44 protein-coding genes (1 of these 44 running past the window's edge) are annotated in these 50,355 nt (G+C 63.0%); 16 read left to right on the forward strand and 28 right to left on the reverse strand.

The window, feature by feature from the left end; translation table 11 throughout:
* On the reverse strand, nt 1-99 hold the start of the coding sequence (locus tag HA052_RS07285) for an EAL domain-containing protein (protein WP_346774544.1). 2,292 nt of this gene lie to the left of the window's left edge; 99 of the gene's 2,391 nt are visible here — the first part of the coding sequence; the start codon lies at nt 97-99; its stop codon lies off the left edge, out of view.
* A gap of 189 nt (nt 100-288) precedes the next feature.
* Here HA052_RS07285 and HA052_RS07290 point away from each other — a divergent pair, with 189 nt between their 5' ends.
* Nucleotides 289-1,179: a LysR family transcriptional regulator ArgP gene (locus HA052_RS07290; RefSeq protein ID WP_081547216.1), complete on the forward strand. Its 891-nt coding sequence runs from the start codon at nt 289-291 to the stop codon at nt 1,177-1,179.
* An 87-nt stretch (nt 1,180-1,266) separates the two neighbouring features.
* Complete coding sequence (locus HA052_RS07295) at nt 1,267-1,695, forward strand: cytidine deaminase (RefSeq protein WP_166451408.1); 429 nt, start codon at nt 1,267-1,269, stop codon at nt 1,693-1,695.
* A 7-nt stretch (nt 1,696-1,702) separates the two neighbouring features.
* Here the strand turns inward: HA052_RS07295 and HA052_RS07300 are convergent, their stop codons facing one another.
* Nucleotides 1,703-2,596 carry a TraB/GumN family protein gene (locus HA052_RS07300; RefSeq protein WP_166451409.1) on the reverse strand — a complete coding sequence of 298 codons (894 nt, stop codon included), beginning with the start codon at nt 2,594-2,596 and terminating at the stop codon, nt 1,703-1,705.
* Between the two features lie 259 nt (nt 2,597-2,855).
* Here HA052_RS07300 and HA052_RS07305 point away from each other — a divergent pair, with 259 nt between their 5' ends.
* Together HA052_RS07305 and HA052_RS07310 are read left to right on the forward strand one after the other, a co-directional pair.
* Nucleotides 2,856-4,394, forward strand: a complete 1,539-nt coding sequence (locus HA052_RS07305; RefSeq protein ID WP_166451410.1) for a tyrosinase family protein — start codon at nt 2,856-2,858, stop codon at nt 4,392-4,394.
* A gap of 6 nt (nt 4,395-4,400) precedes the next feature.
* A complete protein-coding gene (locus HA052_RS07310; protein WP_166451411.1) occupies nt 4,401-5,183 on the forward strand; it encodes a copper chaperone in 783 nt (260 codons plus the stop codon).
* Nucleotides 5,184-5,281: 98 nt separating this feature from the next.
* On the opposite strand, the gene HA052_RS07315 is transcribed toward HA052_RS07310, so the two are convergent.
* Nucleotides 5,282-6,901, reverse strand: coding sequence for an NAD(P)/FAD-dependent oxidoreductase (locus tag HA052_RS07315; RefSeq protein ID WP_166451412.1), 1,620 nt, complete (start codon nt 6,899-6,901; stop codon nt 5,282-5,284).
* A gap of 134 nt (nt 6,902-7,035) precedes the next feature.
* On the reverse strand, nt 7,036-8,670 hold the full coding sequence (locus tag HA052_RS07320; RefSeq protein WP_166451413.1) for a methyl-accepting chemotaxis protein: 1,635 nt from the start codon (nt 8,668-8,670) through the stop codon (nt 7,036-7,038).
* Nucleotides 8,671-8,943: 273 nt separating this feature from the next.
* On the opposite strand from HA052_RS07320, the gene HA052_RS07325 reads away from it, so the two are divergent.
* The 5 genes from HA052_RS07325 (at nt 8,944) to HA052_RS07345 (ending at nt 14,127) form a co-directional block, all read left to right on the forward strand.
* On the forward strand, nt 8,944-10,365 hold the full coding sequence (locus HA052_RS07325) for an efflux transporter outer membrane subunit (protein WP_166451414.1): 1,422 nt from the start codon (nt 8,944-8,946) through the stop codon (nt 10,363-10,365).
* Nucleotides 10,362-10,877, forward strand: a complete 516-nt coding sequence (locus HA052_RS07330; protein WP_043590600.1) for a MarR family winged helix-turn-helix transcriptional regulator — start codon at nt 10,362-10,364, stop codon at nt 10,875-10,877. The genes HA052_RS07325 and HA052_RS07330 overlap by 4 nt, the downstream gene beginning before the upstream one ends.
* Nucleotides 10,864-13,011: an FUSC family protein gene (locus tag HA052_RS07335; protein WP_206118809.1), complete on the forward strand. Its 2,148-nt coding sequence runs from the start codon at nt 10,864-10,866 to the stop codon at nt 13,009-13,011. The genes HA052_RS07330 and HA052_RS07335 overlap by 14 nt, the downstream gene beginning before the upstream one ends.
* The gene (locus tag HA052_RS07340) at nt 13,001-13,198 is read left to right on the forward strand and encodes a DUF1656 domain-containing protein (RefSeq protein ID WP_019100681.1); all 198 of its coding nucleotides are present in this window, start codon (nt 13,001-13,003) and stop codon (nt 13,196-13,198) included. The genes HA052_RS07335 and HA052_RS07340 overlap by 11 nt, the downstream gene beginning before the upstream one ends.
* A 71-nt stretch (nt 13,199-13,269) precedes the next feature.
* On the forward strand, nt 13,270-14,127 hold the full coding sequence (locus tag HA052_RS07345) for an efflux RND transporter periplasmic adaptor subunit (RefSeq protein WP_166451415.1): 858 nt from the start codon (nt 13,270-13,272) through the stop codon (nt 14,125-14,127).
* Between the two features lie 209 nt (nt 14,128-14,336).
* Here the strand turns inward: HA052_RS07345 and HA052_RS07350 are convergent, their stop codons facing one another.
* The 8 genes from HA052_RS07350 to HA052_RS07385 form a co-directional block, all read right to left on the reverse strand.
* Nucleotides 14,337-14,849 carry a phosphatidylglycerophosphatase A family protein gene (locus HA052_RS07350; protein WP_166451416.1) on the reverse strand — a complete coding sequence of 171 codons (513 nt, stop codon included), beginning with the start codon at nt 14,847-14,849 and terminating at the stop codon, nt 14,337-14,339.
* The gene (thiL, locus tag HA052_RS07355) at nt 14,833-15,783 is read right to left on the reverse strand and encodes a thiamine-phosphate kinase (protein WP_166451417.1); all 951 of its coding nucleotides are present in this window, start codon (nt 15,781-15,783) and stop codon (nt 14,833-14,835) included. Before thiL ends, HA052_RS07350 begins: the two co-directional genes overlap by 17 nt.
* Nucleotides 15,784-15,863: 80 nt before the next feature.
* Nucleotides 15,864-16,310, reverse strand: coding sequence for a transcription antitermination factor NusB (nusB, locus tag HA052_RS07360; protein ID WP_081547192.1), 447 nt, complete (start codon nt 16,308-16,310; stop codon nt 15,864-15,866).
* A 66-nt stretch (nt 16,311-16,376) separates the two neighbouring features.
* The gene (ribH, locus tag HA052_RS07365; protein ID WP_081547190.1) at nt 16,377-16,847 is read right to left on the reverse strand and encodes a 6,7-dimethyl-8-ribityllumazine synthase; all 471 of its coding nucleotides are present in this window, start codon (nt 16,845-16,847) and stop codon (nt 16,377-16,379) included.
* 79 nt (nt 16,848-16,926) lie between these two features.
* Nucleotides 16,927-18,033 (reverse strand): bifunctional 3,4-dihydroxy-2-butanone-4-phosphate synthase/GTP cyclohydrolase II, encoded by a 1,107-nt coding sequence (ribBA, locus tag HA052_RS07370; RefSeq protein ID WP_081547188.1) that lies wholly within the window; start codon nt 18,031-18,033, stop codon nt 16,927-16,929.
* Nucleotides 18,034-18,093: 60 nt separating this feature from the next.
* Complete coding sequence (locus tag HA052_RS07375) at nt 18,094-18,750, reverse strand: Dph6-related ATP pyrophosphatase (RefSeq protein WP_166451445.1); 657 nt, start codon at nt 18,748-18,750, stop codon at nt 18,094-18,096.
* Nucleotides 18,751-18,752: 2 nt separating this feature from the next.
* Nucleotides 18,753-19,370 carry a riboflavin synthase subunit alpha gene (locus HA052_RS07380; RefSeq protein WP_081547184.1) on the reverse strand — a complete coding sequence of 206 codons (618 nt, stop codon included), beginning with the start codon at nt 19,368-19,370 and terminating at the stop codon, nt 18,753-18,755.
* A 98-nt stretch (nt 19,371-19,468) separates the two neighbouring features.
* A complete protein-coding gene (locus tag HA052_RS07385; protein WP_166451418.1) occupies nt 19,469-21,712 on the reverse strand; it encodes a TonB-dependent receptor domain-containing protein in 2,244 nt (747 codons plus the stop codon).
* A 112-nt stretch (nt 21,713-21,824) separates the two neighbouring features.
* On the opposite strand from HA052_RS07385, the gene HA052_RS07390 reads away from it, so the two are divergent.
* The 3 genes from HA052_RS07390 (at nt 21,825) to HA052_RS07400 (ending at nt 25,064) form a co-directional block, all read left to right on the forward strand.
* Complete coding sequence (locus HA052_RS07390; RefSeq protein WP_166451419.1) at nt 21,825-23,435, forward strand: peptide chain release factor 3; 1,611 nt, start codon at nt 21,825-21,827, stop codon at nt 23,433-23,435.
* Nucleotides 23,436-23,454: 19 nt separating this feature from the next.
* Nucleotides 23,455-24,321 (forward strand): mechanosensitive ion channel domain-containing protein, encoded by an 867-nt coding sequence (locus HA052_RS07395; protein WP_166451420.1) that lies wholly within the window; start codon nt 23,455-23,457, stop codon nt 24,319-24,321.
* 98 nt (nt 24,322-24,419) lie between these two features.
* Nucleotides 24,420-25,064 (forward strand): TetR/AcrR family transcriptional regulator, encoded by a 645-nt coding sequence (locus HA052_RS07400; RefSeq protein WP_166451421.1) that lies wholly within the window; start codon nt 24,420-24,422, stop codon nt 25,062-25,064.
* A gap of 72 nt (nt 25,065-25,136) precedes the next feature.
* Here HA052_RS07400 and aroF read toward each other — a convergent pair whose 3' ends face one another.
* The 6 genes from aroF to HA052_RS07430 form a co-directional block, all read right to left on the reverse strand.
* Nucleotides 25,137-26,153: a 3-deoxy-7-phosphoheptulonate synthase gene (gene aroF / locus HA052_RS07405; protein ID WP_166451422.1), complete on the reverse strand. Its 1,017-nt coding sequence runs from the start codon at nt 26,151-26,153 to the stop codon at nt 25,137-25,139.
* A 22-nt stretch (nt 26,154-26,175) separates the two neighbouring features.
* A complete protein-coding gene (locus HA052_RS07410) occupies nt 26,176-26,745 on the reverse strand; it encodes a hypothetical protein (protein WP_206118810.1) in 570 nt (189 codons plus the stop codon).
* A gap of 57 nt (nt 26,746-26,802) precedes the next feature.
* The gene (locus tag HA052_RS07415) at nt 26,803-27,384 is read right to left on the reverse strand and encodes an LOG family protein (protein ID WP_166451423.1); all 582 of its coding nucleotides are present in this window, start codon (nt 27,382-27,384) and stop codon (nt 26,803-26,805) included.
* A gap of 81 nt (nt 27,385-27,465) precedes the next feature.
* Nucleotides 27,466-28,539 carry a prephenate dehydratase gene (pheA, locus tag HA052_RS07420; RefSeq protein WP_166451424.1) on the reverse strand — a complete coding sequence of 358 codons (1,074 nt, stop codon included), beginning with the start codon at nt 28,537-28,539 and terminating at the stop codon, nt 27,466-27,468.
* 413 nt (nt 28,540-28,952) lie between these two features.
* Nucleotides 28,953-30,161 carry an MFS transporter gene (locus HA052_RS07425; protein WP_166451425.1) on the reverse strand — a complete coding sequence of 403 codons (1,209 nt, stop codon included), beginning with the start codon at nt 30,159-30,161 and terminating at the stop codon, nt 28,953-28,955.
* 138 nt (nt 30,162-30,299) lie between these two features.
* A complete protein-coding gene (locus tag HA052_RS07430) occupies nt 30,300-31,754 on the reverse strand; it encodes a beta-Ala-His dipeptidase (RefSeq protein ID WP_166451426.1) in 1,455 nt (484 codons plus the stop codon).
* Between the two features lie 422 nt (nt 31,755-32,176).
* Between HA052_RS07430 and bluB the strand changes: the two genes are divergently transcribed.
* The 3 genes from bluB (at nt 32,177) to trpC (ending at nt 34,272) form a co-directional block, all read left to right on the forward strand.
* On the forward strand, nt 32,177-32,815 hold the full coding sequence (bluB, locus tag HA052_RS07435) for a 5,6-dimethylbenzimidazole synthase (protein ID WP_166451427.1): 639 nt from the start codon (nt 32,177-32,179) through the stop codon (nt 32,813-32,815).
* Nucleotides 32,816-32,873: 58 nt separating this feature from the next.
* A complete protein-coding gene (locus HA052_RS07440; protein ID WP_166451428.1) occupies nt 32,874-33,386 on the forward strand; it encodes a prolyl-tRNA synthetase associated domain-containing protein in 513 nt (170 codons plus the stop codon).
* 79 nt (nt 33,387-33,465) lie between these two features.
* Nucleotides 33,466-34,272, forward strand: coding sequence for an indole-3-glycerol phosphate synthase TrpC (gene trpC, locus HA052_RS07445; protein ID WP_081547162.1), 807 nt, complete (start codon nt 33,466-33,468; stop codon nt 34,270-34,272).
* Between the two features lie 8 nt (nt 34,273-34,280).
* Here trpC and HA052_RS07450 read toward each other — a convergent pair whose 3' ends face one another.
* The 3 genes from HA052_RS07450 to HA052_RS07460 all read right to left on the reverse strand — a co-directional run bounded on the left by HA052_RS07450 (nt 34,281) and on the right by HA052_RS07460 (nt 38,665).
* On the reverse strand, nt 34,281-35,198 hold the full coding sequence (locus HA052_RS07450; protein ID WP_166451429.1) for a lipase secretion chaperone: 918 nt from the start codon (nt 35,196-35,198) through the stop codon (nt 34,281-34,283).
* The gene (locus HA052_RS07455; protein WP_081547158.1) at nt 35,195-36,124 is read right to left on the reverse strand and encodes an esterase/lipase family protein; all 930 of its coding nucleotides are present in this window, start codon (nt 36,122-36,124) and stop codon (nt 35,195-35,197) included. Before HA052_RS07455 ends, HA052_RS07450 begins: the two co-directional genes overlap by 4 nt.
* 279 nt (nt 36,125-36,403) lie before the next feature.
* Nucleotides 36,404-38,665 (reverse strand): patatin-like phospholipase family protein, encoded by a 2,262-nt coding sequence (locus tag HA052_RS07460; RefSeq protein ID WP_166451430.1) that lies wholly within the window; start codon nt 38,663-38,665, stop codon nt 36,404-36,406.
* Between the two features lie 161 nt (nt 38,666-38,826).
* On the opposite strand from HA052_RS07460, the gene HA052_RS07465 reads away from it, so the two are divergent.
* A complete protein-coding gene (locus HA052_RS07465; protein WP_346774545.1) occupies nt 38,827-40,284 on the forward strand; it encodes a PilZ domain-containing protein in 1,458 nt (485 codons plus the stop codon).
* An 81-nt stretch (nt 40,285-40,365) separates the two neighbouring features.
* On the opposite strand, the gene HA052_RS07470 is transcribed toward HA052_RS07465, so the two are convergent.
* The 7 genes from HA052_RS07470 to HA052_RS07500 all read right to left on the reverse strand — a co-directional run.
* Complete coding sequence (locus HA052_RS07470) at nt 40,366-41,568, reverse strand: acetyl-CoA C-acyltransferase (RefSeq protein ID WP_166451432.1); 1,203 nt, start codon at nt 41,566-41,568, stop codon at nt 40,366-40,368.
* Nucleotides 41,569-41,762: 194 nt separating this feature from the next.
* Entirely contained in the window at nt 41,763-44,138 is a 2,376-nt protein-coding gene (locus HA052_RS07475) for a 3-hydroxyacyl-CoA dehydrogenase/enoyl-CoA hydratase family protein (protein WP_166451433.1), read from the reverse strand.
* Nucleotides 44,139-44,613: 475 nt separating this feature from the next.
* A complete protein-coding gene (locus HA052_RS07480) occupies nt 44,614-46,068 on the reverse strand; it encodes an OmpP1/FadL family transporter (protein ID WP_166451434.1) in 1,455 nt (484 codons plus the stop codon).
* Between the two features lie 185 nt (nt 46,069-46,253).
* Nucleotides 46,254-46,631 (reverse strand): acyl-CoA thioesterase, encoded by a 378-nt coding sequence (locus HA052_RS07485; protein WP_166451435.1) that lies wholly within the window; start codon nt 46,629-46,631, stop codon nt 46,254-46,256.
* Between the two features lie 125 nt (nt 46,632-46,756).
* Complete coding sequence (locus HA052_RS07490) at nt 46,757-49,210, reverse strand: acyl-CoA dehydrogenase (protein ID WP_166451436.1); 2,454 nt, start codon at nt 49,208-49,210, stop codon at nt 46,757-46,759.
* 90 nt (nt 49,211-49,300) lie between these two features.
* A complete protein-coding gene (locus HA052_RS07495; protein WP_166451437.1) occupies nt 49,301-49,948 on the reverse strand; it encodes a TetR/AcrR family transcriptional regulator in 648 nt (215 codons plus the stop codon).
* Between the two features lie 203 nt (nt 49,949-50,151).
* Nucleotides 50,152-50,355: PLP-dependent transferase (locus tag HA052_RS07500; RefSeq protein ID WP_206118811.1), on the reverse strand; the 204-nt coding region annotated here is incomplete at its 5' end.

Raw genomic sequence — 50,355 nt, forward strand, 5'->3', positions numbered from 1 at the left:
GGTGAGCTTCGCCATATGATCCGCCCGAACCCCGATAAAACGGCACATGCCATCCAATAGTGCCTTATTATCTGCTTGCATCTTCAACATGCCTGTCATTGGCCATGAGCCGCCGGCGCCAGCCGATCAGAACCGTCGCCGCCAGCCGCTCTAATTATTTTTATGCCGCCACCGCGTGCAGGCAAACCATTGCACCGTCCGTGTTCGGACGAAGCAGCACAACATGCCATAGGTGGCGGCGATAAAGCAAGAAACACCGTGGAATTATCACGGCGAGGACGTCAATACATGCTTGATCCTAAACAACTGGAAACCTTATCGGCCGTAGCCGAAACCGGGGGCTTCGACAAGGCGGCCAAAAAGCTGTTCCTGACCCAGTCCGCCATTTCCCAACGCATCCGCCAGTTGGAAGAACAGCTTGGCCAGCCGGTGCTGACCCGAACCATTCCGGCCGAGCCCACCGAGGCCGGCCGCCAACTGCTGCAATACTTCCGCCAGATCAGCCTGATGGAAAACCAATTGATGAACACTCTGTTGCCCAGCGGTCCACGACAGGAGTTCACCACTCTCGCCATCGCCGTCAACGCGGACAGCCTGGCCACCTGGTTTTTACCGGCGGTGCGGCAGGTGCTGGACAGCCAGCCGGTGCTGCTGGACATCATGGTGGACGATCAGGATTACACCCACGAATTGATGCGCGCCGGTCATGTGGTCGGCTGCGTCAGCACCCGGCCGCAGCCTATCCAGGGCGGCGACAGTTTGTTCCTCGGCCATATGCGCTATCTGTGCGTCGCCACCCGCGATTTCGCCCGCCGCTATTTTCCGGACGGCGTAACCGAGTCCACGCTGGCCGCCGCGCCCACCATTCTGTACAGCCGCAAGGACGATGTGCACCGAGAGTTTCTCTTGCACACCGTGTCCTATCACGGCGGCTTTCCCTATCTGACCGTGCCCACGCCGCAGGGCTTCGTCGAGATCACCCGCCAGGGCCTGGCTTACAGCCTGCTGCCCGAACTGATGCTGGACGACGACATCGCCTCCGGCCGGCTCATCGATCTGTTTCCGCAACAGCATCTGGACATTCCCTTGTACTGGCACCACTGGAGGGTGGAGTCGGAATTATCTCAGGCACTGGCCGACGCGATGGCGCGGCATTGCCGGGAGCACCTGCGCCAATGATCAATCGGTGCCGCCTGCGCCGGGCCGGATATTGACAGCCCGGCCGCGCACGGCGCAACATGCCACGCCAACAGCAATGGAGGCAATATGACCGGCAACGCACCCAACAACGAGCAATGGGCCGAGTTGGAAATGGCCGCCCGCCTGGCCGCTCGCCAGGCTTATGTCCCTTACAGCAAGTTCGCCGTCGGCGCCGCCATTCTGGACGGCGCCGGCAAGATCCATATCGGCTGCAACGTGGAGAACGCCTCTTATGGCCTGACCAATTGCGCCGAACGCACCGCGATCTATGCCGCGCGCGCCAACCACGGCATCCAGGACGTGCTGGCTGTCTGCATCTATACGCCTACCGCCACGCCCACGCCGCCCTGCGGCTCCTGCCGTCAGGTGTTGAACGAGTTTGGCCCGGCCATGCGCGTGCGCGCCATCTGCGACGGCGAAGATCTGATAGACACCACGCTGGAAGTGCTGCTGCCGGGCGCCTTCGGACCCAAGAACCTCAAAGACGCAAGCTAAAGCCCGCTCACGGCGCGCGCGGCGCCGGCCTCACCAGGTAGCCGCGCTGCCCCAGCAGCTTGACCAGTCCCTGCGATCCGGCCAGATGCAAGGCCCCCACCGCCACCAACAGCCGCCGCGAAGACGTCAGTTCATCGATGCGACGCGCCATCGTCAGGTTGCGGCGATCCAGCATCTCGCGCTGGGTCCAGGCGCTGAGCCGCGGGTAGCCCGGCAACGCCACCATGGCCTGCAAGGCCTCCAGATCTCCGCGCTCCCAGGCGGCAATCAGCTCGCGATAATAGCGCTCCGCCTCCGGCTTGTCCTCCCAGTCCGCGGTCTGGCGCACCCATTCGCGCAAGGCCGGCGCCGGCATCTCGAACAACATGCGCCCCTGCTCGTCCGTCGTCTCCAGCGCCAACACCGGGCGCCGCTCCCGCCGCGCCATTTGCCGCAACATCGCCTCGCTGCCCTCCTGCGTCAGCTGCCCCAGCCGCTGATAATCGTTCAGCGCCAGCTGCATCAGCCACATGGCCGGAGCCAGGCTCTGCGCCTGCGCGCGCTCAACGTCGATCCGCCGCAACTGCGCCAGCAACAATCGCCTGCTGTCCGTGTCCAGCTGTCTCCACTGCTTGGCCGCGCCTCGCCGCGCCAACGCCAGCACCTCGGCCGGCGCGTCCGGGGCGTCTACATCCAGTTCCAACACCAAGGCCTCGCTCTGCGCCATCGCCTGCTTCAAGCCCCAGTCCGGCGCGTCGGAGCCGGGACGGCCCACATGCATGGTGCCGTACAGATAATGGGTGCGGCCTTGCTTGCTGAAGGTAAACAAGGGGCCGTAGGCCGGCTCCGCCGCGGCCAAGGCCGCCGGCAGAAGCCAGCACAGCGCCAGCCAGAGGCCCCAAAGGCAATGCCATCGTTTCATGTCTGCGATCCAAATCAAAACCGGTCAAGGATACCAGCTTGGCGCCTTCCCGCCGGCGCGCTTTCAAGCCCTTGCCGCGCCAAAACCCGGCCACTTGCAAGCGGCGCTTCAAATAAGTAATTGCCCCAAGGCAAAAACTGTTCTTTAGGACAGTTCGAAAGCTTTGCGGTTTGCTAATCCGAATACACCGCCTCACCGCCAGCCTTAGCCACTCCCGCCTCGGCCGCGCCGGAACGGCGTTCGCATCGAGGAGAACGACATGGCTCGCGTCCGCAAAGACATCTTGAAAATGAGCAATCCCTGGGACCCCACCGTGCTGTGGTACGCGCGGGCGGTGCGGGAAATGCAGAAACGCCCGATCAAGGACCCCACCAGCTGGCGCTATCTGGCCGCCATTCACGGCTTTGATTCCCAGCTGTGGCAACAACACGGCTATCTGCAAGCCGGCGAGGCCCTGCCAAGCACCTCCGACCAAAACACCTACTGGCGGCAATGCCAGCACCAAAGCTGGTATTTCATGCCCTGGCACCGCGGCTATCTGGCGGCCTTCGAAGCCATTGTGCTGGCGGAGATCGTCAAGCTGGGCGGCCCCGCCGACTGGGCCTTGCCCTATTGGAACTACAGCGACAGCGCCAAGGCGCGCGACCTGCCCACCTGTTTCCAGTCCAAGACCTTGCCGGACGGCAGCGCCAATCCGCTGTGGCTGGCGCAACGCTACGGCTGGAACAACCAACCCAATCACATCACGCTGCGCCCGGAAACCGTACAGCTCACCGCCCTGAAAGACGCGCAGTTCGTCGGCACCGCCAGCGGCATCCCGCCGGGCTACGGCGGGCCGCAAACGCCGTTCTGGCACGGCGGCGGCAATAGCGGCGGGCTGGAAAACCTGCCGCACAACCCGGTGCACACCAATATCGGCGGCCGCAACGGTTTGATGTCGGACCCGGACTTGGCCGGCCTGGACCCGGTGTTCTGGATTCACCATTCCAATATCGACCGGCTGTGGCAGGTGTGGCTCAATCGCAATCCCGGCCACAAGAACCCCAGCAACGACAATTGGCTGGAAGGCCCGGTCAACCGCAAGTTCGCGATGCCGCGCCCCAACGGCAGCGGCTACACCTTTGTCGCCAAGGACATGCTCAACACCCAGGCGCCGAACCTGAACTACGTCTACCAGGACGTATCGGACCCTCTCGGCGGCGCCAGCCGCGCGGCTCAGCGCATGCAGACGCTGGCGGCCATCCATCCCGACACCGCGGCGGCAAGCACCATGGCGACCAATCCGAAAACCGAACTGCTGGGCGCCAACGCGGCGGCGATCAAACTGGGCAACAGCACCGTCCACGCGCAGATGCAGCTGGACGACGACGCCAAGAACAAGGTGCTGAGCAGCTTCCAGGCCAGCCAGGCCGCCGCCCGCCAGTTCAAGGCACAGCCAGGCGCGGCGCCGCAAGAGCCGGACCGCGTCTTTCTCAGCCTGGAGAACATCCGCTGCAAAGTGGACGGCGGCACGTTCAACGTCTACGTCGGCCTGCCCCAGGGCGCCGACCCGGCGCAGCACCCGCAGAACCTGGCCGGCACCATCGCGCTGTTCGGCGCGCGCAAGGCCTCGCTGGCCGAGCACGGCGGCAACGGCGTCAGCCAGACGCTGGAGATCACCGACATCGTGGACCGCATGTGTCAAAGCCAGACGCTGGACGCGGCGCCGATGGGGGTGCAACTAGTGCCGGTGTCCGAGATCGAGGACGACGACGAGGTGACGATAGGCCGCATCAGCGTCTACCGCCACGGCCAGTAAGCGTCCATGCCGGTCAAGATCCTGATCGCCGCGCTGCGGGACACGCCCTGGCCGCTGTGCTGCGCCAGCCTCTTGGGCTGGCTCGGCCTGATCGCCCTGGAGCGGCGACTGACCGCGCCGGGTTATTGTGGCGCCTGGGTTCTGGAGCGTCCCGGCGGCGGCTGGGACGCGCTGACCGGCGCGCTGTGGCTGAACCCGCCGGCGCAATGGCTGCCGTCCTGGCTGTTGATGCTGCTGGCGATGATGGCGCCGCTGCTGGCCGACCCGCTGCGGCAACTGTGGCTGCGCAGCCTGGCGCGCAAGCGCGCGCTGGCGCTGGCCATGTTCTGCTGCGGCTATCTACTGCCCTGGCTCCTCGCCGGCCCGCTGCTCCACCTGCTCGGCTTGGCGCTGTTGACCTTCAGCGCCGCGCCGTGGCAGGCCTTCGTCGTTGCCTGCGGCGTAGCGGGTCTCTGGCAGGCGGCGCCGCAGCGGCTGCGCTGCCTGCAAGCCTGCCACCGCCAGCCCAGGCTGTCGCCGTTCGGCTGGCCGGCCGCGCTGTCGGCGCTGCGCGCCGGCCTCGCCGCCGGCGTCTGGTGCGCGGGCGCCTGCTGGGCCTGGATGTTGCCGCCTTTGCTCGCGGGGCCAGGACATCTGCCCTTGATGGCGGCGATTGGCCTATGGCTGCTGCTGGAACGCCGCCGGCCGGAGGGCGCGCCGCCCTTATTGCCCATTCCCAAAGCTTTGCGCTCAGACGGGCGCGAGCGCCCGGCCGGCGGCGTGAAAGGCCATGCGGCGGAAAACCCCTAGCGCCAAAGACAACGGCCCGCGATTGCGGGCCGTTTCAGCGCGTCCTCAGCCAAGCGACGGATTCAAGACATTGCGGCAATGATCCCTAAACGCCTTCCTTAACGGCGCTCCGCCGCGATGGCCTGCGCCACCGCCTCCGCCACCTTGATGCCGTCCACCCCGGCGGACAGAATCCCTCCGGCGTAGCCCGCGCCCTCGCCGGCCGGGTATAGGCCGCGCACGTTCAAGCTCTGGCAGTCCTCTCCGCGAGTGATGCGCAGCGGCGAGCTGGTACGGGTTTCCACCCCGGTCAGCACCGCGTCGTGCATATCGTAGCCGCGGATCTTCTTGCCGAATTCCGGCAGCGCTTCGCGCATCGCCTCGATGCAATAATCCGGCAAGGCCGCGGCCAGATCGGTCCAATGCACGCCGGGCTGATAGGAGGGCGACACCGAGCCCACCTGAGTGGACGGTCTGCCGGCCAGGAAGTCGCCCACCAGTTGCGCCGGGGCTTCGTAAGTGCCGCCGCCCAGCACGTAGGCGCGGCTTTCCAGCTCGCGCTGGAAGGCGATGCCGGCCAGCGGATCGCCCGGATAATCGTCCGGACCGATGCTGACCACCAGGCCGGAATTGGCGTTGCGCTCGGCGCGCGAGTATTGGCTCATGCCGTTGGTCACCACGCGGCCCTCTTCCGAGGTGGCGGCCACCACCTGGCCGCCCGGGCACATGCAGAAGCTGTACACCGCCCGGCCGTTGCCGGCGTGGTGCACCAGCTTGTAATCCGCCGCGCCCAATAGCGGGTGGCCGGCGTATTTGCCCCAGCGCGCCTTGTCGATCAGCGTCTGCGGGTGTTCGATGCGGAAGCCCACCGAGAACGGCTTGGCTTCCATATACACGCCGTGGCCGTGCAGCATCTCGAAACTGTCGCGCGCGCTGTGGCCCAGGGCCAGCACGATGTGATCGGCGCGGATCTGCTCGCCGCTGGCCAAGGTCAGGCCGCGCGCCACTTTGCGCCCGTCCGGACCGTCTTCCAGATGAATGTCGGCGACGCGCTGCTGAAAGCGGATTTCACCGCCCAGTTCCTCGATCTCGGCTCGCATTTTTTCCACCATGCTCACCAGGCGGAAGGTGCCGATATGCGGCTTGGCCACGTAGAGGATTTCCTCCGGCGCGCCGGCTTTGACGAACTCGGTCAACACCTTGCGGCCCAGATGACGCGGGTCCTTGATCTGGCTGTACAACTTGCCGTCGGAGAAGGTGCCGGCGCCGCCTTCGCCAAACTGCACATTGGACTCGGGGTTCAAGACCTTGTTGCGCCACAGGCCCCAGGTGTCCTTGGTGCGCTCGCGCACCTTCTTGCCGCGCTCCAGCACGATGGGCTTGAAGCCCATCTGCGCCAGCAGCAGCGCGGCGAAGATGCCACAGGGGCCGAAACCCACCACCACCGGGCGGCGCTCCAGGTTTTCCGGCGCCTGCCCCACATAGTGATATTGGGTGTCCGGCGTCGGCATCACGTGCTTGTCGGCCTTGAAGCGGGCCAGCAGACGGGCCTCGTTGGCCACGTCGATGTCGACGATGTAGGCCAGGTTCATCATGCCCTTGCGCGCGTCGTAGCTGCGCTTGAAGACGACGACCTGGCGGATGTCCTGCTCCGGCACGCCCAGATAAGCCGCGATCGCGGCGTTCAGTTCTTCCGGGGCGTGTTCCAGCGGCAGTTTCAATTCGGTAATGCGCAACATCTTGAATTCCAGTACGGGTTGGTGTCTATTCAACGAGGCGGTATTGTAGCGGCAAACCGCTCTTAACCCTATCGCCAAGACGCAAACTTCCCGTAAGAATCTGTTCGCCGGCCTGCCGCGCGCCGTCTACCGCGCTACACCTGGAATCCGGCCACCGTCTGCCGCAGGCCGCCGGTCACCTCGTCCATGCTCTGAATGCCGCTGGACGCCTGGATGGCGGCGGCGGCGTTGCCGGCGGCCACCTGGGCGATCTGCTCCACGTGGCGGGCGATGTCCTGACTGGCCACGCCTTGCTCCTGCAGCGCATGGGAGATATCGCGCACCACTTGCACCACCTGGCCGGCGCTGCCGCGGATTTGCTGAATCATCTCCCCGCCCTGCTCGGCCAGCGCCAGCCCGGCGCGCACCCGCTCCACGGTCTGGCTCATATTGGCGCGCGACTGATCGGAGCTGAGCTGGATCTCGTCTATCATGCCGGCGATCTCCTCGGTGGCCTGAGCGGTGCGTTCGGACAGTTTGCGCACCTCGTCCGCCACCACCGCGAAACCGCGGCCGGTTTCGCCGGCGCGCGCCGCCTCGATGGCCGCGTTCAGGGCCAGGAGATTGGTCTGATCGGCAATGTCCTTGATCACCTGCATGATGCTGGAGATGGTGGCGGTCTTGTCCGCCAGCGCCGAGATCGCCCCGGCGGTGAGGTCCACCGTCTCGCTGATGCCCTTCATCTCCGCCACGGCCTTGGCGATCACTTCGCCGCCCTCGTCCGACAAGCTGCCGGACTGCTGCGATACCTGGCGCGCGTCCTGCGCGTATTGCGAGATGTGGTTGATGCTCACCGTCAGTTCTTCGATCGACGCCGCCATCGAGGTGGCGCTTTCGCTTTGCTGCTGGGAATTGTCCGCCACCGCCTGCGCGCCGGACACCACCTCCCCGCTCAGCCGCCCCAGTTCACCGGCGCTGGCCACGATGTCGGCCACCATCTGCCGTAAAGCCTGCTGCATATGGGCGATATTGGCCATCAGACTGTCCTCGTCGCCCGCCCGAACCGGCACCGGCACATCCAGTCGTCCGCCGGCGATTTCTCGCACCACGGCCGCGGTCTGCGCGGGCTCCGCGCCCAGCTGCCGCGTCACGCTGCGGAACAGCCACCAGCCCAAACCACCGCACACCGCGGCAATCAGCAGCACCTGGAGCGCCACGCCCAGCAATTGCGCGCGCAAGGCCGCCCAGACGTCGTCCATATACAGGCCGGTGCCCACCACCCAGCCCCAACGCGGGCTGGACTGCAAATAGGCCAGCTTGGGTTGCGGCTCCGCCGAGCCGGGCTTGTCCCAGATGAACTCCGCGAAGCCCTTGCCCTGCCCCTGGCGCAGGGTCTGATCGAACTTGTCCCCCAGGCTGCTGCCGCTGGAATCCTTGACCGCGTGCATATCCTTGCCCACCAGCTTGGGATTGACCCCGTGCGCCAGCCAGACCAGCCCCTTGTCCAAGGTGAAGAAATACTCCTTGCCAGCAAAGCGCAGCCGGGTCAGCGCCAGCAAAGCCTGGCGCTGCGCCTCCGTCTCCGGCAAAGCGCCGGCCGCCGCCTGCTCCTCGTAATTGGCCACCAGGCTCAAGGCATTTTCCACCTGCCCGCGAATCAAATCCTGCCGGTCGGCCATCATTTGCTGGTGCATGCTGCGCAGCACCAGGCCGCCCAGCAGACAAGTCAACGCAATCACGCTAAAAATCAATAACAACAAACGCTGCTTCAAGGAAAGGCCCGCTCGCATGGTGTCTCCAAAAATCGCCGACGATGCGGCAAACCGGGCGCAAGCTCGCGGTGCGACCCGGTTTATCCGCCATATTTATTAAGCAAACCCAAATAATACACTCGTCATTACCCTGTCACCCATATTTAATGACATGTGCTTGATTTGCATCAGTCGCAAACGGCATGAACAAGAACCTGAGTTTGACGGGCTTGCAGCGCTTCATCAAATTTTGTTTTACAAATGTAATATCAACAAATAAAATATACACAGATGTAAAAAATGGATGAACAGATGAAGCCGTTTCCCGCCACCCTCGCCCTTGTCGGCGCGCTCATGCTTAGCGCCTGCGCCCAAATGGACGCCGTCAAGCCTGAATCCCAGCTTAAAACGCCGCCGGCATTGAACGCGCCCTGGGCCGGCATGCCCGCCGCGGACTGGTGGCGACAATGGCGGGACCCTCAGCTTGAACAACTGATCCGCCGGGCCTTGCAAGACAACCCAGGCCTGCGCGGCGCCGAAGCGCGGTTGCGCCAGGCCCAGGCGCTAAGCGAGGTCAGCGCCGCGGCCGCCCAACCGCAAATCAACGCTCAATGGCAAAGCACTCGGCAGTTGCACGCTGAAAAAAATCTTGTGCCGCCGGCGGGTCACGGCAACTACGACTGGCAGACACGCGCCGCCGTCAACCTCAGTTACGATCTGGACGCGTGGGGACGCGAACGCCAAGCCTTGTCGGCGTCGCTGAGCGACGCGCAGATGGCCGCGGCCGACGCCCGATTGAGCGCGCTGAACCTGGAAACCGCCGTCATCCGCGCGTATCTGCAACTGGCCGAGCAATACCTGCAAAAAGACCTGGCCGCAGCCGCGCTGCAACAACAGCAGGCGCTGCTGGATCTCAGCCTGCGCCGCAAAGCCGCCGGGCTGACCGCACAACCGGAAGTGGAACAGCAACGCGGCAGGTTGCCGACAGCCCGCGCCCAGCTGGAACAGATCGACGAACGCATCGCCACCCTGAGCAACCAGCTAGCCGCGCTCAGCGGCCAAACGCCCGATACCCAAAACCGTCCGCTCCGCCCAACCCTGCGCCTGGTTCAGCCGCTGGACCCGCTCGCCGCGGTGCCGGCCCAATTGCTGGGCCGACGACCGGACCTGAGCGCGCAACGCTGGCGGGTAGAGGCCGAGGCCGCGCGCATCCAGGTCGCGCGCGCCGCCTTCTACCCCAACATCAACATCAGCGCCTTCGTCGGCTATCAGGCGATAGGTTTTGCCGATCTGCTGTCCCCGGCCGCGGCTTTGCGCGGCTTCGCGCCGGCGATCAGCCTGCCGATATTCGAAGGCGGCCGCCTCCGCGGCCAATTGCGCGCCCAAACCGCCGCCTACGACCAGGCGGTGGAAAGCTACAACGCCGTCTTGATCAACGCCTTGAGCGAAACCGCCAGCGCCATCGTCCACGCCCGTTCCGCGGACCAGCAGAGCCGGCAGGCCGATCAGGCGCTAGACGCCGTCAGCCGCGAGCGGACATTGGCCGAGCAGGCTTACCGCGCAGGACTCAGCGATCAAAGCGCGGTGCGACAACTGCGGCTGAGCGAACTATCCGCTCGACAAAAGCGCGTGCAGGCCCAAGCCCAGCGCCTGGACAGCTACGCCGCGCTGATGGCCGCGCTGGGCGGCGGTATTGAACCCCAAACCCCCATCGCCGACGGAGAAGCCCAATGAGTCACTTTGAAGAAACCCGCAAGCGCCTGCTACGCGTCAAGACCAGGATTCCGGAATTTCCGCTATCGCTGCTCACGCTGACGCGGCTGAACTATCACGTGCAAAAGCGCATCCAGGACCTGACCAACGCCGCCCTGCGCAAACACGGGCTGACCGAGAGCAGCTACTTGGTGCTGGCGGTGCTCTACGGCTCCGAACAAGAAACGATGACGCCAGGCTCGCTGGCGGAAACCTGCTCGCAAAAACCGGCCAATATGACCCGCATCTGCAACGACCTGGAAAAGCAGGGCCTAATCCGTCGCGGCGGCCTCAGCGACGACCGCCGCGCGGTCGCCGTCACCCTCAGCGAGGCCGGCCGCGATCGCATCCGCAAACTGCTGCCCGATGTATGGGGCAATCTGGGCAATACCTTCGACGGCTTCAGCGCCGAGGAGATGCAACAGCAGGAGCAATTCTATCTGCGCCAGCTCGGCAATCTCAACCGGGCGGTATCCAACGATGACCACGGCTAGCCTCTCCGCCCGGCGCCGTTTGCTTGGCCGAGCGCTACGCAGCGCCGGTCAAGACTGGCTGCGGCTGGAGGGCGAGCGCTGGATCTTCATCCTTAAAACGCTGCTGGCCGGCTTCGCCGCGTTGTGGTTGGCTTTCCGCCTGGGCTTCGACTCGCCGGGCACCGCGCTGATCACCGTGCTCATCGTCGGTTCGCCGCAAAGCGGCTTGGTGCTGGAAAAAGGCTTTTACCGATTGCTGGGCACGCTGGCCGGCTGCGCCGCGGCCTTGATCCTGGTCGGCATGTTGGCCTCGCAGCCAATCTTGCTGCTGGCGGCGCTGTCGCTATGGATAGGGCTGTGCGCCGGCTGCGCCACCTTGTACCGCAACTCGCGCTCCTACGGCTTCGTGCTGGCCGGCTACACCGCCTGCATCATCGCGCTGCCGGCCATAGGCCATCCGCTGACGGTGTTTGATCTGGCGGTGACCCGAGTCTCGGAAATCTCGTTGGGCCTGATCTGCAGCGCGGTGGTCTACGACATCGTGTTTCCCCGCTATCAGGCCGAACAGGTGGTCAGCAATGTGCGCGGCCGCTATCTGCGCTTCATTCTGCTGTGTCAGGACGCGCTGGCTCAGAAACTGCATGCTCGCGACCTGGAACAGGCCCAGCTCAAATTCGCCGCCGACATCGCCGCGCTGGAGGCCGGCCGCGCCACCGCTTTCTTCGAAGCCGGCAACGTGCGTTCGCGCAGCAACCAGCTGCACGCCTTCAACGCCACCTTCATGGCCGCGCTGACCACTTTTCACACTCTGCATCGGCAAATGGAGCGGCTGCGCCGCGACGCCGATTCGCCGCTGCCCGGCCTGCTGCTGCCCTTGTTCTCCGAGGTGGCCGCCGTGCTCAGCGGCCCCGACGGCCCAGCGCGCAACGCCGCGGAAGCCCAGGACACCGAGGCTCAGTTAGGACGCCTCCGCGCCGGCTGGCCGCGCCGCATCGACGCCGCGCGCGCGCAATTGCCGGGCGGCGAGCAAGCCGAACACTGGCGCATAGACTTCGACACCGCCACCGAGCTGCTGACCCGCTTCATTGAGGAAATGCACGCCTTCGTCGGGGTCTACCACGGTTTCGCCAGCAAGACGCCGCAGCAAATCAGCTCGCTGGCGGCCTATGTGCCGGGCACCCCGCTGCCGGTGGCCGTAGCCGGCGGCGTGCGCGCGGCGCTGACCCTGGGCACCCTGTCCATCGCCTGGTACTGGCTGGCCTGGCCCAGCGCGCTGGAAGCGGTGCTGCTGGCCACCGTGCTCTGCGGCCTGGCCGCCTCCTCGCCGCGGCCGGTGCTGATGGTCAAACAATTCCTGACCGGCTTCGCGCTGGGCACGCCGCTGGCCTATGTCAGCTTGTTCTGGCTGCTGAGCCAGGGCAACGGCTTTCCAATGCTGATGCTGGGCCTGCTGCCCTTTCTGGCGCTGGGCAGCTATCTGAAGTGCCTACCCAAGTACGCCGGCGTCGGCGCCGGCATGACTATCGTACTGGCCAATGCGGTCAACCCGCAAAACCAGATGAATTACGACATCGTCGCCTTTCTCAACAACGGCATCGCCCGCATTCTGGGATTGGCGCTGGCGGCGGCCTTTTTCCAACTGGTGCTGCCTGAACACACCATGGGTTCGCCGCGCCACATCGCCGCCGCCTTGTGGCGGGAGGCGCGCCGCGCCTGCGACGCCAAGCTGCCGCACTTGAAGCAACGCTATGAGAACCGCATCCGCGACCTGCTCAATCTGCTGAACACGCTGAGCCCCGCCCAGGCCGAACTCAAGCAGGCGATCACCGCGCAGGCCATCACCCTGTTGGAACTGGGGCTGGCGGTCATCAATCTGCGCACCCTGACCGCGGAATCGCCGTCGCCGCAGTTGCGCGCCGATCTGGAACATACCGTAGCGCGGCTGGCACGCTATTTCGCCTCCCCGTCGCCGGAACAGCTGCAACAGACCATCGCCACCATGCGGGCGGCCGGTCCGGTGCTGCGCGCCCATCTGGCGCTGGCGGAGCCCGAACGCGCCGCGAAGATTCAGCGCGCGCTGGCCGATCTGCACCTGATCCACACCTCATTGCTGGATGTGGCCGAAGCCGCGCAAGGAACTGACCATGACTCGTGAAATCGCCGTGTTCGGCATTCTGATTCCCACCCTGCTGCCCTTATTCCTGTTCAGCCTGCTATGCCAAGCTGGACTGGACTGGCTGCTAGGCCGAGCCGGCGTCTATCGCCGGGTATGGCACCCGGCCTTGTTCCGCCTCAGCCTGTTGATCTGCGTGTTCAGCGGCCTGGCGCTATTGCTCTATTGAACACGCCGCTCGCCCAGGCCTGGCCCGCAAGACTTTGAATCAGCGCTGAAACACTATTTCGGATAATCAAAATGCAAACCAACACCCTCATCCGCTACCTGACCACCTTGCTGCTGCTGGCGCTCGCCGTCTGGCTGGGCAAGGCGCTGTGGGACCACTACATGCACTCCCCATGGACCCGCGACGGCCGCGTACGCGCCGACGTGATCACGCTCTCCGCCGACGTGGCCGGCCTAGTGACCCAGGTGGCCGTCAAGGACAATCAACTGGTACATAAGGGCGACGTGCTCTTCGTCGTGGACCGCGCCCGCTACGCGGCAGCCTTGACCCAAGCCGAAGCCGCGCTGGACGGTCAACGCACCGAGAAAAACCGCCGCGGCAAAGAGGCCGCGCGCCGAGACAGCCTGGACAGCGCCGTGGTGTCCGCCGAAAACCGTGAAACCGCGAGCTTCGCCGCCGCCGCGGCCGGCTCCCAATACCAGGCGGCGCTGGCTGCGCGCGATCTGGCCCAGCTCAATCTGGAGCGCACCGTGGTTCGCGCCCCCGCGGACGGTTACGTGACCAACCTCAATGTCCACGTCGGGGACTTCGCCGCCGTCGGCGCGCCCAAACTGGCGCTGATAGACCGTAATTCTTATCGCGTGGAAGGCTATTTCGAGGAAACCAAGCTGCCCTTGCTCAAGCCCGGCGCCAAGGTGGAGATCACCCTGCTCAGCGGCGGCCCGACATTGCGCGGCCACGTCGCCAGCATCGCCCGCGGCATCACCGACCGCGACGCAGGCACCGGCCGCGAGCTTCTGGCCGACGTCAACCCCACCTTCAACTGGGTGCGGCTGGCGCAGCGGGTGCCGGTGCGCATCGAGCTGGACACGCTGCCGGCCGGACAGGTTCTGGTGGCAGGCACCACCTGCACCGTGGTAGTGCGTTGAGTCCGCCACGGCTATGAAAAAAGGGGCCGACGGCCCCTTTTCATTTCCACACTGAACAGGCTCTTACAGCCTGTTCAAAATCTCGCGAGCATGAGCGAGACAAGGCGAAAACGAGCGAAAAAGCGGAATGTACAAGTGGTACATGAGCATTTTGAGCTTGTACTCACCGTGCAACGCTTCATGAAGCGCAGCAGATCGTAAACAGGTTCTTACAGCATGCGCCAAACGCCCCACTGCACCGCCAGCGCGAACAAGGCCGCCAGCAAATCGTCCACCATCACACCGAAACCGCCGCCCACATGACGGTCCAGCCAGCGGATAGGCCAGGGCTTGAGAATGTCGAAAAAGCGGAACAAGACAAAGGCCAGCAACCAGGCCAAGGGCGTGGCCGGCGCGAAGGCCAGCACCAGCAGCATGGCGACGATTTCGTCCCAGACGATGCCGCCGTAATCGTGCACGCCCAGCGCCCGGCCGCTGTAGCCGCAGATCCAGATGCCGGCGATGAACAGCGGCAGGCACAGCGCCGCCAGCGCCAAACCTTGCACTCCCAGCGCGTGCAGAACAAAAAACAGGGGATAGGCGGCCACCGTGCCCCAAGTGCCCGGCGCCTTGCGCGCCAGACCGCTGCCGAAACCAAAAGCCAGGAAATGGGCGGGGTGGCTCAGGACGAAACGCCAGTTCGGTTGCAGCTTCAGGGTTTCCGTCTCATTTGAAATGGTCATAGCCGGTGCTTTCCAGTTGTATGATGTTGCCGTCTCCGCTCAGCAGGCTGACGCCCTGGCCGGCCGCGATGCGGCCGATGCGGCTCAGGCGACAGCCAGCCGTCTCGGCGCAGGCCTCGATCTGAGCCCGACGCGCGGCCGGCGCGGTAAATACCAGTTCGTAATCGTCGCCGCCCGCGGCCAGGCAATCCAGCCATTGCTCGCGCGCGGCCTCCGCCAGCGGGTGCGATGGCAAGGCGTCCGCCCACACTTCCACCGCCGCCTGAGAAGCGACGGCGATATGGCCGAGGTCCGACAGCAGGCCGTCGGACACGTCGGCGGCGGCATGCGCCAGCGGCAGCAGGGCCAGACCCAGGGCAATGCGCGGCTCCGGGTATTCCAGCTTGCGCCAGGCCGCCTCGCGCAAACCGTCCGGCAGCGGCGCGATCCTGCCCAGCCGGCTGCGCACCGCCATCGCTCCCAGACCCAGCTCGCCGCTGACCCAAACGTCGTCGCCCACGCGGGCGGCGGCGCGGCGCAGCGCCTGGCCTCTCGGCGTCTCCCCGCCCACAGTCACCGACAGCGTCAGCGGGCCGCGCGTGGTGTCGCCGCCGATCACATCGACTCCGTAACGCTCCGCCAAGGCGAAAAACCCTCGGGAGAAGCCGGCGGCCCAGGTCTCGTCCATCACCGGCAGGGCCAGCGACAACACCACCCAGCGCGGCGCGGCGCCCATCGCCGCCATATCGGACAAATTCACCGCCAGCGTTTTATGGCCCAGCGCCTCCGGCGCGACGTCGGCGAAGAAATGACGCCCCTCCACCAGCATGTCCACCGAAACATGCAGATCGCGATCTGGCGTCGGCCTCAGAATGGCGGCGTCGTCTCCAACGCCCAGGACCGCGCCGCCGGCCGGGCGCGTGAAATAGCGGCGGATCAATTCAAATTCATTCATCACGATCTTTCTGCTCGGCCGATGCAAAAACACCCGCGGTCGCGGGTGTGTTTCAATCTGACAGCGCCGGCGACAAGGCCTCAGTTTTGGCGACGCGCCTTTTGCGACGCCACTTCGTCGGCGCGCACTTCGGCGGCCAGCTTGTCCAACACGCCGTTGACGAATTTATGACCATCGGTGCCGCCGAAGGTCTTGGTGATTTCGATGGCTTCGTTGATGATCACCGGATACGGGGTTTCCGGATGCTGGGTCAGTTCCAGCGCGGCCATCAACAGCACGGCGCGTTCCACCGGGCTGACTTCGTCTTCGGCGCGTTCGTAATAGTGGCCGATCTGCTTGGACAGCGCGCCCACGTCTTTCAGCACGCCGTACAGGATTTCGCGGAACAGGGCTTCATCGGCCTTGGCGAAGTATTCATTCTCGCGCAGATGCTTTTCGATCAGGGAGGCCGGACGATCCGGGTTCAGCTCCCATTCGTAAATGCCTTGGATGGCAAATTCGCGGGCGCGGCGGCGAGCGGTTTTCATAGAGGTGTTCCTTGTAAAGAGCGGAGAGCCGGGTACGCCCGGCTCCGGTATCTTGGCGGGAGCCGATCAGCCGCGCTGGATGCGCTTGCGCAGATTCGCCATCTCAACCGCCACGGCAGCGGCCTCGCGGCCTTTGACTTCCATGCGCACTTCGGCCTGCTCGTCGGTTTCGGTAGTCAGAATCGCGTTGGCGATCGGGATGTCGAAGTCCAGGCCCACGCGGGTCACGCCCGCGCCGGATTCGTTCGACACCAGTTCGAAATGGTAGGTTTCGCCGCGGATCACCGCTCCCAACGCCACCAGCGCGTCGAAGCGGCCGCTCTTGGCCATGGTCTGCAATACCAGCGGCGCTTCCAGCGCGCCCGGCACCGTGGCCAGGGTCACGTCCTCGGCGGCCACGCCCAGCCGGGCCAGCTCGCCCAGGCAAGCGTCGCGCAAGCCTTCGCAAACCGGGGTGTTGAAACGCGACATCACAACGCCGATTTTCAGGCCCTTGCCCGTCAGATCGGGTTCTATACGCTGGATAGCTTGAAGCATCTTGTTCCTCGCGGCGGAATCACTACGGAAAACCGGAGATTCTACCTCAATCCCCGGGCCTTAGCCATTACGCCGCCTCTCATTCCTCGTCCACGTGGAAGGCGTGCGGCTGGCAAAAGCCGGTCACTTCCAGATCGAAGCCGGTCATGGACGGCAAGCTGACCGGCGAGGTCATCAGCTTCATTTTGCCCACGCCCAGCGCCTTGAGCATTTGCGCGCCGATACCGAAGGTCTTGCTGTCCCAGCGCTGCTTCTGCTGCTCCAGGCCCAACGCGCGCTGCGCCAAGTCTTCGCCGGTTTCGTCGCGGTACAGCAGCACTACCACGCCGTGGCCGGCTTCTTCTATCCTTTCCAAGGCATTGGGCACCGTCCAGGAGTGCTGACTGCACAAGGGCGCCAACACGTCGATCACCGACAAGGGTTCGTGCACGCGCACCAGGGTTTCGCGCTGCGCCTCAATCTCCCCTTTGACCAAGGCCAAATGGGTGGCGCGGGTGGTGATGTCGCGGAACACATGCAAGTCGAAAGCGCCGAACGGGGTGTCCACCGGCCGTTGCCCCACCTTCTCCACCAGCGATTCCGTGCGGCTGCGGTACTGGATCAAATCGGCGATGGTGCCCACTTTCAAGCCGTGCTCGCGCGCGAACTCCACCAGTTCGGGCAAGCGCGCCATGGTGCCGTCGTCGTTCATGATTTCGCAGATCACGCCGGCCGGCTCCAAACCCGCCAACATCGACAGATCGCAGCCGGCCTCGGTGTGGCCGGCGCGTATCAGCACGCCGCCTTTTTGCGCTTTCAGCGGGAAGATATGACCCGGCTGCACCAAATCCGCCGGCTTGGCCAACCGCGCCACCGCGGCTTGCACGGTGCGGGCTCGGTCCGCGGCGGAAATGCCGGTGGTCACGCCTTCGGCGGCCTCGATGGACACGGTGAAGTTGGTGCTGTACGGAGTGCCGTTATTGCTGACCATCAGCGGCAGGTTCAACTGCTGGCAACGCTCCTCGGTCAAGGTCAGACAGATCAGACCGCGGCCGAACTTGGCCATGAAGTTGATCGCCTCCGGGGTGACGAACTCCGCCGCCATGACCAGATCGCCTTCGTTCTCGCGGTCCTCGGCGTCCACCAGCACCACCATCTTGCCGGCCTTGATGTCGGCGATAATGTCCTGAATCGGGGAAATAGTCATACCATCTTCCTTCGTAAGCACTTGTTTTTGGCGCGGGCCGCCGCCCGCCTGAATTCGTTTTCAGCCGGGCAACAGGTCCAGGCTGACATAATCTCCGTGGCGATGGACGTCGCCGTCGCGCAAGCGCAAAGGCTGCGCGAACAAAGGCCCGTCCATTGCCAGTGTGTGAAACTCGCCGGCCTCGGCGCAAGGATCCATGCCTTCCGCCAGCATCCGGTCCACCCACTGATGGCTCAGTTCCCGGCCCAACCACTCTTCGCCGGCCAGCCGGGTGTTCACCACCACGATGCGGGCGCGAAAGCCCGCATCGATGAATTCTCGCACCAAGGCGGCGCGCGCCTGCTGCCACAGCGGCAGCCACGCTTGCAAGCCGGCGGCGGCGCAAACCTTTTCCTCCCACTCCCGGTGGGCGTCCAGATCGATGTCGCCGAAGACCGCGGCCTCGCAACCGTCGGCGCGGGCCTCCTCCAGCCGGGAGATGAACTCGGCTTCATAGCCGTCCCAACTTGCGCGCCCCACCCGCAGGGGCAAACCCAGCGCCGCCGCCTGCAGCGCCAGCACCTCCGGGCGCAGACCGTGCGAGCGCGAACGCTCGCCGCGCTCGTCCGCCATCGTCAGCAAGGCCTGCGGATGGGCGCCGGCCCGCACCGCGCGCCACAGCGCCAGGCAGGAATCCTTGCCGCCGCTCCAGGAGGCCAGCACGCGCCGGCCAACCATGTTCACGCCGCGGCCCCTCGCTGGGCCAGCACCCGCTCCACCGTCTCCACGATGGCCTGAGTCTGCGGGTCCACTTCGATATTGATCAAGTCGCCCACTTTGCGCGACTTGATGATGGTGCGTTCCAGGGTTTCCGGGATCAGATGCACGCAGAAGCGGTTGTCCGTCACCTCGCCTACGGTCAGGCTGATGCCGTCAATACCGATATAGCCCTTGGCGAACACATATTTGATATGTTCCGCCGGCAATTCGAACCAGACGGTGCGGTTATTGGGCAGATCGATCACCCGAGCCACCTTGGCCAGACACAGAATATGGCCGGACATCGCATGGCCGCCGATTTCGTCGCCAAAGCGCGCGGCGCGCTCGATATTGACCAGATCGCCAGTTTGCAACAGACCGAGGTTGGTGACGCGCAGGGTTTCGCGCATTAGATCGAAAGAAACTTGATCGCCGTTGACGGCGGTAACAGTGAGGCAGCAGCCGTTGTGAGCCACCGAGGCGCCCAGCTCTAGGCCGGGCAGCAAGGCCGCCGGCAAACGCAGCGTATGGGTGCGAAAGTCTTGCTTCTCCGTGATGGCGATCACTTCCGCCACTCCTTGGACGATACCGGTAAACACGAAGATGCTCCTTTGCTAGGGATTTGGAGCGCCATTGTAACGCAAGGAGGGGCCCAGGGCCCCTCCTCAGCCTCAAATCAAACGCAAGCGGCGTCCGCTCAGAAACGCCAGGACACGCTGGTGCGTATCGCCCGACCCATGCCTTCCGCCCCCTCGGTCAGGTAAGGGATGTATTGAGTGTTGAACAGATTGTCCACCGCCAGTCGCGCCTCTAGGCCCTTGAACCGGCCCTTGGGCTGCCAACCCAGGTACAGGCCGAACAATGAATAGCCATGCTGCGCGGGATAAGCGTAAGGTGAATTGACCAATACCCGGTCCTGTTTGCGCACGAACTTGCCCTGCCCGCTCAAGGATAGGCCGATCTTGTTCCAGCGATAACCAAGATTGGCAACCGCCTTGCGCGGTGGGATATTGGTGATGGGCTCGTCCCTGCCCCACGGATCCATCAGGCTATGATTGCGTTCGCCCTTGGTCGACGACAAGGACAAGCTGCCGAACCAGCCGCCGGCCTGATAACGCCCTTCCAGCTCAAAACCCTGAATCACGTAACCGGGCATATTGCGATAGAAGCCGATTACTGGCGGCAGCGGTGCGCCCGGCGCGTCCCCCCGGTTGGGCCCCAGGCGCTGCGCGATATCGTTTTTGACGGTTTGGCGATACCAAGTCAGCGCTGCGGACAGATTATCCCCGGACGCCAGCACATTGCCGCGTTCGAATTCCAAACCCAACTTGACCGCGTTCAACGTTTCCGGCTGTAACTGGCGGCTAGTCGCCGTCGTGCTGCCCAAAGTCTGGGTATCGTATACCTCGTCCACCCCCGGCGCGCGCCAAGTGCGGGTATAGCCGGCGTCCAGCGTCCAGCCCGGATGGAAGTTCCAACGCGCGGCCAAACGCGGCGACCAACCGGAATACGCCAACCCGCTGTAATCGTGCCCCTTGGCCGGATCGTTATACGCGGAAGCCAGGTTTTCCCGCCCCTGTATCCACACATGGTCGTAGCGTAGAGAAGGCGTCAGCGTCAGACTGTCCAAGGGTTGCCATTGATGTACCCAATAGGCGGATCGAACGGTTTCCTCGCCCGGAGGCTGGTAGCGCGGATTCAGATAACCATAGTTGTAAGCCGGATCCTTACGCTTATCCGGGCGGTAGAACAGCGCGTCCAGCGTCTTGTGCGCCCAGCTCACGCCCATAGTGACTTCCTGACGCGCCCAGCCGGAACCGAAGCGGGCGGTGTTGCGCAGCTCAAGGCGCCGGTCGCGCTGATTTACCCAGCTCTCGTTTCCGAACAAGGATGAGAAGGCGTAGATGCTCGCCGTCGGCGGCCGGGTGTCGTGCTGATAACGCCGCGACTGCGCATAGCTAAGCTGCAAATCCAGCCATGGCGAATCGCTGACGAAGGTCCAGTCCGCGCTCACCGTCTCATTTTGCTGCTCGCGCCACACACTCTGGCGCAGCCAAGCGCCTTCCCAACCGTACTTCTTGATGTCGGCCGCATTTGGCGCCGGGATGTCCCCGCGCTTGGCCGCCCACGGCGTGCGCCGCTCCTCCTCCTGGCTCACCCATCCCAAGCGCAGCCGGTGGCCGGGCGCCGGACGCCAGGCCAGCTTTAGCATGCCACCCTCCAGATCATTGCCGGAAAACATCGTGCTGGAACCATCGCCCTTCTTGCCGTCCCCGGCGCGCGATCGGGTCACATAGGCCAGGATGTCCGCCTTGCTGCCAGGCCCGCCCGCATAGGCGGCCAGAGACTGGCCAAACTGGCGGCCGTTGTCCTGATACATCAGCTTGGCGAAACCGCCCACCGACTTGCCCGGCTGCAACAGCTCGGCCACGGTCTTGGTTTCCGCCTTGACCACAGCGCCGAACGCGCCGTTGCCGTAGAACGGAGAATGCCCGCCCTTGAAGACCTCTACCGAGCCCAGCAACTCCGGATCGATAAAGGACGTCCCCTGCTGGTACTTGTCAAAGCCCTGCGGCGCGCCGTCCAGGGACACCTGCACATGCTCGACCGACTCAAAACCCCAGACATTGATGGTCTGGCCGCCGGGGCGCTGCGAACCGCCGGCGTTGACGCCGGGCAGCGCGTCCAGCACTTCGGCCAGGGAACGCGCTTGCGGCCGCTCGATTTCCTCGCGGTCCAGTTTATTGCTGCCCACCCGCGCCTGCGGGCCGTCGGCGGTGACGTGGACAGTATCCAGGCGCGCCGGCCCCTCGGCAGCCCAGACGCCGGGCGCGGTCAGGCAGGCCAGGCTGAACACTAGCGCCTTGGGGCGGAAGCGCGGCAGATTGGAAGCAAAGAAAATAGAATCAGGGCAAGGCGGAGAAAAGCGAGAGCAAGGCATCACGGTTTTATTTTATTAATGATAATCATTCTCAATACTAACATAAAACTTCCACCTTAAGGCAAGTCCGGTAAAATAGCCGGCTTTATCGAATTCCAATACAAGCATCCCCATGTCCGCCGAACTCGCCCGCATCGCCGAAGAAGTGTCCCACCGCCGCACCTTCGCCATCATCTCCCACCCTGACGCCGGTAAGACCACGCTGACCGAAAAGCTGCTGCTATTCTCCGGCGCCATCCAGATGGCCGGCACCGTCAAGGGCAAGAAAGGCGGCAAGTTCGCCACCTCAGACTGGATGGAGATCGAGAAGCAGCGCGGCATCTCGGTGGCGTCCTCGGTGATGCAGTTCGAATACCGGGACCACACCGTCAACCTGCTGGACACCCCCGGCCACCAAGACTTCTCCGAAGATACTTACCGCGTGCTGACCGCGGTGGACAGCGCCTTGATGGTGATCGACGCCGCCAAGGGCGTGGAGGAGCAGACCATCAAGCTGCTGAACGTCTGCCGCCTGCGCAACACGCCCATCGTCACCTTCATGAACAAGTACGACCGCGAGGTGCGCGACAGCCTGGAGCTGCTGGACGAAGTGGAGAACGTGCTGAAGATCCGCTGCGCGCCCATCACCTGGCCCATCGGCATGGGCAAGGCCTTCCGCGGCGTTTACAGCCTGCTGAACGACGAGGTCATCCTGTTTGAACCAGGCGCGGAAAAGCTGATCACCGACGTGGAAGTGATCAAGGGCATAGACAACCCGCGTTTGGACCAGCTGTTCCCGCTGGAAATGGAACAACTGCGCATGGAGATCGAACTGGTCAAGGGTGCGTCCAACGAGTGGAATCTGGATGAATTCCTGGCCGGCGAACTGACCCCGGTGTTCTTCGGCTCCGCCATCAACAACTTCGGCGTGCGCGAAATCCTGGACGCGCTGATCAACTGGGCGCCGGCGCCGCAGCTGCGCGACGCCACCGTGCGCGAAGTCGCGCCCACCGAAGGCAAGTTCTCCGGCTTCGTGTTCAAGATCCAGGCCAATATGGACCCCAAGCACCGCGACCGCATCGCCTTCCTGCGCGTGTGCTCGGGCAAGTTCGAGCGCGGCATGAAGATGAAACACCTGCGCCTGAACCGCGACATCGCAGCCTCCAGCGTCGTGACCTTCATGTCCCACGACCGCGAGATCGTGGAAGAGGCGTTTGCCGGCGACATCATCGGCATTCCCAACCACGGCAACATCCAGATCGGCGACAGTTTCTCCGAAGGCGAAGAACTGACCTTTACCGGCATTCCCTTCTTTGCTCCGGAACTGTTCCGCAGCGTGCGCATCAAAAACCCTTTGAAGCTGAAACAGCTGCAAAAGGGCCTGCAGCAACTGGGCGAAGAAGGCGCGGTGCAAGTATTCAAGCCGCACAGCGGCGGCGACCTGATTCTGGGCGCGGTGGGCGTGCTGCAGTTTGAAGTGGTGGCCTCGCGCCTGGCGGCAGAATACGGCGTGGACGCGATGTTCGAATCCGCCAGTATCTGGTCCGCACGCTGGTTCAGCTGCGACGATCGCAAAAAGCTGGACGAATTCGTCAAAGCGCTGCAGATCAACATCGCTACCGACGCCGGTAGCAACCTCGCCTATCTGGCCCCCAACCGCGTCAACCTGCAACTGACTCAGGAACGCTGGCCGGACATCGTATTCCACGAAACCCGCGAACACGCGGTCAAACTCAACGACTGAAGCTGAAACCGACGCCCCCATGGAGCCCAAGGCCACCTTGTTCGACTTGATAGGCTATCTGCGCGATAACTACTCGCACGAAATAGCGCGTTCGCTGATCCTGATCGCCGCCCTGCTTATCATCCGCCTGGTGGTGGACCGGCTGCTGGCGGCCAACAACAGCATAGCGATCGAGTCGAAGCGGCGCTGGTCGGTGAACACTCGCAACATCCTGTTTGTCTCCGGCCTGGCCGGCATCGGCCTGATCTGGGCCAGCGAGCTGCAAACCATCGCGGTATCCATGCTGGCCTTCGCCGCCGCGCTGATCCTGGCCACCAAGGAACTGATCATGTGCCTGTCCGGCGGCCTGGTGCGCCAGACCTCCAACAGCTACAGCCTGGGCGACCATATCGAAGTGGGCCCGGTGCGCGGGCGAGTAGTGGACATCGGTCTGCTGTCCACCACAGTGATGGAGATCGGGCCCAATCACAGCTCACACCAGATGACCGGGCGGGCGCTGACCTTCCCCAACAGCCTGCTGCTGTCCACGCCGGTGATTCGCGAAAACTACATGGGCGACTATGTGATGCACATCGTCAACATCCCCATGGCCTACACCGTGCAGCCCATTCGCGCCGAGCGCCTGCTGATGGCGGCGGCGGAAGAGTCTTGCCAGCCGCATCTGGAAGTGGCGCGCCAGCACATGGAAGACATGGCCAAACGCAATCTGGTGGATATTCCGTCGGTGGAACCGCGCATCGCGCTGCAGCCAATCGACGAAAAACGCTATCAGTTGATCTTGCGCATCGCCATTCCGGCTCGCGACCGGCATCGTATCGAACAGACCATCTTGCACAACTTCCTGGCGCAATGTTTCCCCGAGCAGACCGACACGGCCCTCGCCTGAAGCAAAGGGAAGTGCGCGCGCAATTAATTAGAGCAAGAACTCCAAATTTGCGTTAGAATGGCGAATCGCGAATGTCATTGAACAGCACCAAGCGCATCATGAGCAAAAACAGAATCAAAACCTACGACCGCATCATCCAGGAGAGCCTCAAGCTGTTCAACGAACAGGGCGAGCGCAGCATCACCACCAATCACATCGCCGCGCACCTGGGCATCAGCCCGGGCAACCTGTACTACCACTTCCGCAACAAGGAAGAAATCGTCTACCAGATCTTCCTGATGTACCGCGAGTTCATCAACCAGCGTCTGGCGGTGCCGGAAAACCGCGAAATGACGGTGGACGACCTGGTCAACTACCTGGACACCGCCTTCCTGGCGATGTGGCAGTTCCGCTTCATGTTCTACGACCTGCCGGGCATGCTGGCGCGCAACCCGCAAATGCAGTCGGAGTACCACCAGTTCGTCAACACCGAACTGAAAAACATCCTGGCCGAACACTTCCGCGAATTCATCCGCCTGGGCCTGCTGGAAATGGACGAAGAAGACATCGAGCCGGTCAGCATCAATATCTGGCTGGTGGTGAAGTTCTGGTTCGCCTTCGAACAGACCGCCCGCCCCAAGGCGCCGATCACCGAGGAATCCGGTCACCGCGGCGTGCTGCAGGTGCTGGCCCTGCTCAAACCCTATGTGCAGGACCAATACATGGGCTCCTTCCGCGCGCTGTGCGAGCGCCACAAAGTGTGACGCCCCGTCTCCGCGAAAAAAGCAAAGCCGCATAATCGCGGCTTTTTTCATGCGTCGGCGCTTCGAAGCAGATTACAGGCTGCGCCCCAAGGCCGCCGCCAGGGGCCGCAGCTCCGCCATCAGCGCGGCCAGCCCTTCCGGCGTCAAGGCCTGATCGGCTTCGCATAAGGCAGCCTCCGGCTGCGGGTGCATGTCCAGCAGCAGGCCGTCCGCGCCGGCGGCCAAAGCCGCCTTGGCCAGCGCCGGCACCAGCCAGGCTTTGCCGGCCGCGTGACTGGGGTCGACAATCACCGGCAAATGGGTTTCGCGCTTGAGCAAGGGAATCGCGCTGACGTCCAGCGTGGCGCGGTAGGCCGGCTCGAAACTACGAATGCCGCGCTCGCAAAACACAATGTTGTGATTGCCGCCGGCGGCGATGTATTCGGCGGCCATCAACCAGTCGCCCAAGGTCGCTGCAACGCCGCGCTTGAGGATAACCGGCTTGTTCAAACGCCCCACCTCCTTCAACAGCTCGACGTTTTGCATGCTGCGCGAGCCAATCTGGATGATGTCCACGCCCTGCTCCAAAAACACGTCCAGCATGCGCACGTCGGCCAATTCGGACACCACCGGCAATCCCTCGGCGCGGCCGGCGGCGATCAACTGCTCAATGCCCTCCACCCCCAAGCCTTGGAAGCCGTAAGGACTGGGATGCTGCTTGAACACGCCGCCGTGCAACAATCGGCAACCGGCGGCCCGCGCCGCCGTCGCGGCCTGAGCGATCTGCTGCGCCGACTCCACCGCGGACGGTCCGGCAATCACCTGCAAGGCCTCGCCGCCGAAAGCCAGGCCTCGCGCCTGCACCACGCTGTTCTGCGGATGGGTCTCACGGGACACGATGCGGTACTCGCGCACCACTCGCATCGCCCGCTCCACCCCCGGCATCGATTCGAACATTTCCGGCGACAGGCTGCGCTCGTCCCCCACAGCGCCGATGATGGTGCGCTCCGCGCCGCGCGACACATGCTCGCTGAGCCCCGCTCCTTGGATCTTGGCCACCACGGCCGCCACTTCGCTTTCCGGCGCCTGCCGGTTCATGATGATGATCATCCGCTATCCCGTTCAAAACCCTTCATGGCCGCCTGCGCCAACGCCTGGCCAAACGCTGTCCCAGCCGCGACCAGAACGACGGACGCTGCGCGCCGCGCCGGAAAAAGCCGGCCAGCGCATGCGCCAGCCGCCACGGCGCCGAAGCATGCAAGCGTTCAAAAATGCGCCCGCGCCAGTAAACGAAGCCATTATACAGCCGCACGAACCAAGCCACTTGCATCAGAGTCGGCCGCGTCAGCGCAAACAACCGCGCCGCCAGCGCGGTGCCGCCCACCTTGGCCAGCAGAATAATCAGCACGCCCAGCAGCGCATGGCCTCGCCCGATCAGGAACAACGCCGCCAGTTTAACCGGCAGCAACAAGGCGGCCGGCAGCGCGAATATCGCCAAGGCCGCCCACGGCGGCAAGGCGGCGATGCGCCGCTCCAGCGCCGCCAGAGGCGGCCATGCCGCCAAGCGTCCCAGCGCCGCGGACAGCTCGTCCCAAGCGTATTCCTCAAACAGGATGATCAAGGCCGCCAACAAAGCCAGCGGCCAGGTCAACACCCGTTTCAGCCGGCGCCAGCCCTGCGCCGCCGTTTCTCTCGCCCGCATCGCAGCCTTAGCGCCGGGCCACGGCCTTGCACGCCAGGGAGAGCGATTGCAAGGCTCTCAAGCCTTGGCCAGGTCCAGCCACTTGGCGACCTCCCGCGGCTGATAAGCGCGCATGTCCGCCAGCAGCGAGGACAAGTCCTCGTTGATGCGGAACAGGTCCATATTGCCGGAAGGGGCGAAGCCCTCAGCCACCGCGTGCTCCATCATCCGATGCAAGGGCTGATAATAGCCGGCGGCGTCCAACAGGCCCACCGGCTTGCCGTGCAGGGACAACTGGCCCCAGGTCAGGATCTCGAACAATTCGTCGAAAGTGCCGAAACCGCCCGGCAGCGCGATGAAGCCGTCGGACAACTCCGCCATCAGCGCCTTGCGCTGGTGCATGGTTTCGGTGACATGAATTTCCGTCAAGCCGGTATGCGCCACTTCCTTGGCTTTGAGAAACGCCGGAATCACGCCGATGACTTTGCCGCCGGCCGCCAGCGCGGCTTCCGCGGCCACGCCCATCAGGCCGACCTTGCCGGCGCCGTAGACCAGAGTGATGCCCTGCTCGGCCAAGGCGCGGCCAAAGCCACGCGCGGCCGCTTCGTATTCGGGCTTGACGCCCTTGTTGGAGCCGCAAAACAGGCAGATAGCTTTCATTTTTATTTTTTCCCCTATCAAACATCAACGTCAAAAACACAACGGGCCGCTGCGCGGCCCGCTTGCATCCTCATCCTAAATTCAAAGCACCGCGAGCGGATAAGAACCCAGCACCTTTACAAAGGAAGTGCACTCGGCAAGACCGGCCAGCGCCTTCTGTACATTGGCGTCGTCACGGTGTCCTTCCATATCGATGAAGAACACATAGTCCCACAAGCCCGCGCGCGACGGCCGAGACTCGAACTTGCTCATCGACACGCCGTTGCCGGCGATGGGCGCCAACAGCTGATGCACCGCTCCAGGGCGGTTGGGCGCGGACACCACCACCGAGGTCTTGTCCTGGCCTGTCACGCCCACGTCCTGCAGCCCCAGCACCAGGAAACGGGTGGTGTTGTTGGGCTCGTCCTCGATATTGGACGCCAGCTTCAACAGCGTGTAGCGCTCGGCCGCGGCCTGGCCGGCGATCGCCGCCGCGCCCTCGTCTTCGGCCGCCAACCGCGCCGCCTCGGCGTTGCTGGCCACCGACACCCGCTCCACCGCTTCCGGCAGATTCTTGTTCAGCCACTCATGGCACTGCGCCAGGGCCTGAGCGTGCGCGTAAACGCGACGAATGCCGTCCAGGCCCTCCACCTTGCGCAGTAAATGGTGGTGAATGCGCAGCACCACTTCGCCGCAAATCTTCAACGGACTGGTCACCATCAGGTCCAGCGTGCGACCCACCGCGCCTTCGGTGGAGTTCTCCACCGGCGCCACCACGTAATCCAGACCACGCGACTCCACCAAACGGAAAGCCTCGTCGATCGAACTACAGGCGACCGTGCGCGCGGCATGGCCGAAGTGCTTGAGCGTGGCCAACTGGCTGAAAGTGCCTTCCGGCCCCAAGTAGGCGATGGACAGCGGCTTTTCCAGCGCCAGGCATTCAGACATCACCTCGCGAAACAAGCGCGCCACCGACTCGCCCGGCAAGGGGCCGGGATTCAGTTCTTTGACGCGGCGCAGCACCTGCGCCTCGCGCTCGGGCCGATAGATGATGCCGCCGCCCTTGATCTCGCCGATCTCGCGCGCGTGGGTGGCCCGCTGGTTCAGCAGATTGAGGATTTCCACATCGATGTTGTCGATGGCGTCGCGGTGCTGTTTAAGTAGATGTTCCGACACGGCTTCCAGTCTTTCTCTATTGCATACATCCTGTAGAGACGCGCGCGTCCGGGTTTGAACGCGCGGCTCTCGAAACACCCAGTTTCCGCGAGATGAGCCACGCTCGCAAGCCTTTGTCGCGATAAAACGCAAGAGATCGGCCTGCTCTCAGAACGTGTTTACGATCTCGCGCGCTAAGTCGAGGCAAAACGAAAAGCGTTGAAAAAGTGGAAGGCATACGCGTCGCATGAGCATTTCGAATGCCGGCACTCATCGCACAATATCTCTACCGACGCGCAGCAGATCGTAAACAGCTTCTTAGCCAAAGCAAGTCCACACTCGGTTGGCCAAGTCCACCACGAAATCGGCGCGCAAATACATCCCGGTCAGCCAGGCCAGCAGCAGCGCCGCGCCGACGGACAGCAGCAAAGCCCTCACGCGTCCTCCTTGGCGAAACTGGCCGACGGGGTTTCCCGCACCGGCAGATTGGCGGCGGCGGCCAGCAAGCCCAGCGCTATCGCCAGCATCCACACCAGATCGTAGTTGCCGAGCAGATCGTAAAGCGCCCCGCCCAGCCACACCCCCAGGAAGCTGCCCACCTGATGCGAGAAAAACACCGCGCCGGACAGCATGCCCAAGTGACGCACGCCAAACATGCCGGCGATCACCCCATTGGTCAGCGGCACCGTGGACAGCCACAGAAAGCCCATCGCCGCGGCGAACACCGCCACCGAAACGCCGCTGAGCGGCAGCAGAAGGAAGACCGCGATCACCACGCTGCGCGCCAGGTAAATGAAACTGAGCAGGCCGGGCTTGGACCAGCGGCTGCCCAGTTCGCCAAAGGCCATGGTGCCGAAGATGTTGAACAGGCCGATCAAGGCCAGCGCCAGGCTGGCGACGCCGCCGCCCAGGCCGTGGTCGCGCAGATAGGCCGGCAGATGCACGCCGATGAACACCACCTGGAAGCCGCAGACGAAATAACCGGCCATCAAGAGGCGGAAGCCGCGCTCGGCCCAGGCGGCGGCGAAGGTATCGGCCATGCTGCGCAACAAATGCGCGCTCGCAGCGCTTTGCGCCGGCCGGTCCTCGCGCGCCAGCCAGCCGGACAGCGGCAGCATCAAGGCCGCGCAGCCGGCCAGAATCAGCAAGGCCGGCAACCAGCCAAGGCCGTCGATCAAGCCCTGCTCCACCGGAATCATCGCGAACTGGCCGAAAGAGCCCGCCGCCGCGACGATGCCCATCGCGCGCGAACGATAGGCCGGCGGCACGCTGCGCGCCACCACGCCGAAAATCACGCTGTAGGTGACACAGGACAAGGCCAGGCCGAGCAGCACGCCGGCCGACAGAGAAAACAGCAAGGGCGTGCCTGAGACCGTCATCAAAGCCAGGCCGGCAACGTAAAGCAAGGCGCCGCCCAACAGCACCTTGCCGGAACCATGCCTGTCCGCCAGCGCGCCGGCGAAGGGTTGAGCCAAACCCCACACCAGGTTTTGCAGGCCCAGCGCGAAGGCGAAGGCTTCCCGGCTCCAGCCGAAGGCCTGGGTCATCGGCGGCATGAAGAAACCGAAGCCGTGGCGTATGCCCATGGCCAGCGACACAATCAGGCCGCCGGTCAGCAGCAATCGCTTGATGGAATCGTTCATCGCTATTCTCCAGGCGAAATAACAGCGACGCGGCTGTTGTGATCAGTGTGATCATAGGGTAAAACCGGCGTGGCCAAAACAAAACCGGCCAGCGCTGACGCCGACCGGTATTCGCTTCAAACCTTAGCCAACCGAGATTTAGCGCGCCGGCACCGCCGCCAACACCGCCTTCAGCAAATGCCAGGCCTTGCCCACCGAGTCCACCTCCACCCGCTCGCCCGGCGCGTGCGCGCCGCGGATATTGGGGCCGAAGGACACCATGTCCATGCCCGGATACTTGGACCCCAAGATGCCGCACTCCAAGCCGGCGTGGATCACTTGCACCTGGGCCTCGCCGCCGAACTCGCGCGCATAGACTTGCTGGAACAAGGCCAGCAGCTTGGATTGCGGGTTAGGCGCCCAGCCCGGGTAGCCGCCTTCCATCTCCACCTGGCAGCCGGCCAACAGGAACAGGCTTTCCACCTCGCGCGCCAGCATCCAGGTGCCGGAATCCAGCAAGGAGCGCACCATCAGGTTGGCGAACAACTTGCCCTCTTCCAATACCACCACGCCCAGGTTGTTGGAGGTTTCCACCACGCCCTCGACGCGCTGGCTCATGCGCTTGACGCCATGCGGCGCCGCGTGCAGCGCGGCGAAAATCGCGCCTTGATCCGCGCGCGCCATCACCTGGCCCAGCTCGATCCGCTCCTGCACCACGGTGACGCCCTCGTCGACGCCGGCCAGCTCAAAGCGCAGCAGGCTCTGGAACGCATCCAGCTTGGCCGCCACCTTGTCCGCATCCGCGGCCGGGAAGGCCACAGCGGCGAAAGCCTCGCGCGACAAAGCGTTGCGCGCGGTGCCGCCCTTGAACGAGGACACCCGCAAATCGGTTTCCGCTTCCAGTTCGCGTATCAGACGGATCAGAATCTTATTGGCGTTGCCGCGTCCCAGATGAATGTCGGCGCCGGAATGGCCGCCGCGCAGGCCCTTGATCACCAGACTGACGGCTTGATAGCCAGCGGGCAGCGCCTCGCGCGCATAGCCGCGGCTGACGTTGGCGTCGACGCCGCCGGCGCAGCCCATGTAGAACTCGCCCCACTCTTCGGTATCGATATTGATCAGGTACTGGCCTTGCAAAAGGCCGGTGCCCAGACCCAGCGCGCCGCCCATGCCGGCTTCCTCGTCCAGCGTCAGCAACACCTCGATCGGGCCGTGCGGCACGTCCTCGCTATTGAGCACCGCCATGCCCAGCGCCACGCCGATGCCGTTGTCGGCGCCCAGCGTGGTGTTTTCCGCCACCAACCAACCGTCTTGCAGCACTGGGCGGATCGGATCTTTGAAAAAGTCGTGCTCGGTGCCGGTATTGGCCTGGCACACCATGTCCAGATGGCCTTGCAACACCACGCCAATGCGGTTTTCGTTGCCCGGGGTCGCCGGTTTGCGAATGATCAGGTTGCCGACCTCGTCCACCACGGTATCCAGGCCGCGCAGCTCCGCCCAGCCCTTCAGGTAATCGCGCAATTGCTGTTCGTGCTTGGAGGGACGCGGGATTTCACACAAGGTCTGGAAATGCTCCCAGACGACTTTGGGTTCTAGTTCTGCAATTCGGGTCACGGAAAGTCCTCTAAATCATCAAGATGCGATAGCGGTTCGGGCTATGGCCGAACGCGCCGCGCCCGGCGCGGCAACGTTGGAATTCAGACTGTCCACTTTATCACGCCCGCATGCGCGGCGTCATGTGGGAAACTCATGCCAAAAGCGTCTAATCCGCTGAATCGCTTGACCGAAGTCATGAGTCCTCCTGCAAGCAAGGCCATGCTATTTGCCAGCTGTGACAAAGCCGCTATCCTCCGACACTGAAAAATCCCCTCTCGTCCGTTTGCCAAAGCCTGTTCAAAATCTCGCGAGCGGGAGCAAGACAAGGCGAAACCGCTTAAAGAGAAATGGGCATGCGATGCATGAACATTTGAGCTTGTGTTCAACCCCGCATTGCTGAAGCGCAGCAGACATCGAACAGGTTCTTTAGAAAGGCCCCCATGCATCGCTATCCAGACCAAGACATCGCCGCCATCTACCGGGTGATAGAACAGCGGCGCGACATGCGCCATTTTCTGCCTGACCCGGTAGACCCGGCGCTGCTGCGACGTCTGCTCGAAGCCGCCCACCACGCGCCCAGCGTCGGCTATATGCAGCCGTGGCGCTTCATCCGCATCGCTAACCGCCGCCTGCGCGAGGAAATAGGCAAGTTGGTGGACGCCGAGCGCCTGCGCACCGCGGATCAATTGGGCGAGCGTCAGGCGGAATTCCTGCGCCTGAAGGTGGAAGGCATCCGCGACTGCGGCGAAGTGCTGGTAGCCGCGCTGATGGACGGCCGCGAACGCCATGTGTTCGGCCGCCGCACCCTGCCGGAAATGGACCTGGCCTCGGTGGCCTGCGCCATCCAAAACCTGTGGCTGGCGGCGCGCGCCGAAGGCCTGGGCATGGGTTGGGTGTCCTTGTTCGACCCCGCCGCGCTCTCCGCGCTGCTGGGCATGCCGGAGGGGGCAAAACCCATCGCCGTGCTTTGTCTTGGCCATGTCGCCGAGTTCTACGCCCAACCCATGCTGGAGCAAGAAAAATGGGCCAGCCGCCAGCCGCTGGAGCAATTGGTGTTTGAAGACCGCTGGTGCGACTGAGCCGGACCTAGCGGCGCGGCCATTGAAGCACGCGCCGCCGCCATGCTAGCCTGCGAAGATGGAACACGCTCTGTACGACTTTCTCGACCAGCACCAGATCCGCCATCAGCGCTTCGACCACCCGCCTGTCTACACCTGCGAAGAAGCCGCGCGCCTGACGCCCGGCCTGCCCGGCGCGGAATGCAAAAACCTGTTCCTGTGCGACGCCAAGGGCCGCCAGCACGTGCTGTTGGCGGTGCCGGCCGACGCCGGCGTCGACATCAAGGCCCTGGGCGAATTGCTGGAACTCAAAGGCCTGCGCTTCGCCTCGCCTGACCGCCTGCAACGTTGCTTGGGTCTGACGCCGGGATCGGTAACGCTATTGGCCGCCTTCAATGACCGCGACAGTCAGGTCGCCGTCGTCATCGATCAGACGCTGAGCCGCCGGGACGCCATCCTTTGCCATCCGCTGGTCAATACCAGCACGCTGGCGCTGCCCATGGGCGAACTGATGCGCTTCCTGGACCTGACAGGCCACCCGCCGCGCATCGTCGAGGTGCCCCGCAGACAAGACCCCACGGAGCGGAGCTGAACGCCGCGGCTTGTCAACGCCACGGCTGTTCCTGCATGATGGTTGTTTCTTTCGACTTGCCCGGATTGCAGACTCAAGCATGTCAGACATACTCAACACCATCATCGCCACCAAACGCGAAGAAATCGCCGCCGCCTTGCCGCAACAGCCGCTGAGCGCGGTGCGCGCCGCTGCGGAAGCGCTCAGCGGCGATCGCCGCGATTTTGTCGCCGCGCTGCGCGCCAAACACGCGCTGGGCCAAGCCGCGGTCATCGCCGAGATCAAGAAAGCCAGCCCGAGCAAAGGCGTGATCCGCGAAGACTTCCGTCCGGCCGACATCGCCGCCAGCTACGCCGAGCACGGCGCAGCCTGCCTGTCGGTGCTGACCGACCGCCAGTATTTCCAAGGCGACGCCGCCTATTTGCGGGCCGCCCGCGCCGCCTGCCGCCTGCCGGTGCTGCGCAAAGACTTCATCGTCGACCCTTATCAGGTGTACGAAGCCCGCGCGATGGGCGCCGACTGCATTTTGCTGATCGCCGCCGCGCTGGAACTGCCGCTGATGCGCGAGCTGGAATCCCTGGCGATGGAACTGGGCATGGCGGTTCTGGCCGAAGTGCACAACGCCGAGGAACTGGAGCAGGCTCTGCAGTTGCGAACTGAACTGATCGGCGTCAACAACCGCAATCTGCGCAGCTTCGAAGTCAGCCTGGCCACCACGCTGAAACTGCTGCCGCAAATAGAGAACGGCCGCATCGCCATCACCGAAAGCGGCATCGCCACCATCGACGACGTGCGGCTGATGCGCAGCCACGAGGTGCACACCTTCCTGGTGGGCGAAGCCTTCATGCGGGAAAAAGAGCCGGGAGAAGGTCTCTCCCGGCTGTTTCGGAACGAAGAAAACCGCTAAGCAACCGGCTATTGCGGCGGGACGAAAGCGTCCAGCCGCAATTGTTCCTGCGTATTGAAGCGCTGAGCGCGCCAGCCGGCCAAGGCCTGCCGCCGCTGCGCCGCGTCCAAACCGGCAACTGTTTGCAAGCGCCGCGCCTCCAGACGGTAGGCTTCCACCCTGGACTGCCACTGCGCTTGCTCGCGATCCAACTGCGACAAACGATCGGCTGCGGCCTGGCCCACCATGCCGGCGCGCAAGGCGTACAGTTCCTGTTCGCCGCCGCCCTTCTTCCGCAAGGCCTCTTCCGCCTCGGCCAAGCTCAAATGCTTGACCGGCTCCAAGCGCGCCGCGCGCAGATCCGCCGGCAAGCCCGCCTCCAAGGCCTTGAGCCGCGCGGCTTTCTGCTCGGCGCTCAAGCCGACGTCGGCGGCAATACGCAACCGTTTGACGGTGAAGTCGTCGTAGACGTCTTCCTCTCCAAACAAGCCGGCCACTTCGCTCGCCGACAGGAACTGCAAACGCAGCGCCCTCATCTGCTGCAAACGCTCGGCCACGCCGCCGGCCGCCGCCTTGCCATCGCTCAAAGCCCGACGATAGGCGACATAGCGGTCGAACAACTCCAGCGCCTGCTTCAGGGCCGCTCCGTTCAATTGCGCCTGCAAAGCCTGCTGCACCGCCTTGCGGACCGCGGGCAGATCCCGCTCCCCCAACGCCGCCAACTGGTAATCGAACAAGCGCCTCAGCTCTGCATCCACCCTCAGCGCCCCGCTCGCCTCCGCGCTCGCCCGACCATCGACCTGGGTACCGCGCAAGGACGGCGCCGCCGCCTGCGGCGCGGAGCCGCCGGCTTGCGCCGTCGCCTCATCAGCGCCAGGCCGCCCCAGCCAGACCAGCCCGCCCAACAGCAGCGCGCAAGCCCAGCCCACCCAGGCGCGCCGCATCATAGCCCCGTATTCTTCAAGCGGTTGGCCTGTTGCCGGTACAAACTCACCGGGCTGACCTCGAACAAGCTGACCAGACCGAAGCTCTGGTTGATTTCATTCAGATGGTTCATCCGGTAATTGTCGCGGATCACCTGCCCCAGGCGCGCCGAGCAAGCGCTGACCAGGCCGTCGGTGGGCGTGGAGCCGAAGGCCAGGCCCAGCACGCCCATCGGTGCCGATAGCGGATCCAGTATATTGGTGACGGTGGCCGAACCAGTCCAAGAGTAATAATGGATGCCGTTGACCTGGTAATCCCCCTCGCCGCAAGCGCTGGTCGGCACCCCTTGCGGGAATTTGGCGCTAAACGCGGCGGAGCCCGCGGTGGTCAAAGAGTCCAAGGCACCCACTGGATATTGCGGCTGACCTGAAGTGCCGGCGAAGAACTGAATGACCGTGCCCAAAGCCTTGGCCACGGCCACGGCCACCGCCTCGGAGACCGAGCCCGAAGGCGCTACGCCGCGCACGATGTCGGCCACCACCGAGCCCTTGTTGACGCCGCCCACCGATGTGACCGACGCCACCAAGTCCGGCCTCACCCCGGCCACGTAGCGCGCCGTGGGCGCGCCCTGGCTATGGCCGATCAAGTTGACCTTGGCGGCGCCGGTGATGGCGACGATTTTTTGCACCTGCTGCAGCAACTGCTCGCCGCGAGCCTCGTTGCTGTTCAGCGCGGACACTTCGGCCACGAACACCTGTGCGCCGTCTGAACGCAAAGCCGCCGGCACTTGGTAGAAGTAATCCACTCCCAGCAATTGGCCGAAGCCGAACAAACCATGCACCAGCACGATGGGATAACGGGTCTGGGTATAGCCGCCGGCGGCGTAAGCTGCGGACAGCGGCAGCAAGAGTCCCAGGCACAGCAATGCTCCGTGAAGCCACTTCTTCATGGTGTTTCTCCTCTAGTTGATGAAATGCGGACTGAGTATTTGCTCTTATTTGCATGCCCAAGATTGTTAATAGGAGAAAGCCGCTGAAAACACCAGAATTATTCAAACGTTTGTATTTTTACGTCACACATCAACAACAGAAAATACAACAACTTAAAATTCAACCGTCCGAAAGATGAAAGCCGGCTGACCAAACAGACAGCAACCCAATAAAAAAAACGCCATATGGCGGAAGCCATATGGCGTTTTCGATTTGCCAGAGCTCAGCCCGGACTTCGCTCAGTAGTCGGAACCCAAGTACAGATAGGCGGTGGGCTTGCCTCCCTTCGCCGTGCCGACGCCGACGAAGAACGGCCCGATAATGGTGTCCGCGGCCAGGAAGACCGAGCCGGCGGGGATCCAGTCGGTGTCTTGCGATACCGACTCGTCAAAGCTAACACGCCCCCAAATCTTGCCCAGCTCCATCGAGACGCCGGCGTAAACACCCGAGCCAATCGCGGACGGCAGGCTGGACGCCCGCCAATACAGCATGGAGCGGAACAGCGACGAACGTTCACCCACCAATTCGGAATCCTGATAGCCGCTCAGGTTCAAGAAACCGCCCAACGCCCTGGGCACCACCAGGAAATTCTCATTGCGGCCTCGGTTCAGTGCCCCCTTGTTCTTGGCGCTGAGCCGCATCGTCACACTGCCCAGCGTCTTGGCGTACTCCAAGGTTGTATTGTAACTGGTCAAATTGACATCGCTGCCCCAGGACGGAATGCTCTTGGTCAGGTGTCCACTGAAGAAATAACCGGCGCGCGGCCAACGCGGATTGTCGAACTGATCGACTACCAGGCTGGTGCCAATCCCGGTATCTCGATAATTTGGAGGCACCAGGCCGGGAGCCCATGACACTCGTGATCCAAAGTGATTATCATCCCTGTACGCGCCAATCCTCCACTCGCCGTAGCGTCCTAAAGCCACGCCGCCATCCAGACGCAGGCTACCCACGTCATTGTTCCACTCCATATTCAGCGTATGGTCCGCGTTATAAATCGACAAAAAGTCCTGTCGATAGCCCAAGGAGGCCGCGCCGAACACCGGGCTGCCCTCGTACAAGGGCTGGTACCACTCGGTCTTGATCAGCTTGTTCTGGCCTATGGACACATCGTTGCGCCAGGCGCCCCCTGCGCTATTGGCGTTCCGCCATTCATGCGAAGCCAAAAAGTTGAAATTGCTCTCGCCCGGCGTCGCGCTGCTCAGGTTCAGGCCAAAACGCAGGAAGTTAGGGCCAATGCTGCGCTCCAGCGGCGCCACCGTCATCACATTGCGGCCGGACACATTGTCCACGCGGTAGGTCAGCCGGTCGTAATCGCCCCCCGCGAACACGCCGCGCAAGCGGGACTGGGCGCTGCTGATCGGCTCCACCACCGAGGAAAACGCCAGCGATTTGGCCAGTTGCTCCGGCTTGGTGAACTGGCCGGGTTTGCCCTCCACTTGAATCTTGTCGATCAAGGGGAAGTGCGGCCGCTCCAGCCGGCGTTTCCACGCCGCGTACTCCTCTTCGGATACCGAATAGGCCGACAACTGCTTGGCCAGCGTCTTGGCCGCTTCCTCGCCGCGTTGGGTGATTGCCTGGTGTTCGCTGAAAGAGGCCGCGGTATAGCCGCTCAAATCCGGCTTGATCACCAGATCGCGCTTGTCCAGCTTGCGCAGTTGTTCCTTGGCGTTGCGGCTGACCATCAGATTGGAGGTCTGCGCCACCACGTCGAACAGGCTGTTGATCTCTTTCGCCTTCATCAGCGGCGTGGACACGTCGACGACGATCACCCGGTCCGCGCAACGGCCTTTGACATCCTGAATGGGCAGATTGCGCGCCAAACCGCCATCCACCAGCAGGCGACCATCGTCATCCTCGATCAGATCGAACAAACCCGGCACCGCCATGCTGGCGCGCAGCGCGCGAGCCAGCGAACCCTGGGAAAACACCACTGGCTCGCCGGTTGCCAGATCGGTGGCGACAGCGCGGAACGGGATGGGGAGCTGATCGAAACTGCCCACCACGCGGTCACGCGTCAGCTTATGGATGTACAGCTCGATTTCCTGCGAATTGATCGCGCTGCGCGGCACTTTCAGGCCGTCTTTTTTCAGGCCGAAGGTAACGTCCAGATAGTTCTTGTAATCGTCGCGCTTGCGGTCATACGGAACATCCGCCCGCGTCGGCTTGCCGGACAACAAGGCATCCCAATCGGCGGCGTTGAACTCGTGCTCCATCTGCGCCAAGGGCAAACCATTTGCATAAATGCCACCAATTAGGGCTCCGGCGCTGGTTCCCGCGATACAGGCAATGGGAATCCGCAAACGCTCCAGTTCCTTCAGCACGCCCAGATGGGCAAAGCCCCGCGCGCCGCCGCCGCCCAGCACCAAACCCACGCCCTGCGGCGGATACGTGCCAAGCGCTTCCGCGCCGTCCGCCCTGGCCGTTTGCGACAAAACCCCGAGCAACAGCAGCGAAACCAGCCACTGTCGCCGATTCCAGCGATTGTTATTTGTAAGCATATGGGTAAATAATGAGAATTACCGTTTCACCCACGCCTGCGCGTGGCGTAAGATATAGCGATATGCCAATGAAAACATAATTTCCTATAAAGCCGGGCTAAATGTTTGACTTCAAATCACTTGTCAGTTCCCTACTGAACAAAAACACGACTGCCTCCGAAGTGGCGCAGTCCGCAACGCTATTAGTGCGCGACCTGCCTGAAGCCGAGTATTTCGGCGCCCTGGTGGAAATCATCAAAGCCGTCGCCAAAATCAATACCGACACCGAAATATCGCTGAAAGAGCGCGTCAAAACCTTGGTCTACGTCGACGACAAGGCCAACAATATCCACCGTCAACTGTGCAAGGACTACTTGCAGTCCAAAGGCGGCAGCAAAGGCTATCTTCCCACCATCCTGGCCTATTGGCACGAGCTGTCCTCCGCCTACCAGATCTGCTTGCGGCTGTACAAAAGCCACCCCAACGCGGTGCCGGAAGACGAAATCCGCATCGTTACCATCCGCGGCCTGCATCATCAGATGCGGCTGATCGCCTGGAATTCGCTGCGCTACCTGAAGCCGGAAGGCGCGGCCTGGCAAAATGGTTTCCGCTTTTTCAGCCAGGCCGAGGAAAGCGGCTTTTCCCGGCATCCGATCAAGCTTTACCTGAACAGCCCGGATGAATTCAGCTGCGAGCAGTTGCTGATCCAGGCCGGTATGTTGTTCCTGGCGCAGACCGACAATATGCTTCACAGGGAAATCGTCGCGGTCGATCAATTGCTGATGATGCTGAGCCAGGGCATTCCGCTGGACAAGCAACCTCCGGTGGAAGAGCCTATCTTCGTCTACAACTTGTCGATGCCGGAACCGCCGCAAGCCATGCTGCGCGGCATGGCCGGCAAATGGCATCGTTATTGGTCAGCCTACGAAATCACCAGCCGGCTGGCGGATCTGATGTTTGATCTGGACAGGCGGATCCCTCCCGCCCTGGCGGCCATGGACGGCGGGCTGGAGCGCGAGGAATGGGCCATTCTATGCGAAAAACTGGCCATTCGCTGGTCTACCGACGGCGGCAAGTCCCTGCGCAAGTCCGAGCGCTCCCTCCACGCGTCCAACGCCCATGTCAGCATCGGCTTCGAACGCGTCGCCTATCAGGTCAAGGTTCAGGACGTGCCGACGCAGGATCCCGAACGCGCCAGCGACTGGCGCATCAACGACATCAGCTCCACCGGCATGGGCCTCACCTTCATCGGCAAGGCGGTGGAACAGTTGGCCATCGGCCGCGTCATCCTGGTCAAAGCGGACAACCATCCTCAGTTGCTGGGCGTGATCCGCCGCATCCTGCGTCAGAACAACGGCACCAAGGTAGGCATAGAGATCCTGGGGCAAAACCCCGTCGGCGTATCGCTGCTGGACCCTGAACATGCGGACTCGCCGCCCTCCACCGCCATCTACATTACCCAGCCCAATTCCCGCAAAGGCCAGCGTTGCTTCCTGATGCCCAAGACCCTGACGCAACCGGACAAGCAACTGGTGCTGGCGGCGCAGGGCAAGTCCTATCAAATTCGCCTCAAAACACCCCAGCACGAATACGAAGACTGCAGCCACAGCGACTTCGACACCCTGTCCAAAGTGGATTAAACCTTGTGCGCCGCCCCGCGGCGCGCAATAGAAAACCGGCTTGCGATTGCAAGCCGGTTTTTTTAGCCGGGGAAACTCTGCTTACAATACTTCGATGATGCCGGCGGCGCCCATGCCGGTGCCGATGCACATCGTCACCATGCCATAGCCTTTTTGCCCGGCGTCTCGCATGCCATGCACCAAGGTGGCGGTGCGGATGGCGCCGGTGGCGCCCAAGGGATGCCCCAGCGCGATGGCGCCGCCATGCGGATTCACCCTGGAAATATCCAGCCCCAGATCGCGGATCACCGCCAAAGCCTGAGCCGCAAACGCCTCGTTTAGTTCAATCCACTTCAGATCGTCCTGCTTCAGGCCGGCCTGGCTCAAAGCGGCCGGGATCGCCTCTTTCGGACCAATGCCCATGATTTCCGGCGGCACGCCCTTGACCGCGAAAGTGACGTAACGGCCCAGCGGCGTCAGATTGAACTCCTTGAGCACGCGCTCGGACACCAGAATCACTGCGCCGGCGCCGTCGGACATCTGCGAGGAATTGCCGGCGGTGACCGAGCCCTTGGCGTCAAACACCGTTTTCAGCTTGGCGAGCCCCTCCAGCGTGGTCTCGCGACGCGGACCTTCGTCGGTGTCCAAGACTCGAGTTTTAACGGCCACTTCGCCGGTTTCCAGATTGGGCGTGCGATACGTCGCCTCCAGCGGCGTGATCTCGCTCTTGAACTTGCCGCCGTCGATCGCGGCCAGCGCGCGGCGATGCGATTCCACCGCGAACGCGTCCTGATCTTCACGCGACACGCCCCACTGCTGCGCCACTTTCTCGGCGGTCAGACCCATGCCGTAAGCGATGCCGTAGTTTTCGTCCTTGGCGAAGATTTCCGGGTTCAACGACACCTTGTTGCCCATCATCGGCACCAGAGACATCGACTCGGCTCCCGCGGCGATCACCACGTCGGCCTCGCCCAGGCGGATGCGGTCGGCGGCCATCTGTACCGCGTTGATGCCGGACGAGCAGTAACGGTTGATGGTGATGCCGCCCACGGTATTGGGCAGACCCGCCAGCAGCACGCCGATACGCGCCATGTTCAAGCCCTGCTCCGCCTCCGGAAAGGCGCAGCCCACCACGCAGTCGGAAATCAGTTTCGGGTCCAGATTCGGCACCTGGGCCAAGGCGCCTGCAATCACATGCGCCAGCATATCGTCCGGGCGCACATGACGCATCATGCCGCGCGGCGCCTTGCCCACTGGGGTGCGGGTGGCGGCGACGATGTAAGCTTCTTGTACTTGTTTGCTCATTTTTGATTCTCCTATCGGCGGCCTGACCCGCGCTATGGCGATCAGGCGGCCTTTCATCTGGCTATTGGCCGTGCTTGCGAGAGGATTCGCCGCGAGCGGGCCGATATCGAAGCGAGAAGCGCAGCCGTACATGCGGTACGGCGAGCATCGCAGCATTCGATATCGGCGCGCGCAACAGAATCACCCCCAAGCACTTAGTTGCGCAACGGCTTGCCGGTAGTCAACATATTCGCGATGCGGTCCTGAGTCTTGGCGTTTTTCAGCAAGGTCATGAAGGCCTTGCGCTCCAGATCCAGAATCCACTGCTCGTTGACCAAGGTGCCCGCTTCGACGTCGCCGCCGGTCATCACGTCGGCGATCAGGCCGGCGATGAAGAAGTCATGCTTGGAAATGAAGTTGCCTTCCAGCATGTTCACCAACTGACCCTTGACCGACGCGGCGCCGCTGCGGCCAGCCACCGGGAAGCCCTTGACCTTGAGCGGCGGGCGATAGCCGGCTTCGGCCAGCGCGATCGCCTGCTGCTTGGCCACGTGCAACAGCTCGTAGGCGTTGAACACCACTGGGTCGCCGTTGCGGAAAAAGCCGATTTCCTGCGCCTCGAAGCCGCTGGTGGCCACTTTGGCGGTGGCGATGGCCATGAAGTAATCCTTCAATGCGGCCAACACATCGCCACGCGCTTCTTGCGCGGCACGCAGAGCGAACTCCTTGCAGCCGCCGCCGCCCGGCAGCAGGCCGACGCCGACTTCCACCAGACCAACGTAGGACTCCAGCGCCGCCACGGTCTTGTCGCAGTGCATCGCGAACTCGCAACCGCCGCCAAACACATAGCCCTGGGTAGCGGCCACCGTCGGCACCTGGCAGTAGCGCAGGCGCATCGAGGTTTCCTGGAAGCGGCGCACCGTAGCGTCGATCGCGTCCCAATCGCCCATCATGAAGGCCGGCATCATAGACTGCAGGTCGGCGCCGACGGAGAACGGCTCCTCGGTCTGCCAGATCACCAGGCCCTTGAAGCGGTCTTCGGCGATGTCGATGGCTTTATTCAGGCCTTCGATCACAGCCGGGCCGATGGCATGCGCCTTGGATTTGAACGACACCACCAGGACCTCGTCGCCGGTGGTGAAGGCGCGCACGCCCTCGTTCTCGAACACGGTCTCACCCAGCGGAGCCGACACCTCGCCCAGCACCTTGGCCGGCGCCAGTTGACGCTGGTACACGTCCAGCGCGGAGCGGCCCACCAGCGTGTTGCCGGCAGGGTCGAAGGAACCTTCGGCGAAATGCACGCCGGCGCGGTCTCCCTGCAATACCCAGGCCGGCAGCGCGGCGGCGCTCAGCGCCTTGCCGGCTTTCACGTCCTCGTCCAGCCACTTGGCCACTTGCTGCCAGCCGGCGGCCTGCCAGGTCTCGAACGGGCCCACGCTCCAGCCGAAGCCCCAGCGGATGGCGAAGTCAACGTCGCGCGCGCAGTTGGCGATATCGGCCAGATGATGGGAGATGTAATGGAACACATCGCGGAAACATGCCCACAGGAATTGCGCCTGCGGATGGCTGCTCTCGCGCAGTTTCTGGAATTTTTCCGCCGGGTTGGCGATCTTCAAGATTTCCTTGACCGCGTCGTCGCCCTTCTCGCCGGAGCCAACGTATTCGCCCTTGGCCGGGTCCAGCACCAGCATGCGCTTGCCGTCTTTTTTATAGATGCCGGCCTTGGTCTTGGCGCCCAGCGCGCCGGCGGCGATCAGCTTCTGCATCCATTCCGGAGTCTGGAACAGACCGTGCCACGGATCTTGCGGCAGGGTGTCCTGCATGGTTTTAACCACGTGGGCGAAGGTGTCCAGGCCCACCACGTCGGCGGTGCGGAAAGTGGCCGACTTGGGACGGCCCAGGCGCGGACCGGTCAGATCGTCCACCACGTCGAAGCGAATGCCGAACTTGTCGGCGTTGGCGATGGTGGCCAGCATCGAGAATACGCCGATGCGGTTGGCGACGAAGTTGGGAGTATCCTTGGCGCGCACCACACCCTTGCCCAGGCTGGACACCAGGAAGCGCTCCAGATTATCCAGAATGTGCGCGTCCGAGGTCAGGCAGGGGATGATTTCCACCAGGTGCATATAGCGCGGCGGATTGAAGAAGTGCACGCCGCAGAAACGCGGACGCACATTGTCCGGGCAGCTTTGCGCCAGCGTGTTGATCGACAAGCCGGAAGTATTGGTGGCGAAAATGGTGTGCTCACCCAGATGCGGCGCCACTTTGTGGTACAGGTCCGCCTTCCAGTCCATGCGTTCGGCGATGGCTTCGATCACCAGGTCGCAATCCTTCAAGAGGTGCAGGTGGTCGTCGTAGTTGGCCGGCTGAATGTGGTTGACGGCATCCTTGTTGGCCAAGGGGGCCGGCTTCTGCTTTTTCAAGCCTTCCAGCGCCTTGAGCACGATGCCGTTCTTGTCGCCTTCCTTGGCGGGCAAGTCGAACAGGATGGTCGGAACTTTGGCATTCACCAGATGAGCGGCGATTTGAGCCCCCATCACGCCAGCGCCTAGCACGGCTACCTTGCGTACGTTGAACTTGGTTTGAGACATGGTTTCCTCGTTTTGTTGAAACACAACATGAGACAGGCCCCTCTCGCCTGCTCAGCCTGCTTCAAGGACGGGCGTTGTTCGTCCTTGCGCTGAGTCGGCGGCGCGCCGCCGCTGCAGCCGGCACAACTTGACCGGCCGGGAAGTGATTATGGTGAAGCCCGGCCCGTCCGGAAGCCTGGCGCTGGAAAAGTCGCCCCATCGCCGCGGACATCCGTCAATCTACTGAAAAACCGCGCCGGCAGCCACTCTGGCGGCGGCTCAAGCGCAGCTGGAAAAAGCCTGTATTGAAAAATATCAAACACTCGCTTTTCTCCCAAATAAGTCTAACCCAATTTGGGCAAAAAAACAGGGGGTACGTGGAAAAATTGAGGGAGAAAACAAGCGGAAAAACCGGAGCGCCGCAAACGCAAAAACCGGGCGAGCGCCACAGCGCCCGCCCGACCCGAAATCCGCGCGCCCAGCGGCGCCGATTCAATTAAAACCGATAGTTGTACTGCAGACCGATCAGTTGCAGATAGGTCTTGTAGCTGCCTTTCACCGTGCCGCCGTTGCCGGTGCAGGCCGCGCCGGTTGTCGGGCTCTTGCCTGCAGGACTGCAGCCGTCGGTGTAATCGACATTGGCGTTAGCGAAATTGATGAAGCTGTAGGCGAAGTCAACCGAGCTTTGCTTGTTGATCTTGTAGTTGGCGCCTAGCGACAGCCACAGGCGATCACTATCCGGCAGCGCCGGGTGACGATCTTTATCGGACTGCAACGGCGACTGCTCCCAGGCTACGCCGCCACGGAACAGCCAGGCATCGCTGTACTGGTAGTTGGCGCCCAGAGACACGCGCCAGGTATCGCGCCAGTTCTGGTGGATCACCATATCGCCCTGAGCAGTGGTATCCACCGTGGATTGCTGGATCACGATGTCCTTCATCTGCGAGTTGGCGACCCAGGTCACATCGCCCATCACCGCCCATTTCGGGTTCAACTGATGGAAAAAGTTGGCCGACGCGGTTTCCGGAGTGGTGACATCCACCTTAGCGGATGCGTTCGGGTGAGCCCCCTTAGCGAGAGTCGCTGCCGGCACCCCGGAGAGAGAGCCGGTAACATTATTAAATGTCCAAGTGGAAGAGCCACTCAGAGTATGTTTGATACTGGATCGATAAGCCAAACCAAACCGAGTATTCTCATTCAGGTTGAACATATAGCCAACGTTCCACCCAAATCCCCAGTCGTCCCCCTGAACATCCGCAAGCCCATCTCCACGAACTCCCGCAGCAGCAAGCAGCCCAGCTGCCGTATTCAAGTTGCCTGGAGTCAGCCCACCGGGTAACCCGCTAGCGACCTTCAAGGTCAGACCGGAGGTTGCATCCGCCATCTGCTGCAGCTTAGCGTCCATATACTGCGCGGAGAGACCAAAGCCGAAGGAATGGCGGTCATCCAGCTTGAACGACATCGAAGGGTTGAAGTTGAAGGATTGCAGATTCACACTCTTCAAGGCATAACGGCCGGCCCAGTCGAAACCATAGTCCAACTTGGCGCCATAGGGCACGAACACGCCCAAGCCCAGACTGATCTTGTCGTTCAGCTTGTGCGACAAGTAAAAGTTGGGCGCCGCCACTGCCTTGGGCGCAAAGGAACCGCCATTGCCGCCGCCAGTCGATTTTCCAAGAATATTGGTCGAACCGTTATCGGTGTACTCGGAATGCGGCACGACCAAGGTCGCGCCGCCGGAAAACTGCGTGCCCTCCAGCCGAGACAGGCCGGCCGGGTTGGCGAAAATGGTGGAAGGATCGTTGGCCTCTGCGCCGTTGGCATGCGCCGTGCCCTGGCCGGACACGCTCTGCGAACCAAACTGATAACCCGAGGCCACGGCCTGGGTGGACATTAGACCGAATGTTGCGCCCATGACCATCACGGACAGGCTGAGGTGCTTGAGTTTCATGTTCTCCCTCTCTCTTTGGCGTTGCTATAGTGTTCTTAGGTGTTAGATGACCAATAACAAGCACTGGTCATATTTGATGCTACCAGAGAATTAGAGCAACTCCACAAGGTTTTGGAGTGTTTGTTCCAAACAAACGTTTAATGAGACATTTCTGCAACAAACACACTTAAAAGCATTAAATAACGCTAAATTTCGCCAAAAATACGCGATTTACCATCATTATCAATCGCCACATACGTGGCAACCACTTCGGTAATCGCCTCATGCGAGCCGTCGATGCGCTCCGCTTCGACGGTGATTTTCAAGGTGATGGATTTCTGGCCGATTCGCAACCGTTCAACATAAAGATCCACCACGTCGCCCAGCAGAATGGGCGCGGCGAATTGAAAGGTGTTGACCGCCACCGTGGTCACCGGACCACGCGACAGGCGCTCGGCATCCAGGCTGCCGGCCATGTCGATCTGATTCATCAGCCAACCGGCCTGAACTCGACCGTAAGCATTGGTGCTGGTTGGCAGCGCGCGCACGCGCAGCGTGGGAATCCGGACTTCAGGGCGGTCCATGCTCACTCCTTTGTTATTGCTCGTCGCTCGGCTTTGGCGACTTTCGTCATTTCACCTCAGCGGCCGCTTGACAGCCGCTGAGGTGAAATGCCGGGACGAATCCCGGCAAATCTTACCCCTTACACTCAGAAGATCAAGCGTTGCAGCAGCTTGTCGTCATGTTGCTCCAGCATCTTGTCGAAATCGTCCACCATGATCACGTCGCGCTTGAGCTTGCGCGCGCGGCTAACGGCGTCGAACTCGGCCTGATCTAGCAAACCGGCCGCCAAGGCTTCCGCCAGACGCTCTCTCGCGGTGACAGAAACAAACTTGCCATCGCGCGCCAGCTTGCGCAGCTTCTGCTCCAGCGGCTCGGTGGCCAGCACGGCTTCCAGCGCGTGAGCCAGCACTCCCACGGCGTCGCCCTCTTCTTTCGGCAGATACATGCCGCGCGTCAGCCGTTCGCGCGTCGCGCCCGGCTCCATCATCGCGCGCGCCACCTGGGTGCCGACGCGGTCGGACGCTGGCTTAAGCGTCAGGCCCCACGGGAAGATCAACTTGCGCAACACCACCGCCAGCATGCGGCTGGGCAGGTTGGCCAGGAAGCCGTCCATCGCCTGCTGCACATCGTACAAAGCGTTTTCCACCGACCACTGCAAGACCGCCAGGTCCTCCTTGGGCGCGCCGTCGCGCTCAAAGCGCTTCAGGCAAGCGGAGGCGATGTAAAGGCCGGAGAGCATGTCGCCCAAACGCGCGGACAGCTTCTCGCGGAACTTCAGGCTGCCGCCCAGGCTGAACATCGCCATATCGGACAGCAAGGCGAAAGCGCTGGAGAAACGAGTCAATCGGCGATAGTAAGCCCCCACTTCGCCGCCGCGCGGCGCGCCAACGAAACGCGAGCCGCTCAAGCCCAGCCACAAGGAACGAACCACATTGCTGATCACAAAGTTGATGTGACCGGTAATGGCGGCGTCGAACTCCTTGCCGTCGTTGGCCATGGCCGCCTTCATCTCGCGCAGCACGAAGGGATGGCAGCGGATCGCGCCCTGACCGTAGATGATCATCGAACGGGTCAGGATGTTGGCGCCTTCCACGGTGATGCCGATCGGAATCGCCTGGTAGGCGCGCGCCAGGTAGTTGCGCGGCCCCAGCACCACCGCCTTGCCGCCATGGATGTCCATCGCATCGTTGATGGCTTTGCGCATGCGCTCGGTGTTGTGGTACTTGAGGATGGCCGACAACACCGACGGCTTCTCGCCGGTATCGAGACCGGTCAAGGCCAAGTCCTGCGAGGCTTCCATCTGATAGGTGTAGCCGCCGATGCGCGCCATCGCCTCGTCCACGCCCTCGAACTTGCCGATGGGCAGGCCGAACTGATCGCGGATACGCGCGTAAGCGCCGGTGACGAAGGTGCTCATCTTGCCGGAAGCCACCGACATCGCCGGCAGGGAGATGCAACGCCCCACCGACAAGCATTCCACCAACATGCGCCAGCCCTGGCCGGCGAACTCGCGGCCGCCGATGATCCAGTCCAGCGGAATGAACACATCCTTGCCCCAGGTCGGGCCATTCATGAAGGCCGCTCCGCCGGGGAAGTGGCGACGGCCGATGGCCACGCCTTCGTGTTCCGTGGGCACCAGCGCGCAAGTGATGCCCAGGTCTTCCTTATCGCCCAGCAGGTGCTCCGGGTCGTACATCTTGAACGCCAACCCCAGAATGGTGGCCACCGGCGCCAAGGTGATCCAGCGCTTTTCCCAGCTAACGCGCAGACCAAGCACGTCTTCAAAACGCTCGCCGGTGCGCGGATGGGTGTAGGAACCGCGGCAGACGATGCCGTAGTCGGGAATGCTGCCGGCGTCCGAACCCGCATAAGGGCTGGTCAGCGCGAAGCAGGGGATTTCCAGACCCTTGGCCAAACGCGGAAGGTAATAATCCTTTTGCGCCTCGGTGCCGTAATGCTGCAGCAATTCTCCCGGGCCCAGGGAGTTGGGCACCATCACCGACACCGCGGCGGTGCCGCCGCGGGTGGCGATCTTGGTGACCACCTTGGCGTGGGCGTAGTTGGAGAACTCCAGACCGCCGTACTGCTTTTTGACGATCATGCCCAGGAAGCCGTTGTCCTTGATGAATTGCCATACTTCCGGCGGCAGATCCTTCAGCTCGTGGGTGATCTTCCAATCGTCGATCATCGCGCACAGCTGTTCGGTGGGGCCGTCGATGAAGGCCTGCTCTTCCGGCGTCAGCTTGGGATCGGGAAAGGACAGCAAGCGGTTCCAGTCCGGCTTGCCGGAGAACAGGTCGCGATCCCACCAGACCGTGCCGGCGTTGATGGCTTCCTGCTCGGTCTGGGACATCGCCGGCGTGATTTTCTTGAACACGCCGAACACCGGACCGGTGAACACGGCGCGTCGCAGCGGCGGAAGATTGAGAACGGCGGCGACCGCCGCGAAAACAGCCCAGGCCGCCGGCGGCAGCGGGCAATGGAAGATGAACTGGAGCGCGGCTAGCCAGGCGGCCAGCCCCACGGTCCAGGCCAGAACAGGCGCGCGGAAATACGCCAGCGCGCCCAGCAGCACGACCAGAACAACGGCAGATATCATTTTGTTTTACCCTCGTGTTGACCCTTCCATTCCGGCGGCAACAGCAAGGGACGCGACCGCGATCGGCACGTCCTGCCCTGCGCTCCGGAATCAGCCTTCCATGGGCGCGACCAGGCCAGCCATGACAAAGGGCACGAGGTATTTGACGATCATGTCCGGATCCCGCGCGCTGACGATCTGACTTCGAGTAAAGATCTTCAGCACGTCGTTGCCGGCGAAGGCATTGAACATGACGCTGAACGCAAGATGCATTCTCCAGGCCAACTGCTCCGTGTCCAGCAGGGGCAAGGCGCGCTGAAAGGCGCGACTGTAACGCTGGACGAACACGCTGTACTGCTGGGAGATGGTTTCACGCAACAGACGATGGTTCTCCACCAAGGTGCGCGACAACAGGCGCACGAACATTGCCCCGCCGCGCGACGGATCCTTGGACAGCGACAGGCAGGGCCGTATGAACGACAGCACCAAGCCCTCCACCGACAGTTTCTCCTCCGAGGCCTCCGCCTCCAGCTTGTCCAGTTCCGCCAGGCAGTCCGCTATCAGCGGGGCCAGTCTGCGCATGAACACGGACTCGAACAACGCGTCCTTGGAGCCGAAGTGGTAATTCACCGCGGCCAGGTTTACCTCGGCTTGCTGGGTAATCATGCGCAGCGAGGTCGCTTCGAAACCGTGCTCCACAAACAAGCGTTCTGCAACGTCCAGAATGCGGGTGGAGGTATCGGGGCGACTTGCTTCCATGTTCTCCAGTGCCTTTTTTGTATTTGCTGGTTTTATGGTCTTGCTCATTTCAGCTTTCGAACAAGCGTTTCAAACTTACGTTTTAATTTGATGAATGTCAAGACATGTCTCGACGGCGCTCGGGCCAAACTCAACAGGGCGGCAACAAAAGCGGCAGTCCGTATTTTAGACTGCCGTTTGAATGAAACACATGTTGAAAGCGTTTAGTCAAGACCGCGAGCCAAATCCCGCTTCAGGTCTTCGACATGCTCCAGCCCCACGGCCACGCGCAACAAGCCTTCCACAATGCCGGCCTTGGCCCTGGCCTCCGGCGTGATGCGGGCATGCGTAGTGGACGCCGGATGGGTGATGGTGGATTTGACGTCGCCCAGATTGGCGGTGCGGGAAATCAACTGCACCCGGTCCAC

The organism is Chromobacterium fluminis, from assembly GCF_011602385.1.
Lineage (GTDB): Bacteria > Pseudomonadota > Gammaproteobacteria > Burkholderiales > Chromobacteriaceae > Chromobacterium > Chromobacterium fluminis.

Excerpts from the sequence above, each read along its gene's own strand:
- HA052_RS07290 (WP_081547216.1), top strand. The coding sequence starts at position 289 with ATGCTTGATCCTAAACAACTGGAAACCTTATCGGCCGTAGCCGAAACC.
- HA052_RS07295 (WP_166451408.1), top strand. The coding sequence starts at position 1,267 with ATGACCGGCAACGCACCCAACAACGAGCAATGGGCCGAGTTGGAAATG.
- HA052_RS07300 (WP_166451409.1), bottom strand. The coding sequence starts at position 2,596 with ATGAAACGATGGCATTGCCTTTGGGGCCTCTGGCTGGCGCTGTGCTGG.
- HA052_RS07305 (WP_166451410.1), top strand. The coding sequence starts at position 2,856 with ATGGCTCGCGTCCGCAAAGACATCTTGAAAATGAGCAATCCCTGGGAC.
- HA052_RS07310 (WP_166451411.1), top strand. The coding sequence starts at position 4,401 with ATGCCGGTCAAGATCCTGATCGCCGCGCTGCGGGACACGCCCTGGCCG.
- HA052_RS07315 (WP_166451412.1), bottom strand. The coding sequence starts at position 6,901 with ATGTTGCGCATTACCGAATTGAAACTGCCGCTGGAACACGCCCCGGAA.
- HA052_RS07320 (WP_166451413.1), bottom strand. The coding sequence starts at position 8,670 with ATGCGAGCGGGCCTTTCCTTGAAGCAGCGTTTGTTGTTATTGATTTTT.
- HA052_RS07325 (WP_166451414.1), top strand. The coding sequence starts at position 8,944 with ATGAAGCCGTTTCCCGCCACCCTCGCCCTTGTCGGCGCGCTCATGCTT.
- HA052_RS07330 (WP_043590600.1), top strand. The coding sequence starts at position 10,362 with ATGAGTCACTTTGAAGAAACCCGCAAGCGCCTGCTACGCGTCAAGACC.
- HA052_RS07335 (WP_206118809.1), top strand. The coding sequence starts at position 10,864 with ATGACCACGGCTAGCCTCTCCGCCCGGCGCCGTTTGCTTGGCCGAGCG.
- HA052_RS07340 (WP_019100681.1), top strand. The coding sequence starts at position 13,001 with ATGACTCGTGAAATCGCCGTGTTCGGCATTCTGATTCCCACCCTGCTG.
- HA052_RS07345 (WP_166451415.1), top strand. The coding sequence starts at position 13,270 with ATGCAAACCAACACCCTCATCCGCTACCTGACCACCTTGCTGCTGCTG.
- HA052_RS07350 (WP_166451416.1), bottom strand. The coding sequence starts at position 14,849 with ATGACCATTTCAAATGAGACGGAAACCCTGAAGCTGCAACCGAACTGG.
- thiL (WP_166451417.1), bottom strand. The coding sequence starts at position 15,783 with ATGAATGAATTTGAATTGATCCGCCGCTATTTCACGCGCCCGGCCGGC.
- nusB (WP_081547192.1), bottom strand. The coding sequence starts at position 16,310 with ATGAAAACCGCTCGCCGCCGCGCCCGCGAATTTGCCATCCAAGGCATT.
- ribH (WP_081547190.1), bottom strand. The coding sequence starts at position 16,847 with ATGCTTCAAGCTATCCAGCGTATAGAACCCGATCTGACGGGCAAGGGC.
- ribBA (WP_081547188.1), bottom strand. The coding sequence starts at position 18,033 with ATGACTATTTCCCCGATTCAGGACATTATCGCCGACATCAAGGCCGGC.
- HA052_RS07375 (WP_166451445.1), bottom strand. The coding sequence starts at position 18,750 with ATGGTTGGCCGGCGCGTGCTGGCCTCCTGGAGCGGCGGCAAGGATTCC.
- HA052_RS07385 (WP_166451418.1), bottom strand. The coding sequence starts at position 21,712 with ATGCCTTGCTCTCGCTTTTCTCCGCCTTGCCCTGATTCTATTTTCTTT.
- HA052_RS07390 (WP_166451419.1), top strand. The coding sequence starts at position 21,825 with ATGTCCGCCGAACTCGCCCGCATCGCCGAAGAAGTGTCCCACCGCCGC.
- HA052_RS07395 (WP_166451420.1), top strand. The coding sequence starts at position 23,455 with ATGGAGCCCAAGGCCACCTTGTTCGACTTGATAGGCTATCTGCGCGAT.
- HA052_RS07400 (WP_166451421.1), top strand. The coding sequence starts at position 24,420 with ATGAGCAAAAACAGAATCAAAACCTACGACCGCATCATCCAGGAGAGC.
- aroF (WP_166451422.1), bottom strand. The coding sequence starts at position 26,153 with ATGATCATCATCATGAACCGGCAGGCGCCGGAAAGCGAAGTGGCGGCC.
- HA052_RS07410 (WP_206118810.1), bottom strand. The coding sequence starts at position 26,745 with ATGCGGGCGAGAGAAACGGCGGCGCAGGGCTGGCGCCGGCTGAAACGG.
- HA052_RS07415 (WP_166451423.1), bottom strand. The coding sequence starts at position 27,384 with ATGAAAGCTATCTGCCTGTTTTGCGGCTCCAACAAGGGCGTCAAGCCC.
- HA052_RS07425 (WP_166451425.1), bottom strand. The coding sequence starts at position 30,161 with ATGAACGATTCCATCAAGCGATTGCTGCTGACCGGCGGCCTGATTGTG.
- bluB (WP_166451427.1), top strand. The coding sequence starts at position 32,177 with ATGCATCGCTATCCAGACCAAGACATCGCCGCCATCTACCGGGTGATA.
- HA052_RS07440 (WP_166451428.1), top strand. The coding sequence starts at position 32,874 with ATGGAACACGCTCTGTACGACTTTCTCGACCAGCACCAGATCCGCCAT.
- trpC (WP_081547162.1), top strand. The coding sequence starts at position 33,466 with ATGTCAGACATACTCAACACCATCATCGCCACCAAACGCGAAGAAATC.
- HA052_RS07450 (WP_166451429.1), bottom strand. The coding sequence starts at position 35,198 with ATGATGCGGCGCGCCTGGGTGGGCTGGGCTTGCGCGCTGCTGTTGGGC.
- HA052_RS07455 (WP_081547158.1), bottom strand. The coding sequence starts at position 36,124 with ATGAAGAAGTGGCTTCACGGAGCATTGCTGTGCCTGGGACTCTTGCTG.
- HA052_RS07460 (WP_166451430.1), bottom strand. The coding sequence starts at position 38,665 with ATGCTTACAAATAACAATCGCTGGAATCGGCGACAGTGGCTGGTTTCG.
- HA052_RS07470 (WP_166451432.1), bottom strand. The coding sequence starts at position 41,568 with ATGAGCAAACAAGTACAAGAAGCTTACATCGTCGCCGCCACCCGCACC.
- HA052_RS07475 (WP_166451433.1), bottom strand. The coding sequence starts at position 44,138 with ATGTCTCAAACCAAGTTCAACGTACGCAAGGTAGCCGTGCTAGGCGCT.
- HA052_RS07480 (WP_166451434.1), bottom strand. The coding sequence starts at position 46,068 with ATGAAACTCAAGCACCTCAGCCTGTCCGTGATGGTCATGGGCGCAACA.
- HA052_RS07485 (WP_166451435.1), bottom strand. The coding sequence starts at position 46,631 with ATGGACCGCCCTGAAGTCCGGATTCCCACGCTGCGCGTGCGCGCGCTG.
- HA052_RS07490 (WP_166451436.1), bottom strand. The coding sequence starts at position 49,210 with ATGATATCTGCCGTTGTTCTGGTCGTGCTGCTGGGCGCGCTGGCGTAT.
- HA052_RS07495 (WP_166451437.1), bottom strand. The coding sequence starts at position 49,948 with ATGGAAGCAAGTCGCCCCGATACCTCCACCCGCATTCTGGACGTTGCA.